Origin of the sequence: Vibrio sp. A1-b2, from assembly GCF_021726015.1 — a bacterium.
Classification (GTDB): domain Bacteria; phylum Pseudomonadota; class Gammaproteobacteria; order Enterobacterales; family Vibrionaceae; genus Vibrio; species Vibrio diazotrophicus.
In genome coordinates, this window is sequence record NZ_JAKKCI010000001.1 from 1 (window position 1) to 57,671 (window position 57,671).

Genomic DNA, 57,671 nt, shown 5'->3' on the forward strand with positions numbered 1-57,671 from the left:
CCAGTAAAACTAGAATTACCTTTCTCATTTTTATTACCCAACATTTCCGCTCTACCTTGAGCAAGACAATAATTACACTTATACAATTAAATAAATATTGGGTATGTCATACTTTATAGTACATAACAGTTCTTATACGGAACGATTCTTTTAAAACTGTTCTGTATAAGTTGTATCTCATTACTACATAATGTTCCTTAACTTAATAAAAAATAATGAGTTCTGCATTATTTACTTAAAGTCTCCTCTCAAAATGTGGAGTTACTCCTGTTAATCTACCCACATCATGGTTTCATACCGAAAACTACCGTTTACTTCTAGGGTAAGAGTATGAAGTCTCCATTTCTAAACGACTTAACTGAATTTATGATCGTGAGGCATTATGCAAAAACTACGATTCATACTTACTGTTACTGGATTGTTCAATTCATTCGCTTCAACAATAACCAACATCCAAACCAGTTAGGTCGAGAAGAAGTCGAAGCGTTTTTAACTAATCTGGTCGTGAAGTTACAGGTTTCTGTCGCAACACAATCTCTCGCTTTAAACGCCCTGGTCTTTTTATATCGAGATTTTCTTTCTAAACCGCTTGATTTGGATATGAGATTCCAAAAGTCGTCGAAGAACAAAAAGCTACCTGTCGTTCTAACGGCTAAAGAAGTAGTGCAGGTTTTTAAGCTTATACCTGTTCAATCACGTTTGCCCTTTCAATTGATGTACGGTTCTGGACTACGTTTGATGGAAACCGTTCGTCTTAGAGTGAAAGATATCGATTTTGACTATGGCGCTGTACGCATACACAACAGCAAAGGCGGGAAAAGTAGAGTCGTCACCTTGGCTGAAGAACTTCATACCCCTTTGTACAACCAAATTGCTAAGGTGCGCCTGATTCATCAACAAGACCTGAGCACACCAGAATATTCAGGAACCACCATCCCCTACCGATTAGCAGAGAAATATCCATACGCACCCAAGAGTTTAGAGTGGCAATTTTTATTTCCGTCGTTACACCTCAGTCAATTTGGTACAGATACAGGATGGTATCGACACCACCTGCATGAAAACTCACTACAAAAAATCATCAGAAAAGCGTCAACGAATATGGATACACATAAAAACATCACCTGCCACACATTTAGGCACTCATTTGCCACTCACTTACTTGAGTCAGGCAGTGATATTCGTACCGTCCAAGAACAACTCGGCCACTCAGACGTTAAAACAACACAGATCTATACGCACGTTATCAACCGTGGAGCTAGCGGAGTGAAGAGCCCTTTGTCCAATTTAGGTATATAAAAAAAGGCGGATCGGTTAACCGCATCCGCCTTTGCATTGTGATTGAAATTCAACAACTAGAGGTTAGAAATACACAGAGAATCTTTAAACACATGACAATTCTCTCGGTTAAAAGTGAGTTCAATCTCTTCACCACGCTTCACCGCGACATCGCCTGATAGGTGGACTTTATTGTTCTCATATCCACCAATCACACCAAACAGATAGGTACTGTTACCAAGCCGTTCAACTGCGTCTGTTTTAAAATGAAGCGAATAGTCGCCTTCTCCGCCGACGGATAGATGCTCAGGGCGCAAGCCGAAGATCAGCTTATCTCCTACCGCAACTTTTGAAAGGTCGATATGTAAAGTGACGGATTGACCATCCGGCAGTTTGAGGGTTGCGCCATCTTCCCCAATATGAGTCACTTTTGCTGGTAACATATTCATTTTTGGAGAACCAATAAACCCAGCAACGAATTCATTCGCTGGGCGATTATAGAGTTCAAGCGGTGAACCGACTTGCTCAATGCGACCATCTCTCAAAACTACGATTTTGTCTGCCAGCGTCATGGCTTCTACCTGATCGTGAGTAACATAAATCATGGTAGTGGCAAGCTCACGATGAAGGCTAGAAATTTGCAAACGCATGTCTACACGCAGTTCAGCATCGAGGTTGGATAGCGGCTCATCAAACAAGAACACTTTCGGGTTACGTACGATCGCTCGGCCAATCGCAACACGTTGACGTTGGCCGCCGGACATATCTTTCGGCTTACGATCCATCAAATGATCAAGTTGTAGCGCTTTTGCAGCAGCATCGACACGTTGTTTGATTTCAGCTTTTGGAAAACCGTTCATTTTCATGCCAAAGCCCATATTCTCTTCTACCGTTAAGTGTGGGTAGAGAGCATAAGACTGGAATACCATCGCAATGCCGCGCTCTGCAGGGTCAACATGGTTTACCACTTCATCATCAATGCACAACACGCCATCTGTGATGTCTTCCAAGCCAGCGATAAGGCGCAATAATGTTGATTTACCACAACCAGATGGGCCAACAAACACAACGAATTCACCGTGTTTAATATCGAGGTCAACACCATGAATCACAGTATGTTCGCCATAGCGCTTAACAACATTGGAAAGATTAATATTTGCCATCTTTACATCCTTAAATTTGCTTCTTTAGAGAGCAATAGTTAGCTCTCTACCGATAATGCGCTGGCAACTGAATTGCCAGCACAGACGGCATCTGGTTAAAACTTCAATTCAACTTGGTAACGGTAACGTTCGCGGTCAAGTTTAAATTCGTCATGCACGCTTGGTGTCCATGAATCATCGCCGCCAACACCCATGTGGAATCCATCTATTCTCACGAACAAGTTGCCACTGTCTTTCAGCTCGTTGGTATGTTTTGCTTGAGCAATGTTGTCTTGAGCAAAACGGCTCACTGAGAAATGGAAGTCACCTTGTACAGTAAGCTCGCCAACTTGAGCTTCTTTTACATCGCAACGTAAACCGCTGTCAGATGGGAAAATGTATCCAGTGTGCATCTCATCTTGGCTAGCTTTGTAGCGACCAATATGCGCTGAATCCAAACGGTCTGGGTAGTTCTCATGTGGACCGCGACCAAACCACTCTACCGATTGTTGTTTCTGCGGTAACGCCAATTCCATACCTACACGAGCCAATGGAGGCGCGCTTTTCGCGACGCGAGCATCAACATCTATTGATACCATTCCGTCTGCGTAAATGTGATATGTCCATACTGTTGCCATTAATACGCCGTGCGAGTTTTTGTGTGCAAACTGAGTCACTACCTCAACTGAATTCGCTTTATCAAAAAGCTGTAACTCAACACATTCAACATCAAGCTGATTAATGCCTGCAGCATCCCAACGAGCAGACCATGCATTTGGGTCAACGCGGTCAACTTCACTCACACCAATATCGTTATCCAACGGTGCGCGGTAGAAGTTGTCTTTTGGTCCAGAAACTAATTTCTCTTCGCCACCCACAATCCAGCTATCAATCACACCGGTTTCTTTGTTGAAGCGTATAGAAAAATCTTCACCGCTTATCATTGCGTTATCCGCAAACATTGATGAAGTCAAAACACCTCTTGGTTTTGCTTTATTTAATGCCAGTGATGATGCAGACGGCAATTCAAATTGATGAGTAGCCGTAGTATGACCCGCCTGTGCCCACGCTGTATCACCAATCAAACTAACCTTAAGGTTCAAATGATACGACTTACCGACTTTAACTTCCGGTAACGCTTTAGTAAGTTGCAACTGAATAGACTGCTCAGCATCCACAAGCAGAGGCATTTCACCGCTTTCAATAACTGCACCGTCTTCTGTGATCGTCCAAGAAAGCTGCTCATTATCTGAAGAGGTAAACAAGTTCTCACTGGTCACTTTAATGATTAATGGTTCAGCACCAAGCAATTTAAATTGGTAGAACTGCTGTGCGTATTTCGCTTCCAAAACAGTTGGATGCACAGTGCGATCTGGGAAAATCAAACCATTGATACAGAACTGACGGTCGTTGATTTCATCGCCGAAATCGCCACCGTATGCCCAGTATTTGGTGCCGTTTTCATCGGTTTTAGTAATGCCTTGGTCAACCCAGTCCCAAATAAAACCGCCTTGCAGACGTGGATAATCACGGAAGGCTTGCCAGTATTTGTTGAAGCTACCCAAGCTGTTACCCATAGCATGCGCGTATTCGCACAAAATCAATGGACGATGTTCACCCGGTAAACCTAGCCATTTTTTCAATGCATATTTCGGTGTCACCGTTGGGTCGATGTGATGTACTTGGTCTTTATCGACACGAGAATACATAGGCACGATGATGTCAGTCGCTGCTGTATTTGAACCGCCACCTTCGTACTGAATCGGGCGTGATGGGTCACGCAGTTTTGTCCATTGGTACATAGCATGATGGTTGCCACCAATACCCGACTCGTTACCGAGTGACCAAATAATCACAGACGGATGGTTTTTATCGCGTTCGACCAAACGTGTAATACGGCGCATGTAGGCATTTAGCCAGGTGGTGTCATCAGAAAGGCGGCACATCGGGAACTGACCGTGTGTTTCAATGTTCGCTTCATCAACCAGATACAAACCGTATTCATCACATAGCTCGTACCACAACGGATCATTTGGATAGTGAGCGGTACGAACTGCGTTAAAGTTATGCTGCTTAAGCAGTTTGATATCTTGCAGCATAGTTTCGCGGCTCATGGTATGACCGGTTTCTGGATGATGCTCATGGCGGTTAGCACCTCGAACTAGAATCGCTTTGCCATTGACCTTAAGCAGACCATTGGTGATTTCTACACTACGGAAACCCACATTGTAGGCTTCGCAATCAAGTTGCTCGTCACCCTTAAATAAAGTGACAACGCAACGATATAAGTAAGGCGATTCTGCGCTCCACTTATGCGGGTTCTCAACGTAGATGTTATGCTCAGCACGCTCTAGCCAAGGACCTTTTTCATCAATGATGCGTTGCCCACAGTTTGCAGACTTCACGCCAAACACTGAGTTGCCTTGCGCATCAAATAGCTCAACCTCAACACGGTTCGCTGCATTTTTCTCGCTAATGCTGGTTGTTACATTCAACCAACCATCGCGATAACACGCATCCAGAGGCGTTAAGATTTGCACATCCTGAATAGAGATTTGTGGTTTAGCTAATAATGTGACATTGCGGAAAATGCCGCTTAACCACCACATGTCTTGGTCTTCCAGATAAGAACCGTCAGACCAACGAATCACCATGGCTGAAAGCTGGTTTTCATCTTCCACTAAGAAGTCCGTCAAATCGAACTCAGCGGCTAGGCGGCTATCTTGTGAGTACCCTACCCATTTGCCGTTGCACCAAAGATGGAATGCAGAGTTCACACCATCAAACGTAATGGTTTGACGCTTACCTGTGAAGTGTTTTGGCAGGTTAAAGTTTAGACGATACAAACCCGTTGGGTTTTCCTCTGGTACATAAGGAGGTGTATCCGAAAACGGATACTTCACATTGGTGTAGATCGGTTTATCGAAACCTTGTAACTGCCAGTTGCTAGGTACTGCAATTGTGTCCCACGCGGAATCGTCGAAATCCGATTCAACCGACGCTGCTAATACGCTTTCAGGGCGGTCAAACAGCTTGAATTTCCACTCACCGTTCAGTGATAGCTGATTCTCAGACTCTTGTTTTGTTAATGCGGCTTCTTTATTTGCGTAAGCTTTAAGCGGCGCGTGAACGGCAAGCACATTGTGATGTGTTACATGCTGATTTTCCCATTCGCGAGCACTAATAATTTGTTCAAATGTTCTCATTTTTATTATTCCAGACTTATTTCACCGAACCTGTCATACCTGCAACGAATTGCTTCTGCATCGCGAAAAACACAGCCAAAGTCGGAAGCGTCGCAATAACGGTTCCCACCATGATGATTCCGAAATCAGGGAAATAGGCAGACGATAAAGATGATAAAACGAGGTTAATTGTTTTTAATTCGGCAGATTGCAGCACGATCAAAGGCCACAAGAACGCATTCCAAGATGTCATGAACACAATGATAAACGCGGCGGCATAAGTGGTTTTCATCACTGGGATGTAAACAAACAGGTAGATTTTCCAATCTTTCACACCATCGACACGGGCTGCATCAATCAGCTCATGCGGGAATGCTTTGGTGCATTGGCGGAAGTAGAAAACGATGAATACTGATGCGATGGTAGGCAACATCACTGCTGCATGAGTATCTAACAGTTGAGCTTTCGCCATTAAAGTAAATAGCGGAATCATCAACGCGGCAAACGGAATCATCATGGTCAGCAGTAATGCGCCGTAAACACGGTCGCGCACTTTGCTTTTGTACACTTCAAAACCGTACCCTGCCATTGAAGAAATCAATAACGTCACCAAGGTACTGATAATGGCGATTTTGCTGGTGTTCCAGAAGATAAGTCCCAGATCTACCTGCTCGCTCAAACGACTGATGTTGGCAAATAACTGGTCACCAAAGCTGAACTTACCTTTGTTAATATCTGTTGCGGTATTGGTACTTGATACCACCATCCAGTAGAAAGGAAATAGCGATATCAAAGAGAACACGCTTAGGAACAGATACATCAATGCGCGGTTAAGTTTGTTCTTATCCATCTTTATTTATCCTTAGCGATCTTAAATTGCATAATCGCAAGCACTGCAGCAAAGAATACGATGACGTATGACACTGTCGCGGCATAACCGAAGTTTGGCACGAACTTAAACGATAAGTTGTAGATGTACATCGAAAGCGTCATGGTCTCATTCGCTGGACCACCAGCAGTAATGTTGACTACTTCATCAAACAGTTGCAGCGTACCAATCGTCGACATCACGGTAGTAAACAGAATCACTGGCTTAAGTAATGGCACAGTAATAAAGAAGAATTGCTTAGTTGGGCTAACCCCTTCCATACGCGCGGCTTCGTAGATGGACTTATCAATATTTTGCATCGCAGACAGGAAGAAAATCATGTTGTAACCCGTCCAACGCCAAGTGATCGCAATAATAATCGTCACTTTTGCCCAGAAAGGATCAGACAACCAAGGGATTGGCTCACTGACAATGTGAGTCCACATCAAAAATGAGTTAATGATCCCTTCGTACGAAAACATACTCTTAAACAGAATCGAGTACGCCACTAATGACGTAACACAAGGTAAGAAAATCGCCAGTCTGAACAAACTACGAAACTTCAGATTCGGAGCATTCAGGCATGAAGAAAGAATCAGTGAAAGCATAATCATCACTGGCACCTGAACCACGAGAAAAATGAAGGTGTTCTTCAGTGATTTAAGGAAAAATGGGTCGTTGAACAGACGCAGTACATTGTCAAAACCGACAAACTGCATCATAACGCCGCGTCCGGAATGCATCGACATCCAGAGCGAGCTCAAAATCGGGTAAATCATAAAGAGGCTGACGAGAACGACAGCAGGAAGAACAAACGACCAACCGTTAATATCGTAAAAGCGGTGAAAGCTTTTTTTGCTCTTTTTCTGTTTTTTACTGATGGCAGTAGAAGTATCCATAAGACAAACCAAGAAAGCATTGAAAACAAGGCACTTAGGCACCTATAAAGGTGCCTAAGGAAGACAATTAACGTAGTTGGAACTCAAGTTGTTGTTGAACATCGCCCAACACTTTCTCGATTGGTGCACCCTGAACAATCGCAGGTAGCATAGAGCTTAACGCTGCATCAACCTCATAGGTGTAGATGCCGTAGTTCACTTCTGGGATCTGACCTAGCCAATCTGTGAAGTTCGCGTAAATTTTCTGACCACCAAAAAACTCATTGCTGTACTGATAAGCCGCCGATTGCCCAGAAGGCATATATGAACCAACGGCGCCACGCTCTTTAAGAATGGTTTCATAGAAAGGAACATTAGAGCCAAAGGTTGCGTTAAGGAACTTAATCGCTTCTTGCTTCTCTTTCGAAGAGTTTAGTACGTACCAGCTTGAACCACCTAAGTTCGATGCGTTTACCGCGCCAGCTTTTTGCAGACGAGGTGTCGCTGTCACAGCCCACTCACCCGCTTGATCTTTACCCGCTTCAACCGATGGCGTAATCCAAACACCAGTAACAATAGAAGCCACTTGACCACGGTTTAACGAACCAACCCACTCAGACCAACCAATTGTTGGGCGAGAGACTTCTGGGCTCATCAACTCTTTAAATACATTTAGTGCTTCTTTTAGTGATTCGTTAGTAGTGATATTTAGAGAGCCATCTTTGTTGAAGTACCACTCACCACCTGATTGCATCATCACGCGCACTAGGCCAAGGTCATCTGGGTTCATGCCCAGCATGGCAACGCCCGTTTTTGCTTTCACTTGCTTACCAATTTCGATGAAACGTTCCCAAGTGATGTTCTCTAAATCTTTCGCAGTAAAGCCTGCTTTCTCAAGCAAGTCTGTACGGTAGTACATACCAGTAACACCCGTGTCGAAAGGTAAGCCGTATACTTCACCGTTCAGCGTCATAAGGTTTACTTTGTATGGTGCGAAGTTTTTGTAATCAACGTCTTTTGTCATAGGCGCAAAAGAACCTGGGTATGACTGAAGGTATTTTTGAGCGTTGTAATCTTCAATAAGAACCACGTCAGGAAGTGATGACGTAACGCCTGATGCAAGCATAGTGTGCAGTTTCTGTTCGAGGTCAGCCTTAGCAAAGTCCACCACATTGAACGTGGTTTCTGGGTGGTCTTTCATATAAACCTTCGCTGCTTCTTCCATAATCGCAACGTTAAAGTTTGGATCCCAAGCCCACACGGTAATTTCGTCGGCAAGTGCTGCATTACTGAAACACGCCAAACCAATCGAGGTTGCAAGCATATTCTTAAGCATTTTCTTATTCATAATCACATTCTCTTTTTTATGAGTAGGGTGCCATATCACTTCAACCAACCACTGATTTGCACGATGAAAACATTCCGTGTTCATCATTCATCAAAGCAATATGGAAACGTTTACAATTCAGGTTAACATTCACCATCATGAATATGTAAGATCTAACCCTCATTTTCGTGATCGTCTAAGCATTAATTTCTAACAGCGCAGCCACTTTGAGGCTTTCAACTTTATATTTTTAGCTTTCACAGAAACTACAACGAGTACGAGAATTCAATATAAACAACTGTTTTTATTGTAAATATCATAAAGAAAGCAGCTGGTTATTAGATATTACCCCTAAAGCCACCTTAATCTAGGCGGCTTCGAGGTTAAGTATCTGAAAGGTTAAAAATTAGAGGGTACAAAATGAACAGATTGAAAATAAAAACACTGTAAACGCATCCAATCTCTCATGTAAAAAAGAGGATTTCTTATTAAACCGGTGGTATAGCACTGTTAAATCAATGGAATACCAATTGCTTTTACCGAGAAAAAGACTTTGCCAGCAAACTTGCTGATTTGAATATGAGTAATGCTCTGATTATCGATAGAAAGAGAGGTGTATAGCTGAGGATTTTGCCAGTCAAGCCCAAGAACATGAGCAAGAATGAAGCGAATAGGACCACCGTGAGAGACGATCAGCGTATCTTGCTCGCAATGCTGAACAATCTGTTCCCAAGCTTCGGTGACACGTTCATACCCTACTTGCAGAGGCTCCGCATTAGGTAAAGTGTTTTGTGCAGGGTTCGCCCAAAACTGCTCTAGCTTTTTCCACTCATGAGTTAAGTCATCGAAAGGCACACCATCAAAATCACCAAAGCTCTGCTCTTTTAAACGCGGTTCGATCACCAGCTTAAGTGTCGGATTAAGCCCTGTGACGAGCTCTGCCACTCTTTGACATCGAATCAAAGGCGAAGCATAAACTTTGCTAAACGAATATTGTTCTAAAACACGATGAGCGATAGCGTTCTGAATTGATTCATCAACCACTACATCTTTATGACCATTCAGCGCGGGCTTTCCCTTGGTTTTCCCATGCCTCAAGAGGTAAAGGTTAAACTGGTTTTGGCTTAAACTCATTTTTCTCCCTTCAGAGTCATTGGCGTTCCTGCGACGACGAAATCGACTTTCCCAGCGATTTTTGCCACCGCTTGATTCATCCATCCGCTATGGTCGACATACAATCTGGTTAATGTGCCCATAGGTACAACGCCCAACCCTACTTCCGTCGAAACACAAAGTATAGTGGCTTGGGTTTCGGCCAATGCGTGAGTGAGCTCATTCAATTTCTGCTTTATTTGTTCACTGTTCGCGTTCTCCCCTAAATAGTGAATCACATTGTTCAGCCAAACCGTCAGGCAATCCACCAGCACCACATCGTGCGCTTCAAACTTGGACAGCAATTGTGCTAACTCTACAGGGCATTCATGATTGTTCCACATTTCATCTCTGCGAGATTGATGTAATGAAATACGCTCTTTCATTTCTTGGTCGAAAGGCTCGGCGGTTGCAACATAGTGGAGTTGTGTTTGAGGGTGGCTGAGTTTACCTTCTTCTAACAGTCTTATTGCTTGTTGCTCAGCATAAGCCGATTTCCCACTGCGAGCGCCCCCTAAATACAACCTTACTGCCATGTTGTGTTCTCCACTATTTCTGATTCGATGAATTAAGCCACATATTTGCTATGAAGCACAGTGAGTTATCGCACTTTATAATGAATTGATTTGCCAGCCCCTTCACACCATCTTCTCACTTATCAACCGTGAACTTTATGAACAAAATCGACACAATAGACAATATTATTTTTATCTCGTCTTTACAGACTTATCGTTAACACACTCATAACATTTCACTACCCGTTAAGCACTTTATGCCCTACATGCGGGAAACATAACTATAAGCGTCATTCTGACTGGATGATGCGGAAACATAAGGAACGTGAAAATGTTAAAACATATCAAACCAACCCTTACTGCGTCGCTTCTTGCGGCTATGTTCTCACTACCTAGCATGGCAGCAGAGCTAGAGAAAATTCACTTTTTAATTCCTGGTGGCGCTGGCGGTGGTTGGGATATGACGGCTCGTGGTACCGGTGACGTATTAATGAAAACTCACCTAATCGACAGTGTTTCTTACCAAAATCTTTCTGGTGGCGGCGGTGGTAAAGCTATTGCACACCTTATTGAAACTGCCGATCGTCAAGAAGACACCTTGATGGTGAACTCTACTCCTATCGTTGTTCGCTCCCTTTCAGGTGTATTCCCTCAATCATTCCGTGATTTAACACCCGTTGCAGCAACAGTAGCGGATTACGGCGCACTGGTTGTATCTGGAGATTCCAAATACAACTCTTGGGAAGACGTCGTTGCTGATTTCAAAAACGACCCTAAAAACGTGAAAATCGCTGGCGGTTCAGCACGTGGCAGTATGGACCACTTGGTTGCAGCGGCGGCGTTTAAAGGTCAAGGCCTAGACCCGAAAGCAGTACGTTATGTAGCGTATGATGCAGGCGGTAAAGCTATGGCAGCGCTGCTCTCAGGTGAAACTCAACTGCTATCTACTGGCTTGGGTGAAGTGCTGGAGATGTCTCGCAATGGTCAGGTAAAAGTACTGGCTATCACAGCACCTAAACGTCTTGAGTCTGCGCCTGATATTCCAACTCTGGGTGACTACAACAACCCTACCGTATTTGCTAACTGGCGTGGTTTCTTCGCAGCTCCAGGTGTAAGCCAAGAGAAAGTGGATGAATGGAATGCGGCACTAAGCAAAATGTACACTACGGACGAGTGGAAAGTGGTTCGTGACCGTAACGGTTGGATCGACACTTACAAAGCGGATAAAGAGTTCTTTGCGTTCTTAGAAGATCAAGAAAAGCAAATGGGTGACCTAATGCGCGAACTCGGCTTCCTGAAATAATCTCTCCCTTGGGGCAACTCATCCTTGCCCCAAATTTTCCCCGTAATTGAGTGTGCTTATAACTCCTTTGTTTATTGGTTGGAAATTCGACTAGCAGCGAATGACTTACTTTTGGTTAATGATGTTCATTACCTTGCTCAATTACGGTTCTTTTTTCCTAGATTAACTACTACGTAAAACATGGAGTTGGATATGTCGGAGTCGCCAACGAATTTATTCAGCAAAGAGAACTTATTGTGCCGCGATCGAGTGGGCGCTATGGTTTTTCTGGTGCTGTGCCTTTGTTATGGGTATCAAACCTCTCAGATCCCTATGTTTCCCGGCGATGAATATGAACCCTTCAACGCCAGAACCTTACCAACAATCCTGACCTATATCGGTGTTGGATTATCGCTTCTTCTGCTGATAGCGGGCCAACCTGATAAGAAAAGCGGCGCGGTACTGGATTTCAACTGGAAACTTCTAATTGGCTTTCTAGTGCTAATGACGCTGTATGGCGTTGGCTTAACCTACTTAGGCTTTGTGCTGGCAACGGGTTTGTTCCTTTTAGCCGGTTTCTACTTACTGGGCGAACGTCGTAAGTCTGTGCTGTTTGGCGCATCCTTCCCGTTTGTTGTCGCTTTCTATTTGTTATTAACCAAAGGGCTGGATGTTTATCTAGAGCCCGGTCTTATTTTCACTATTTGGTAGGAACGGATTATGTTAGACGGAATTTTACAAGGACTCTCTACCGCCGTAATGCCATTTAATTTATTGATGGTTATCGTCGGATGCTTTGTCGGTACTTTCATTGGTATGTTGCCGGGTTTAGGACCAATTTCAGCTATAGCGTTGATGATCCCTATTACCTATGGTTTAGACCCTTCTTCAGGCCTGATTTTAATGGCGGGTGTCTACTACGGTGCGATTTTCGGTGGTTCAACATCGTCGATTTTGATCAACGCGCCGGGTTGTTCTGCAACTGTGGTTACCGCTTTTGATGGCTACCCAATGGCGCAAAAAGGACAAGCAGGTAAAGCGCTTGCTCTGGCCGCTTATGCTTCGTTCACCGGCGGTACCTTATCAGCAATCATGTTGCTGGTTGCAGCGCCTGCGTTGGCAAAAGTCTCACTCAGCTTCCAGTCTTCTGATTATTTTGCACTGATGATGATGGGGCTTTCTGCCGTGGCGGCATTTGCCGGTAAAGGGCAAGTACTTAAAGCATGGATGATGACCATTCTTGGTTTGATGCTATCAACCGTGGGTATCGATAAAGGCATTGGTGTTGAACGCTTTACCTTTGGTTTAACCGATTTAATGGATGGTTTTAGCTTCCTACTATTGGCAATGGCTACGTTCGCGCTGGGTGAAACCTTAATGGGCATTTTAAAGCCCGAGCTGGATACACGAAATGAAGAGAGCAATAAGCTAAGCAATATCGGCAGTATGAAAGTCACTAAAGAAGAAGTACGTGAAGCTGCGCCTGTGGCACTGCGTTCATCACTACTCGGCTTCTTTACCGGTGTTTTACCGGGTGCGGGTGCAACCATTGCAGCCTTTCTCAGCTACGGTATGGAGCGTAACCTTGCACCTAAGAACAAACGTGAAGAGTTTGGTAAAGGTTCATTACGCGGTCTGGTTGCTCCAGAATCGGCAAATAACGCGGCTTCAAGCGGTTCGTTTGTTCCGCTTCTTACACTGGGTATCCCAGGCTCAGGCACGACAGCGATTATGCTTGGCGCGTTGATCGCTTACGGCATTCAACCGGGTCCAAGACTGTTTGTTGAGCATCCAGATGTGTTTTGGTCAGTGATCATCTCAATGTATGTCGGCAATATTGTTCTACTTGTTTTGAACTTACCACTGATCCCATACATTTCGAAGTTACTGGCAGTACCAAGAACCGTGCTTCTGCCTATGATTCTGTTCTTCTCAATCACAGGGGTTTACTTAGTTTCATTTAACACGATGGACGTGTTCATTATGATTCTAATCGCTATGGGTGCTATTGCTTTACGTCTGGCTAACTTCCCATTGGCTCCCCTACTACTTGGGTTTATCTTAGGTGGTTTGATGGAAGAGAACTTACGCCGCGCGTTAATGATCTCGGATGGTGAAATCAGCTTCTTGTGGGAGCGTCCAATTACACTTGCATTTACTGTTATTTCAGTAATAGTGCTCACTAGCCCAATCGCGGTGGCAATTGCGCAGCGATTCCGTCGTCCACAAACGGCCAAAGTTTCATAACCAGTTTTTGTATTTACCTCTTCAAGCCTAGTGTTCTCACTAGGCTTTTTTGTGTCTGGAAAAAATAAACTTAAGGATGAGTTTTCGATTTTTTTGTCGACATAAATTTCACGCTTGTACTCGTAGTATCTGCGCTATAGGTACAAATACTCTCAGAGGTACAAACCGTGAAGCCAGGTAGAACAGGTATTCAACGCATTATTTTCGCAACAGGCTATTCATTGAAAGGTCTTCAAGCTGCGTGGATCAATGAAGCCGCATTCCGTCAGGAATTGGTGGCTTCCGCACTGCTCACCATCAGTCTGTTTTTCCTCCCTGTCACTAATCTGGAACGCATCGCTATGGTGGGTTCTTTAACACTGGTTTTGCTCGCAGAACTCCTCAACTCAGCGATAGAAGCTGTGGTTGACCGAATTGGTAGTGAAAAACACGAACTCAGCGGGCGCGCCAAGGATATTGGCTCTGCTGCGGTGTTTGTTGCTTTGGCATTTGCTGCTTTCACTTGGCTAATTATTTTGGTGTAACACGATGAAACTGACTAAACCAAACATCTCACTTTCTTATGCTGGTATCACCTTAGTACTTGCCGTCTTTTTCGCATTAGTAATGAACCTGCCGGTATATTCTTCGCTGGTTGGCATTCTCGGTAAGCTAGATAGCGTAAAAATTGGCTTCATCATCTCTTTACCATTTTTCTTCACTGCCGCGTTGAACTTTTTGTTCAACTTGTTTAGTTGGCCATACATTACTAAGCCTTTCTTCATCACGTTAATCATTGTCTCTAGCTTTGTAAGCTACGCGAGCTATAACTACGGTACGCTGTTTGATACAGAGATGATTAACAATATTGTTGAAACCGATACCAGCGAAGCCGGCTCTTACTTAAGTCTTTATTCTCTCGTTTGGGTTGCGCTACTTGGCTTCCTTCCAGCAACTTTGCTAGCGTTTACCAAAATCAGCAAGCCACGCTCATGGCTCAACTTCACCTTGAGAAAGCTCGGCTCCATGATGGCTTCTTTGGTGGTCATTGGTGTGATTGCCATAATGTACTATCAAGACTATGCCTCTGTTGGTCGCAATAACAGTTACTTGAAAAAACTGATTATTCCTACTCAGTTTGTTTACAGCACAACTAAGTTTGTTCAACAGAAATACTTCTCTACACCCATCGTATATAAAGAGCTTGGTCTAGATGCCAAACAATCGCCAGAAGCACTGGCCGCTGCGAAGTCCAAACCGACACTGTTTGTCTTCTTGTTGGGTGAAACCGCTCGTTCATACAACTATGAGCTAAATGGTTATGATCGCCCGACTAACCCTTACACTCGTGACTTAAACGTAATTTCGTTTAAGGATGTAAGCTCATGTGGTACTGCCACTGCGGTTTCAGTACCTTGTATGTTCTCAGCGATGGACAAAGGCAGCTTCAGTCGTGATGTTGCCGACAACCAAGACAACGTTCTGGACATTCTTAGCCACGCAGGCGTAGACGTCGCTTGGCAAGAAAACGATGGTGGCGACAAAGAAGTTGCTAAACGCATTAAGAATACCGAAATTAACCGCAAGCGTGTTGATGATATGTGTAACGGAGAAACCTGTTATGACATGGCGATGCTGGAAAACTTCGACCAAAAAGTGGATGAGTTAAAAGGCAACCGCATGATGGTGATGCATCTTATTGGTAGCCATGGCCCCACTTACTTCCAACGTTATCCAAAAGAGATGGGAGCATTTCAACCGGATTGCCCTCGTAGCGATATCGAAAACTGCAGTGTCGATCAGATCGTCAATACGTACGACAACACCATCGCTTATACCGATTACGTAGTAGCGCAAACCATCGATAAGTTGAAGGCACTGCAAGACAAATACAACACCGCTCTGGTTTATATCTCTGACCACGGTGAGTCCTTGGGTGAAAACGGCATGTTTTTACATGGTATGCCTTACGGCCTAGCGCCAAACAACCAAACCCATGTGCCGCTTATTGTTTGGTTGTCTGATGGCTTTAAACAACAGAAGCATCTAAAAACAGATTGTTTGAAGAGAAACGCAACAAGCCACCAGTACTCACAAGATAACGTGTTCCATTCGTTGCTTGGCATCATGGACGTAAGCACTAACGCCTACAACCCTGATATGGATTTATTCGCTAGCTGTCGCTCTTGATTGATAAATGATGTTTATCACTGTGCTATGTTTGCGCCCTTCAACGGGCGCTTCTTATTACTGGTGACGTCGTTTGAACACAATCCGGTATTTAAGTAAAATCGCCACACATTCAAATAACGAGCATAAGCCTGTGGCAAAACATACACCTGTGATAGAAATGACTTCCTATGGTATCTATTCCCATTGGGATGCCAAAGCCAAAGAACTGCCGAAGATTAAAGAGTTCACTCAGGTGATTACCGCAGAGGAAGAGATTGAATTCGGTTTTATCGTCAATATTAAAAAAGCCAAAGGTCAGCTTCTTCAGTTTTGTATCCATCATCCCGGCATCATCAACAAGAAAGGACAAGTTCTGGCACCATTTGATGGTGAAGTATATGTTCGCAGTAATGATTGGAACTTCTATCTTGGCGACACGATTCAAGTGCTCTGCCCGATTAACGGACTAGAGAGCAACTACGGCGAATGGCGGATGACGTTAAAAATGGAAGGTAAAACCATTGCCGAGAAAACATTCAAAGTTGTTGCCCGCGATGAAGGACAGTTCTGGAAAAAGCGAGGGTTTTAACCTCGCTTTTAGATACACACCATTTGCAAAGTGGTTAAGTGTAGCTATATCAAAACTACGTTTTTGGTAGAACAGTTAGGATAAGTAACCAGCAAATAACGTTATTCCAAAGAAGATCAGCACCAATCCAGCCACTCTTTCTATAATGTGTATCACCGCTTTGAGTTGCATTTGAATTCGTGGACGCCCAATCGCGGATGCGATAAATAGATCCCAGAGTAAAACCGCAAAAAACATCCATACTCCGCAAGAAACTTGCTGAATCAATGTAACTTCACTACCCAGAATAACGGTCATTAAGCTCATGTAGAACAGAGCATTCTTTGGGTTGAGCAATGCTGAATTCAAACCAAGGAACAGCTGATTAATAGCCGATGGAGCTTTCTCCTGTTCGTGTTCAGCCTCGACTAATGTCTCTGTTTTTTGACTTTTCAGTAACCTTTGCCCTATCCACAAAAGATAGATAGCCCCCAAAATTTCCACAAAGGAAAAAACGAGCTGATTGTCCCGAATGTTGGTCCAGCCCAGTATGGCTAATGCGATGTAAAGAGCGTTTCCTAGCGCGACGCCAAGGCAGATAAATCGACTACCTTGCAATCTATGACGAATTGAGTGACCAACAATTAAGAAAAAGTCTTGTCCTGGGCTTAAAAGCGCAACAAAGTGAGCCAGCGCCAATGCAGGAAAAGCAACCGGAAAAAGCGTTGAAAGTGACATGAATATTTACCTATAGCCAAAACTGTCGTCAGACTATAGGTTTTCCAACTTAACAATTATTGTCGAAAATTGACGTTACTTGCTGATATTGACGTGGCGTTGAGGCGGTATAGTTAACGAAAGTGCGATGCAACTGACTTTGGTCTGAGAAACCGACTTCTGCCGCAACATCAACAATGTTCATCCCCGACTTAAGTAAGATCTTCGCTTTTTCGATACGACTGTTGTTTAAAAATGACTTGGGCGTAATACCAAGCTGCTTTTTGAATAGTCTAATCAATGTTTCTTTGGGTCGACCCAGTTCCTGAGAAACAAGATCCAGCGAAGGCGCACAAGCAATATCCTGAAGCAGTCGCTCGCGTAACTGTCCTACCAACTCATTTTCATCGTCGTTGTGCGTTTGTGGCATACAGTAACGGCTCACCAAATTCAATAAGCGACTCTCAACTTCAGTCACCACACTCTGAGATGGCTGATCCAACAATTTGAAAATTAAACCGGATAAGTTGTCATCGCCTTCGATTGCAGTCTGCAGTTTTTGCTCACAATAATATCTTGTGACCTCGTACCCGTAGAACTTCGACAACACCTTACGGCACCATTCATCATCCAGATATAACATATGGTAGCTGCGAGGCTTATTCCCTACCGGATTACAGGCATGAACAATGTTAGGTTCTATCAGAATAATGTCCCCCTTTTTGAGGACAATATTTCCATTAGGGAGTGACAGTCGGGTCTCTCCCGACTCAATGATGCCAATGGATAGCTCACAATGGCTGTGAGCTTTATAACTCTGTGTACTGTTGCAAGTAGTGCGGAACGTCAAATAAGGAATATCCTTATTCTTCCAAAAACGCTGGTTTACATCACGAACAGTTTCTGCCACAGCACTCCACTCCATACACTCAAACTTGTTGGATATCGTATTGCACTGAACCGTTAAGCGCAATAATCGAGCTAACAATAGCCAAAGGAATATTTGAGTACTTTCAGTTACTGCCTGATGCTAGTCGTATAATCCACTCCCAAAACGTGCATTTTTTAACCGTTAAGAATACTTTTCAAATGTAATCTAAGAGAGGAATAAAATTAGAATATCTTATAAAGAATAATGTATTGATTATTCGCGTAAATTCTTCATCATTCAAAGGCTTTACCGTCTGACGTTCTCAGACCAAACACAACAATAGAAAAATAAGAAATATTTGGATGTATAAAATGAAGTTAAAACCTTTTAAACAACAAGTTCGAGGTGTATTCGCCTCTTCAGTTGCGCTTTTCACTCTTTTGTCCCCAGTAAATGCAAACGCTGCTGAATCGGCACTGAATGGAATCTTAAATTCAGGAGAGCTTAAGTTCTGTTTTGAGTCTGGTTACATTCCGTTCGAAATGACGGATAAAAATGGAAATTATGTTGGATTTGATATCGATTTGGCTAAGCAGATGGCACGCTCAATCAACGTTAAATTTGTTCCGGTAAATACGGCTTGGGATGGCATCATTCCCGCGCTAAAAACCGGCAAGTGCGATTTTATCGGCGGTATGACCATTACGCCGGAACGTAATTTAAGTGTAAACTTCGCCGATCCGTACATTGAAGTTGGTCAGACCATACTAATTTCACCTAAGCTGACAGACAAAGTTCACTCGTTCCGTGATCTAAATAATGGGCAATACACAGTCGCAACCCAAATGGGCACCACAGGTGCGGAAGCGGCTAAAAAGTACTTATACAACGCGAAAATCGATCTTTACGAAACTTCTGCCGATGCAGCACTACAAATTGCAAATGGACAGGCTGATGCTTTTGTATATGACTTTCCATACAACGCTATGTATGAAGCACAACACAAAGATACAGTGATTCACTTAGATGAAAGTTTCACCTTTGAACCTCTAGGCTGGGCGATACGTCAGGGAGATCCGGATTTTCTAAACTTCCTGAACAATTATCTGCGTCAAATTAAAGGTGATGGAACCTACCAGCGTATCCATGACAAATGGTTCAAATCAGATAAATGGGTCAACAACGTCCAGTAATCTTAAGCAAGCAGCAATCAACTACCGAACCCTTCTCGGTAGTTGAGCTGAAGTTCTCAATCGACACACGTTCGACCGAATAGGCTCTAGGATATTTGAGATAGTATTGGCTGACTTTATTTAAGCCAGCTAGAGTATTCAGGATTGGTCTCTTTCATATCAAGGTATAACCAAACCATACGGTCAACAAACCAAGCTTTGAAGACCATTATCCAAAGGTTTCCTGCTAACACAAAGCTTAGATCTAAACTCCACAAGCCGTAGATAAATACAGGTATCCCTAAAGACGTTAACGACTGCAGGATTAAAATTGGTTTGATATGGTGCTGAGGTATCGGCTCAACCTTTCTTTTCAAATAGATGCGCTCGCCAAACGTAGCCATTGAAGCCCAGTTGTTCGTTTTCTCGGGAACGCCAAATAGTCTTGGGTTAACCCACACCCATAAGAAAGAAAGTAGAATCGCAATTACTGAATAACCCCCTATCCATTCCCGTGACCAAAATGCGAGAGAGATGATAGGCAAAACAGAAAAGCGACTATAAACACTCCATGGATTTGAATGTCGATGCCAACTCGATTCATCCATTGTCATCATCTTCTCTAATCTTTTGATTACATCCACAACCACTCCTCAGTTGTACTTCTGTTGTTATTGCACAAGGTAACAAAAGCGACAGTATAGACTCTTTGACACACTGATTATGTGACACAACTATGAGCGAGCCTGAACTGAATAACTAGCTGTAGCAAGCTTACTATCTGAAAATGGAGCAACACCACGCTGCTCCAAAGCGTCTATCCCATAATGTGCAAGGCTTACAAACTCACTTGCCGATTCACACCGGACTCAATGGCAAAGTCATAATCATGGCTAACGAGAATAAAACCTCCTCGGTAATTCGATAAAGCCTTGGCTAGCATAATTTTCGAATCGAGATCGAGGTGGTTGTCGGGTTCATCAAGTAACAACAAAGGCTGCTCCTGTTGATGGCTAACAATCAACATAGCCAACTTCATCTTTTCACCACCACTAAGCGTATTCCCTAAACGAAATACACTGTCACGACGGAATCCAATCCCGGCGAGTAAGGTTCGGGCATCATGTTCTTTCATACCGTGACAGTGCTCGGTCAAGTTCTCCAGCATCGACAGATCAGGCTGAATCGTTCCGAAGTGCTGATCAAGATAATATAAGGGCGTATTTAATTGCAGCTCCCCTTGGCTAAGTGAGAACTGACCTAATAGCGTTTTCAAAAAGGTAGATTTACCACAACCATTTCTGCCAGTGAGGTGGATTTTGTTATCAGCGTAGATTTGCAGCGTGATGGGCTGAGAGCAACCAAAAGGCAATACACCTTCAAGCACTGACACTACCTTTCGCAAGCGGGTTTGGCTGTCAGCCAGATAAAGCTTTTGCTCTTTCATTAGCTCCTGTCTGGCTTTTAACGTCTGTTCTTTCTCTTGCAGATAAGTTTGACGCTGCTGCTCATTTTTATTGCGATTTGCTGCGCTCGCCGTTGCTTTGTCTTTCTTACCATCAAGTAAAATTTTAGGCTGACTGGCCTCCTTCCGTAGCCTGTTGCCTTGTGCTGCTCTTTGTTCCGCCTTTTCCCGATTTCGCTGTGCTTGTTCTTCTAGTTTCTTTTTCTGCTTATCAATACTCGCGAGCTGTCGCTCTACCGCTTGCAGCTCGGTGTGTTTCTGTTCAGCGTAAATATCGTAATTGCCACCGAACACCTGCAAACCTAACCCTGATAGTTCCCAAATTTCTTCCATTTCCCGGAGCAACTCGCGGTCATGGCTGATAAGTAAAATAGCGCCGTCGAAAACGCGCATTGAGTCAATTAACCACTGCTTTGCATAACTATCAAGGTGGTTGGATGGTTCATCAAGAATTAACAACTCAACGTCGCTTTCCAACAGTTGCCAAAGTTGTAATCGAGCCAATTGCCCGCCACTTAGCTGAGCGCAAGGAAAATCTGGCTCTGGTGGTAAACCCAAATGCTTGAGTTGCTGACTGAGACGCGCTGAAATGTCCCATTGTTCCCCGATAGTGTCGAACAAGTGCTCAGAACAATCCCCAGATTGAACCTGCTTTAGTGCTTTCAGTACGTCGTCTTTACCTAAAAAGTGGGCAATCGTTAAGTCACCCGACAATAGATGTGAGGGTTGCTGACGATAAACCGCGTATGATTTAGGTGCTGATACGCTGCCACTGGAGGGCTGTTTCTCTCCGCATAGCAGCGATGCGAGTATCGATTTTCCAATACCATTGCGTCCGACTAACCCAACACGCTGCTTAGTCATGGAGCATGAGACTTGCTGAAACAACACCTCTCCGTTATCAAATTGAAAGCTTACATTGTTTGCTTGTAAAACTGGCATAAATTGCCTCCTGTATAACAGGGACAAAGGCCGTAGCATAAATATCTAGAGATGAGATCGTTGCAAACACACAGATTCAGGCTAGGTATTTCCCTAAAACATGGTCGCAATAAAATATCGGAAAGTGAGCTACGCCTACTAACCCTGTGAATCCAAAAAATAAAATGAAAAATGGATAACAGGTTTAGTTATTCATATTGGCGTAATCTCCTGAAGAAATGATGGTCGTAGATTAGTGCATTGAAGCAAGATGAGTCAAGAGCGTTACTCATCACCTTAACTCAAGTCTTTTAGTATTGTTGAACTGGGTTACCTTTCTTGAGATAAAAAAAGCGCTGCCGAGGCAGCGCTAAGTACGAATAGAAAATTAATCTTATTTCTTGTTTGCGTACTTCATTGAGTCCAATGCTACCGCGAATACGATGATTGAACCTTTGATGATGTACTGCCAGTAAGGGCTAACACCGATGTAAGTCATACCGTAGTTGATAACGGTGAAGATGAGAACACCCGTTACTACGCCAGCAATACTACCAACACCACCAGCAAATGACACACCACCGACCACACAGGCTGCGATTGCATCAAGTTCGTACAAGAAACCTAAGTTGTTGGTTGCACTACCGATACGACCCGCTTCTAACATACCACCGAAGGCATAGAAGACACCTGAAAGTGCGTACACTTTTAGTAGAGTCATTGGTACGTTTACACCTGATACTTTTGCAGCTTCTGGGTTACCACCAACTGCGAAGATGTTTTTACCAAATACTGTCTTGTTCCATAGTATCCACATGAATATTACAGCGATGATGGCATAGAAGGTTATGTACGAGAATCGGAATCCACCTAACCGAATAAAGCCTTGGGTGAACACTGTAAAGCGTTCGTCAAAGCCCGCGATTGGTGATGCACCTACTGCGTCGTAGTAAAGAGAGTTAATACCATAAACGATGATCATAGTACCCAGTGTTGCGATGAAAGGTGTTACTTTCAAGTAAGCAACGATCACACCGTTCACTAGACCAATGATTGCGCCGATAAAACATACACAAAGGATAACCGCTACGATTGGAACGTCACCAATACTTGGGAACACTTTGTTCACGTTTTCAATCGACTGTAGCAAGGTTGCTGATATAACCGCCGCTAAACCCACCTGGCGACCAGCAGATAAGTCGGTACCTTGTGTAACGATAAGACCCGCAACACCAAGCGCAATAATTACGCGCACGGAAGACTGAGTTAGAATGTTACTTAAATTTCGTAAACTTAAAAATGATGGTTCTTGAATAACGATAACCGCTAATAAAATAAACAGAACCGCGTAAATTGCACCTTCTTTTAAGTGCTTTAATGCAAATGACTTAACAGCATCCATAATAGTTTCCCTAGAGGTAACGAGAGGCTAGCTCTAATATTTCAGTCTGAGTGGTTTCTTTAGTATTCACGATGCCCGCTGCGCGGCCGTTACTCATTACTAAAATTCGATCGGTAGTACCTAATAACTCTGGCATTTCAGAAGAAATCATAATGATTCCTTTATTTTTCTTCGCGAGCTCCAACATTAGTTGGTAAATTTCAAATTTCGCACCCACGTCGATACCACGAGTTGGTTCATCCAACATTAATATTTCCGGCTGAGTTAATAACCAGCGTCCAATAATAACTTTTTGTTGGTTACCACCTGATAGTGAGCCTATATGAGTTTGATGCGTTGGTGTTTTAACACTCATCGAATCAATTACCCACTGAGTATCACTCTTCATCTTTTTATTACTTAATAAACCAGATTTCGTTTTATACTCATCAACGTTTGCAACCAATGAGTTAAAAGTAATATCGAGGTTACCGTAAATACCTGTTGAACGACGTTCTTCAGTTACCAATGCAAAACCATTGCGAATTGCTTCATGTGCATCACGGTTTTTCATTTCACGCCCATGAAGAACAATGTGCCCTTCACTTCTTTCACGAATACCAAAAATCGTTTCAACGATATCTGTACGACGTGAACCAACAAGACCTGCTATACCTAGAATTTCGCCCGCTCTAAGTTCAAACGAGACGTCTTGAATTGAAGGCTGGTTCAACGCTGTCAGGTTATTAACTTCTAAGATGACTTCTTTAGGAACGTTAGTCTTCTCAGGGAAACGGTTTGTGAGTTCTCGGCCTACCATCATCGCGATGATCTTATCCATATCTAGGCCTTTCAATGGGCGAGTATCAACCCATTGACCATCACGTAGAATAGTAATTTCATCACAGATAGAGAATATCTCTTCCATTTTGTGAGAGATATATACCACACCACAGCCTTTATCCTTCAGCTTATTGATAATGGTAAATAAGTGATTAACTTCTTTTTCTGTTAGAGAAGAAGTTGGCTCGTCCATGATCACTATTTTTGCGTCGTAAGAGAATGCTTTCGCAATTTCCAACATCTGCATTTGAGACACAGATAAAGTCGCTACTTTAACTCTAGGATCAATATTAATATCTAACTCTTCGAAAATGGCTTTTGTATCTCGATACATTTTATCGTGATCAACAAATAAACCTTTTCTTGGATAGCGACCAAGCCAGATATTATCCATTACTGAACATTGTTTAACCTGGTTTAATTCTTGGTGAACCATGGACACGCCAGATTCTAATGCTTCTTTAGAAGAGGAGAAGTTAATATGTTTTCCTAAGAAAATAATATCGCCTTCATCTTTTTCGTAAATTCCAAATAGACATTTTAATAGCGTCGATTTACCCGCTCCATTTTCACCCATTAATGCGTGAATTGAGTGCGGTCGAACTTTTAAATTAACTTTATCTAATGCCTTTACACCTGGAAATGATTTACTCACCCCTGTCATCTCTAACAGGAATTCATGTGTTTGATCTACCATGGCATCACTTAATTGTTTTTAATTTGAAACCAATAAATATCAATTAATAATTATCAATGAATAAGTACTAATTAAGATATTAACGGGTAAATATAGGGGGCTGGGCGCCCCCTAATTATAACGTCTGTTACTCAAGAGTTGATTTATCAACACCTACGTAAGGAACGCGAACAATTTTGTCTTGCATTTCCCACTGAGTGCCTTCAGTTGCTGATTTACCTTCAGCTAGGTTACGAGCTAGTTCGAATGTTGCTTTCGCTTGAGAAGTTGCATCGTTTAGTACAGTACCAGCCATTTCGCCAGACTTAACTAGAGCTAGAGCTTCAGCTAGAGCGTCAACACCGAATACTGGGATTTTTTGGCCAGCGCCACGTAGTGCTTCGATTGCACCCATTGCCATGCCGTCGTTGTTTGCGATAACAACTTCAATTTTGCTACCGTTAGGGCCAGATAACCATGCATCCATTTTATCTTTAGCCATTGCGGTATCCCACATACCAGTATCCATGTGAAGCTCTTCAGTTTTGATACCGTTCTCGTTGATTTGCTTAACAGAATAAGTAGTACGAGCTTCTGCATCTGGGTGGCCAGGTTCACCTTTTAGCATTACGTATTGAAGTACGCCATCACCGTTTTTGTCCCAAGATGAGTTTGCTTTCCAGTGTTGTGCAATTAGATCGCCTTGGATAACGCCAGATTCTTTAGAGTCAGTACCTACATAGTAAGCTTTATCGTAGCTTGCTAGTGCTGCTGCACTTGGTTCTTTGTTGTAGAAAACAATTGGTACATCATCAATTTTCGCTTTGCTAATAATAGAAGGTGCTGCAGCTGGGTCTACAAGGTTGATAGCAAGCGCTTGAACGCCACGAGCCAACATAACGTCAACTTGGTCGTTTTGCATTGATTGGCTGTTTTGAGAGTCGTTCATTAGAAGACGAACGTCTTTGTCGCCAGCAGCTTCTTTTTCGATAGCTTGGCGAACTACAGACATGAAGTTGTCATCGTATTTGTAGATTGTGAAACCCAAAGTGGTGTCAGCTAGAGTTTGCGTAGCGAAACCCATACCAGCAGTTAACATAGCAAGTGCAGTTAGCTTTCTCATGTAAGTGTCCTATTTATCTTATTAATATACGTGTAGGGAAACGTTTACCATTCCAATGAAAACGTTTACGCATTGAAGTATATTGATTAACAGGATGAATTGTGTGAGCCAGATAGGATTTTGTTAGCGCCAATTAACAATTGTAACGGTTTGTTTAAATTGTTTGAGGCCACATGCAAAAACAGACCTCGTACGTAACATAGTGTAACAGCGAGACTTATTTCGCGTTTTAGGGGCAATACAGATCACATTTCGATAGCATTTGATTCATATATGAATGCATTTAATCACATATAAATCATCCACATAAGATGAAAGATTTTTGAAGACGATGACGCAGAGATCCTTGTTATACCTGTAAATGAACAAAATTTGAATACTTAAATTGCACTTAAAATAATTGGCATATGCTATTTATGAGTTCACTATCCTCTGTATCCCCTGTTTTACATGTCAAATCATGTGAAGATTTAACAACTCTGTAAAATCTTCATTTAACGGGGAAGGTCATTTACTCGTGAGGACAATTTTATGAAATACGCTATCCCTATCTGTAACGACAAGCTGTTTAATCACTATTCGAAAGCACCTCAGTTCTTGCTTGTAGATGATGTTACAAAGCACGAACAAACCATTGATTTGACGCCTACGATAAAGGCAAAAACCTGTGGTAAGAAGACTCAGATGCTTTCTCTATTCACTGCTCATAATGTTGGCGCTGTGATTATTAAAAACATCGGTGAAGCGATGCTTTCAACTTTATTTGATCAGGGAATAAAAGTATTCCGCCTTAACAGAGGCGCTGATATTCATGCGTTGGATTTTTCTCAGCTAGTACCCGTAGAGGACTTAAGTTATGCAAAACCTTCCGTCAATAAACGCAATAAGGTCCATACTTGTTGTAAGGGTAAGCAAACTGGTTCTTCCTTTAAATGGGAACCTAAAGAAAGCCGCCTTGATGCTAAGACTCTAAGAAATCTGCGCAGCATTCATAAAATTCATCTTTAATAGGAGCTGGCCAACATGATTTACCTAATCACATTCGGTGCGTTTATTCTTTTTGTTTTACTCATGACACTGGGTGTTATGGCAAAACGAAAACCAATACAAGGTAGCTGTGGTGGCCTGTCAAATGTGGGAGTTGATAAGGTGTGCAACTGTGAAACGACATGTGAAGAGCACAAAACTAAGCTTTATACGATTAAAGAGCCAACACCAAAGCGTTAACGGCCTTATTGCACACAAGCTTTTCTAGTCGATACTAAATCTAAGTATTTGCTTCACTTACTGTTCTGAATTAAAAAAAACGCAATATTGTGGGCATATTATTCGCGTAACCAACCTTTTAATGTTATCGGAACACTCATGCTTGCTCTGCCACCTCTAGCGACATTAATGATCGCTATTTTGTTAGAAGTCATCGCGACATCCTATCTGCCTAGAACTCATCAGTTTACCTCCCCCTCTGTTACTGCGGGCGTGCTGATTACCTATGCACTCGCCTTCTACTTTTTATCGGTAACGGTTAATACTATGTCTCTAGGCGTCGCTTACGCTATTTGGTGTGGAATAGGGATTGTTCTGGTTGCCAGTATATCTTGGCTTGTCTATGGGCAAAAACTCGATATTTACGCCATCGTTGGTATAAGTTTTATTCTGATGGGAACAGTCATAATTAATGTGTATTCAACATCGGTAAACCATTAACTATTGTAAAAGTAACAGAAAATAAAAACGGCAGAGAATAAAAGGCAGCGCCGGTAAATCCAGTCACTGCCTTGCTTAAACCTCGATGGAAGTTAACAACAATCGTTGTTTAATAACCCTTTCTCTTTTAGAGATTTTTCAATTCTGTCCGTAGCGACAAGTGCACTGGTATAGTCGCAACTAGAAATGAACGCTGCCAACTGGTTACTGCAATTTGGCACAACTTTGTCGAAGTAAGCTTTTTGCTGTAGGAAGTAATCTTCAGCAGCAAGATTGTTATCATTTAACAGTTGATTCAGACAGTTAAGTTTTTCAATTAGCATTTCTAAATCGACTTCTTCCAATATTTCAGCATCTGACTCTTGAAACTTAGATTTGTAGTCAAGATTGCTTAGACGCATTGAATTGTTATGTTGCTCAGGATTGATATCAAAACTCGTATCTAAGGTAACTTCGAACCAAAATGTACTCCCTTCTCCTGTCTTACTATCAACGCCGATCTCACCGTCCATCAATTGAGCGATACTTCTAGAGATTGTCAGACCTAAGCCAGTACCACCGTATTTTCGAGTGGTTGAAGCATCAGCCTGTTGAAAGCTTTCGAAGATTTTTTGTTGTTCTTCGTTCGTTAAACCGATCCCTGTATCTTTTACTTCGATACGGACTTTCTTCTTACCGACTAGAGTCGCAGTAACATAAATGTGGATATTGATGTCACCCTGAGCCGTAAACTTAACGGCGTTGCTGATAAAATTGAGTAAAACTTGCTTGATGCGCAACGGATCGCCGATCAAAGTTGGAATCTTTTCTTCTACATCAAAGTGGAAACCCAGACCTTTGGTGGTGACTTTTGCTTCAAACAGCTCATATATATCTTGTGCAATCGAGTAAATACTGAAAGGGATTTTTTCAATATTTAGGTGCCCAGATTCAATCTTTGATAGATCTAAAACATCATTAATCACTAAGAGTAAATGCTCACCAGATTTTTTAATCCTAGTCAGAGAGTCTTGTTGGTCACGATTAACATTGCTCGCCAGTAACATATCTGACAAGGCCAAGATCGAGTTCATCGGCGTTCTGATTTCATGACTGATATTAGAAATAAACTGGCTCTTAGCAATATTCGCTTCTTCAGCCTCTATCTTTGCGGTTTTCAGCTCATTCGTTAATTTACCTAATCGACCGCCCATTATTATGGTTGCATTGGCAGTGTCATTTAACTCTTTGAGGTTAAATTGTTCATGAGAAACATCGAAGTTACCCGAACTCATCTTGTTAAACATATTTCTGATTTGAGATAGAGGAGCGGCAATTGATTCGCTCATCCGCTTTGATACCATCCAAGTAAAAGCTAAGAAGAGGATATAGAAACCGATCAAACCCATAATCATGATGTAACCGATACCTTGGTATTTTTCTTTCAACGCCATCGATTCACGATACATTTCATTTTCATCAACAACGAACAGCAATTTCCAGTTTGTTTCCGGAATGGTCACCCAAGAGACCAGCTTGTTTTCATTGTTAAGCACTAGCTTAGTCAGTCCCTGACTCTGACCATCAAATTGAGGCTGCAATGATTTTGTGTCTGGCCTTTTGAACAGGTTGAAGTCTTCAGGCTTGAACATCTCATGCGTGACCGCGCTTTCATAGTTATGTTGTTTCAGTTCCTTAATATTAAAGTCCTGTTCTCCTTTTGGAGGCAGCGCCATGATAGTTCCTTCGCTGTTTGCAAGAATGGCATAGCCATTCCAAGGAACAATCAAGTTTTGTATGTTTTTTACAATAGTATCTACAGTAATATCTATACCAATGACGCCTTCCAACTTGTCACCGTTATACACTGGTGCAATCGCTGAAGTCATCCAACCCTGCCCTGCAGGGTCGATATAAACTTCGGTCCAAACCACTTCTCTTTCTGGATTGTATTTATCCATAGCCAAATAATAGAAATTGTATTCTGGGATATTCATATCCGCTGGATATTGATCCAAGGTTTGGAACCAAGGGTAGATATGATTATAAGAATCCCAACTATTGAAATAGACGGCAGCAATAAATGGATCGCTATTTTTAATCTCTTTCATTAAAGAGTCTAATTTGGCGAGTTTAAATATTTTATCCAAATCCTTCTCATTATTTTCTGTGAAGGCTGAATAAAAGGAGGCCGAACCACCTTTGTCGTCTTTGGTATGCAACACACCGTTATCACTGAATGCCAAATTTGACATATCTACATCATCAGGATGCAGTGATTCCTTGAGAACTCGTTGAGTTTCATTTCTGTATATTTCTGCAAGTCGAGATACTGAATTTATACGTTCTCGCACTACATCACTTTCGATAGAGGAAGTGATATACAGTTCATTATTAACCTGTGAGCGAATGTAGTTCATGTTGTCTGAACTAATGAAATGATTACTGATCAGATAAATGGTAACTAACAGAAGTTCGACCAGAATCAATGGAATGATTCCGGTTTTGACCATGGAGCGCCATACCCAGGCTTGTACACTTATTTGGTTTTCTTTATTCATAGCAAATCACACGTAACGTATGGCGATTGAATGGATATCCTCTTGAATATCCATAAATGTTTCAACGATGGTTGGATCAAAATGAGCGCCACTTTCACTGCTGATCATTTTGATGGCTTCATCATGACTAAAGGCCGGTTTATATATACGCTTACTGATCAATGCATCATAAACATCAACAATAGCCATCAGTCGTGCCGAAAGTGGTATATCTTCGCCCGACAATCCTTCCGGATAACCGCTACCATCCCATTTTTCATGGTGAGAATGTGCAATTTCCTTAGCAACACGGAGAAAACTCATCACTTTACCATTGTTCTCTTCAGCCTTATTGATCGCTTCAAACCCAATAGTGGTATGAGTTTTCATGATCTCAAACTCTTCTTCTGTTAACTTTCCTTTCTTCATCAATATATGGTCTGGAATGCCTATTTTTCCTATATCGTGTAAGGGTGCGGATTTAAAGAGTAAGTTGATAGTGTTGTCGTCCAATTGATTGGCATACTTAGGGTCTAAACGTAGACGTTCAGCTAGGAGTTTAATATATAATTGTGTGCGACGAATGTGATTGCCCGTTTCGTTGTCACGAGTCTCAGCAAGCGAGATCATCGCGTTAAACGCGATATCCTGAATGACATGTAAATCTTCAATTTGCTTAATACTTTCTTGAGTTCTCTTTTGAACCTCTTTTTCTAATGACTCATTTTCCCCCTTAAGGAGATCTGAGGCCATTTTTAAAGATAAATGAGTTCTAACCCGTGCCTTGACGATTTCAGGCACGATAGGCTTCGTGATGTAGTCTACAGCCCCTAACTCAAGCCCTTTTCTTTCATCAATACTTTCGTTCTTTGCAGTGATAAATATAACGGGAATATCTTTGGTTGAAGGATTCTCTTTTAAGTACGAACATACTTCAAAGCCATCCATATCAGGCATCATGACATCAAGCAAAATTAAGTCTGGTTTATCGTTAGCGGCGATTGATAAACCTTTGTCGCCACTATTGGCGCCTTTAACTTTGTAATCATCTTTTAACAGCTTATACATCAAGCTGAGATTTTCGGGGATATCGTCTATGACAAGCAATGTCGGAGTGTACGAAAAAGAATGGTACATCTCTAATGTCCTTAAGTTATTGATTATAAGAATATTGCCGTTCGACGAGATGAATTTATTTTTATTTTAATAATCAATATAAACAATAAGCTAACTAAATTTAGAAACTGCTTATACATGACATATAGCGTTTATCATATAGAAAGGCTGTGACAGAAATCTACTTATTTTATTTCCATAAAAACAAATAACTTATTTTAGAGCGATTACTCTTTCGATAATCAAATCAATTATATAGAAACAACTCTTTTATTTAGTTCATTCTTTCGATCAAATAAGTTTTTATGTTTTAAGATCCTAATATTTTTTTTCACCAGATAACAATAAACACTATTTTTTTATAACCCTCTCATCGACACATGATGATCATGCTATGCTTTTCAACTATCCGAAGGATTATCACGTGGAAATAAGAATGGAAGTATTTGAATGTGTGTCATTTATCTTATTGAAAGGTAAGAAAGTTTTATTAGAGCATCGCTCAAAATTAAAAGAAACCGATCCCGGTATGATCGCAATACCCGGCGGTCATTTAGAAGCTGGTGAGACCCAACAGCAAGCATTATTACGAGAACTAAAAGAAGAACTCAATGTGACACCAAGAAATGCGAAATATCTCTGTTCACTCTATCATCCAACGATTGAACTACAGCTTTTGCACTATTACGTTATCACCGAATGGGAAGGTGTAATTGTTCCATTAGAAGCGGACGCTGTTGATTGGTTTGAAATTGACAACGCACCTGTAGCAACAGAAGCTGACCAAATCGCACTTGCAGAAATTAGTCGTGTAAATCAGTTCTTAGTTGATTGAACTTCAATCGAAATTTCGCATACATTAACAGCATAATACTTATGAGAGATTTGCTCGCAAGCTCATAAACCTGCCACTTATCGGAGTGTTAAATGGTGCATATCACTAATCTCACTCAAAAGGAGATAAACGTTGTTTAAAAGCCAAACTCCGGTTTTGTTCGCTATCAATGGACTGACCGCACTCGCTTTTTCTTTTATTATGCCCATAATGAGCTTGTTCCTTGTTAGTGAACTTCACACGGAACCAGCGCTTATTGGCCTCTATACATCCCTAACTGCATTGATGACGATTATTGTCAGCCAGAAACTAACGGGATTGATTGATAAAGGTGTGCCAAGCAAGTTTCTCTTATTGCTATCACTTGCTGGTATTTTTTCTGCGGCCATCATGTTTTCTCTCGCAACAGAGTTTTGGCATGCTATCGTTATTGGCTGCCTCTTAATGCCCGTGGCTTCAAGCTCTATTCCTCTTATCTTGACCGTGATAAGACGCTATGCAGATTCAACCGGAAAAAACAGCGCCAAACTCAATTCTCAAATGCGCTCTGCCGTTTCTTTTCTTTGGATATTTGGCCCACCTTTAGCTTTTTTTTCTGTCGACCAATTTGGTTTCGATAACAATTTCTATATTTCAGCCGCTATAGCCGGTTTTGTGATTATTTGGATTGCATTCTTGTTCCAAATGCCTGTCATGGAATCAGACAAAGTTAAAAACAAGCCTAAAATCAAGCTGCCTTCAGCTGTCTGGTTTCTTGGGGTTGTCATACTTATCGCTAACATTGCTAACAGCACTTACATCAATGCAATGCCACTCTTTATGACTCATGAACTCGGTTTATCAAAATCTTTCCCTGGCATCTTATTGGGAATAACAGCGGCGGTCGAAATACCCGCGATGCTATTAGCTGTTGGCTGGGCACAGCGCTTTGGGAAAAGCCAAGTGATACGGTTTGGATTTGTGGCCGGTGCCGCTTTTTACCTTGGTATGTATTTCAATACGTCAATAAACATCTTCTTGGCTTTGCAGATTTTGAATGGGCTCTTTTTTGGCATCTTTGTTGGTTTAGGCATTACCATCATGCAAGATTTTGCACCAACTGCCGTAGGTAAAGCTTCGGCGTTTTATACTAATGCAATGCTGGTTGGCACTATGATCGGAACAAGCACCATGGGTATTATTTCACAGTATTTTGGGTTTAAAGCTCCGTTGCTTCTGTGCTTAGGCGCTATCACTTGTTCGTTTGTTGGTTTGATACTGTTTGACGCCTATATTGCAAATCAACAACGCAAGGTGCAGTGTGCCTAACAATAAAATGGGCGTGATGAGCACATGAAAAGGCGGTGACGTTTTTGTGCTCACCTGAACCCAATGACTTGTATTTCTACAAGAGATTTCCGTAATTTAATTTTGTATGTCTTTGAACTGTTTATACAGATACCAGTATAAAAGTGCATTCCAGATGATATACAACATCGTTTCCAAACCTTCAGTAGAAAAAGTTTTTCCTGACTCTAGATGGGTGGAAAACACCAACGAATTAACAAACGCTATCGGTATCAAAAACACTATAAAACGAACTGTAACGACAAAACCTAAGCTGAAATATTTTCCTAGAAAATCAAAACCGTTATTGCCACCATTAACATGGTACGTTGCGTAAGTACCAATGAAGAGTATGATTAAATTCGCTATAAAACTCGTCAGATACCACTCATTAAATTCGTATCTGTCAGGAGCGAAGCTCAAGATTTCTATAGTGATGGTCATAAAAAGCAAGTATATGAACAGATAGATAAAGCGATCTGTTTCCGTTAGTTGGTTACGTTTAATATCCTGTTTTAACTGGTTAATATTCCATATATACAAGTTGATTCCTCCATTTCTAATTTCTAAGTAATTTTATTGCGCAAAAAACTCACTCAAACTCGTTTCCCATATTTTCAAGTACTTTTTTGCCGCAGATTGTGCAGGTGACATAGCGGTTCATGTTGTAGTAGTGACCGCCGTTGATGAATTCATGTATCAACAACATGCAACGCCCAGCTATAGATTTGTCTCGATCATAACTCGACGGTTTGCGCACTAAACTCTCTTTATGCTCTGTCGGAGCTTTGCAACGCTTGCAGTATCTAATCATCGGTATATCCTCTTAGCGTTAAACACTTAGCGAATATACGCCATTGATAAATACGCACTTAAATGCACATGGATTTATGCGAGTGACTTAAAGAATTGGCGGGATATCAGACGGATAGAGTGTTCTGATTGGATACATTAGTAGACAAAGGTAATGAGGTATGAGCACTCCTAAACATTAACCATTAAAGTTCAGGAGTACTTAAAATAAATTAACGAACGTTTACTGCCCCACTAAGCTACCTCAGCAGCAGTTGGGTCTATAACAGATGTTACTTCGTTAATTTGGTTGGCTGGGAATCCTCCCATTTCAGCATGCTTACGGACGAGTTCTTTATTTTCCGCTATAAAAACGCAATAGATTTTGTTGGGAGTAACATAGGTCTCTTGCCACTGTATTTTAGGGCCAAGTTGCTGCAGTACTCCACAAGATGTTTGAGCAATATCCTGAAGTTCTTTCGGTGTAAGATTACTGGCACCTTCAACTTCTCTCTCGATAACATATTTAGGCATAATTACCTCCTTTCGCTCAGTTCAATTTTAGTCCAAAAGCATTAGAGGTGATCAATAAAATAAGAATTATTCTCAAACTAACCAATAAACAAAATGTTACACAAGGCGCGTATATATACACTTTACCAATTTGAAGTTATGCCCACTTGGTCGTAAAAAAACAACCCTTAACGCAGTCGATTCAAAACAACAGACTGGTCTAAATTACTCTGCCATTCAGTATAATCAAGACCTTTATCAAATATGAACTCAGTGACTAATGTTCTGACACATTCCACTAACTCTCTTGTGCCCCAAGGCTTTTCAAAGTAGCGATTAATACCAGCACTATTAATTGCATTTATAGTGTCAGAATGGGTTGCCTGTCCGGTGAGCAGAACTTTTTTAGTATAGGTAAAACGAGCATCTGCACTAATTTCTGTAAGGAGTTCAACACCTGTTTTTTCTGGCATAACATGGTCTGAGATCACCAAAGCAACATACTCGCCGTTAGCATCGAGTTCATCCATAAGTTCTAACGCTTCAGAGGCTGACTCACAGTCTTCGATATTCAGCCAGAAGCAGAGAGGCTCTAGGTCTTGTAACACTGCGCTTAGCACTTCCCTCTGGTCATCCACGCATATGATATTAAGTTTCTCCATGGTCATCCTCTACTGGTAACTTTATTCTGAAAATGGTTGCGTCTTGATCGCTTTTGACCGCGATACTTCCGCCATAACTTGAAACGATTCGCTTAACGATAGACAACCCCAAACCTAAACCAAACGACAACCCATCTTTCTTAGTAGTGAAGCTTGGTTGAAAGATTTTCCGCCTTGTCGCTTCATCGATTTCAGGCCCGTTATTGGTCAAGGTGACGAGAAGACGATGCTTACTATATTTGGTTTGGATATCTAATCTTGGCTCCGGCGTCACCATCATGGCATCACAAGCGTTCTTAACGATGTTGACCCACACCTGAACCCATTCTGTTTGCGATCCTTTTAACTTAGGTAAATTGCCCGGTCTCATTCTTACTGAAACTCTACGCAAGTCGCTTTGCAAAAGGGTCAGCGCTCGGTTTATTGTGTCGTTAATGTCTAGCTCTTCATTGAGATTGACTTCACTTCTTGCAAGCTGCTTAACGGACTTCACAATGCCTACAGTGTGGCTCGACGCCACACGTAAATCGTGTAAATCCCTGCCCATTTGCCAGTAACGAATGGCGAGATTCGCGTTACTTATCCAATGAGAAGACAGTTCGTCTTCCGGTACGGCGCGTGCAAGTTCTCTCGCAACGTTTTTAGGAAGTTGATACTTACGTTCTAGTATCAATCCTCGCCGTCTAGCTTCACTGGAAGAGACTTTTTGACCATGCATTAATCCATAATCAAAGAACTGGCTGGCCTCGGGATGAACCTCTTCCAACAGTTCCATAAAAAGGCTTTCAAGACGTTCGCTCTTACTGCTAACTACACCTATTGCATTGTTTAGCTCGTGAGAAATGCCCGCAGCTAACTGTGCCAATGTGGTCATCTGTTCTGCGGAGTGCAGTTTTTCCAACGCTTTCTCTTTTTCTACCGCTTCCTGATGCGCTCGACGCTGGCGACGATTTAACTCCGCAACAATGACCGGCATAAATTGAGTACTGAGTGGGCCGAATTTTTCTACCTCTACGGCTTCACAGTGCCTGTCTATCCAACTGAGTTTTACTTCCGTTTGAGCCACAACCGTTGAAGAAGCCGTCCATGTTCCAGAAAAGAAACTGTGTACGCCAATAAACGCGCCTTTTGATGCAGAAAACACCTTTACATGGCGACCTTCATACTCTTCAAAATCCCCCACCAGTTCACCAGAATGGACATAGTAAAGTCGGTCATTGTAACCGTCTTGCTGAATCACTTTACTGCCCGCTGACAGGGTTATCGTTCTCTCAATGTTTCTGAAGTAACGCTCTACAAGCGTGCGTTCTTGTTCATTCATGCTATTTGCCGACTAACCGATGAATCCGATCACATTCAAAGCCGCAACCATGACAAAACTCAACAACACCCCTACGAGTCCAAGTACAACACCAACTCTTGCCATCTGGTTACTTTGCACGTAACCAGTAGCATGAGCCAAAGCATTAGGAGGTGTACTGATCGGTAACGACATGCCCAAAGAGGCAGCAAAGGTCACCACTAAAATCAACGTAACTTCACCACCTAGTGCGCTAAGAGATGTCATTGAAGCGCCCAATGCTGCCATTATCGGCATAAGTAAGTTTGCGGTCGCAGTATGAGACATAAAGTTTGCCATTAGCAGACATAACAACGCAGCACCAAACAACACCACGTAAGGCGAAAAATCACCGAAAGGAATGCTGTGAACAACCAGAGCGGCTAACCCTGTTTTATCTAACGCCAGACCCAGAGCGATACCACCGGATACCAGCCAGAGCACATCCCAAGATATCTTTTTCAAATCTTCTTTGTTGATGATCCCTGTTACTGAGAATACTGCGACGGGAATTAAAGCCACGGTATACGAGTTCATACCGTGTAAATCCCCCACCAACCAGAGCAATATGGTCGCGGCAAAAGTGATATACACCACCAAAGCCTTGGGAGTCTTAAGGAATTTGCCTTTAATCGTCAGCTCAATTCGTTGCTGATCAGCTTTGTATAGTGAGCAAATTAAAAACCACGACAATGCCATCATGACAACCACAAACGGCACACCAAACGCCATCCATTCACCAAAAGTAATGAGATTGTCACCGACGAGATATTTAAGAGCGATGGCATTTGGCGGTGTTCCGATAGGGGTTCCTATCCCGCCAATATTAGCTGCAACAGGAATACACAGAGCAAACGCTATCCGTCCCGGATCTTTCGGCCCAAACACAGCAATAACGGGCGCCAAAATAGAAAGCATCATCGCAGTAGTTGCAGTATTGGACATAAACATCGAAAAAACGCCCGTGATCAGCATTAAGCCAAGCATGACGTATTTAGGATTCTGACCAAATGGCTTGAGTAATACCCGAGCTAAGTTGACATCCAATCGATACTTAGTTGCCGCCATCGCCAAAAAGAAACCGCCGAGAAACAGCATAATAATTGGGCTTGCGAAGGTTGCCATAATGTCGCTGTATTTAAGCAGTTGCCCAAACTCGGGTTGCGATTCGTTTAAACGAAACAGAATAAGCCCTTTGTTAGAAAGCATCAGCAATTCAAGGACAATGATAACAACCGAAGTAGCGTAGATTGGAATTGGTTCAAACACCCACAACAGGGCAGCAAGCAAAAAGATTGCAATGACACGTTGCTGAATAAGCGTCAAACCGTCGAATGGAAAAGCCGACAACGGCATAAGCAAAATAAGTAAAGGTATTACAATTGGAATAATAAATTTTAAGTAAGGGCGTACCATCGATGCTCTTCCTTGCTGCTGGTTAAACCAATCTGAAAAAATGGAGTTTCAAGACCAATCACTATCTGTTCTTTATTGCCCTAAGCGATTTTCATAGCGCAAATGCTTGAAAGAAAAATGACAGGTTTTGATATGACACCAGAATTCAAACTAACGGATACATTATGGAAGAGCGAAAACAAAAAGTTAGGAGTGAGATCAACGATTCAGTGTTCCTTCAAAACAACATGTCAAAAATGAGGGCTTAGACACAAACTCGGCCCTATAGCATCAAGATAACCGAATGAAGAAAAAGAAAAATCCGGCCTAAGCCGGATTGGGTTTAATCGTGGGTGCCTAATTTCACTTTGCCATTGGTTTTAAACCACAGCGCTTCTTTGCGACGACGAGCAAGGAGAATAGGACCATCATCATAGAATAAGAAGTTCTTCCAGTGACGTTTAAATACGGACCATTTGGTTTCAATCACATTGTATTTTTCATAACAGAAATAGACAGTAACATCGTCTTGCCAGTCAATGTGTTCTAATACAGCTTGTGGTAGAGCTTCATCATCACTCTCCCACTCAGCCATCCAGTCTATTTCGTTCGACCAACTGTCTGCCTTGCTAGGCCAGTCTTGAGAGCTGAAACGCTCGGCATCTGGGCTCTGCGAGCTTAAGTTCTCTTTCCAATACTGAGCAGCGCGAATTTGAGTCATAGGTTTTATCTGTGCCAAATCCTCTTCTGGAACTGGCATAGATTGATGGGTAAAAATCCATTTTCTTTGGTAATCATCCAAAGGCAAATACGACATGAAATGTCCTTAGGCTTTGAGCCATCCATTTTCGGTGGCTTGTTCAATCATTTGCTGCGCATATTCCCACAGCGTATGTGAACCATCGTCAATACGTCGATTCACGGTTAATGCTTGTTGGCGAGTTACGTTATTTTCTCTCCAACCAATCCCCTGATTGTTGAAATTCAGCATCATAGGAATCAATCTGTCGAGCGCTTTGGCAAATTGGGCATCCGCGCTTTCGGCGGCTTCGAATTCACGCCATAGAGAAAATAACTCTTCCGCCTGATCGTCTGGTAATAAACCGAACAACCTTTCAGCAGCAGCCAGCTCTTTTTGCGCTTGCTCTTTTGAAGCTGCTGCATCATATACAAAGGTGTCGCCAGCATCAATTTCAACCATGTCATGCATCAATAACATTTTCAGAACCCGACTAATCTCGACAGGTTCATTTGCATGCTCTTGCATCACCAATGCCATCATAGCGACGTGCCAACTGTGCTCAGCACTGTTTTCTAGTCTATCTTCCGCACATTGAATACGGGTACGACGCAACACAGATTTTAATCTGTCCAATTCTAAAACAAGACTGAGTTGTTGTTGCAATCGCTGATTCATATTATTCCTCTTTCCAATGCGCGTTGATCAGTGACATCAGGTTGTGATCTTCCCACTTACCGTTAATCAGAATGTAGTCTTTGGCATGCCCTTCGTGTGAGAAACCTACACGTTCGAGTACACTTTCACTGCGTTTATTCCGAGGGATATAAGCCGCCATAATGCGATGCATATTCTGAACAGAAAACATGTAGTTGCATGCCATTTGCAATGCGCGGGTCATGGTTCCTTTGCCTTGTGCATCACAGGCAAGTGAATACCCAACGTTGCAAGTATAAATAGGAAAGCGATTTAAGTTACTGAATGAAATAGTGCCAAGCATTTTATCGGTCTTGGCATCAATAATCAGCAGGTAGTAACCCAAAGAAAGTTTATGTACCTCGATGAGCTTAAGTAGTCTCTGCTGCCAACCTTCTGCAGTAAAGAAGGCTTCTTCACGCGCAGGGTCCCATGGCTTTAGGTGTTCTCGGTTCTCTTTGAAGTATTGGGCAATGCGCTCAGCATCGCTGAACTGAGCGGTAACCAGTAGTATTTCGCCATCAGTTTCATAGACTGACGTTGGCGTGCTGTTCGATTCAATCAACGTTTCTTAATTCCATAATCTCGAAGCTTGTTGGCAACAGAGGTGTGTGAGACGTCTAGGCGCTTAGCCAGTTTGCGGCTTGAAGGGAAAGACTGATACAAACGGTCAAGCACTTGAGCTTCGTAATCTTTCATGATGTCGTCCAGTGAGCCATCAAGATTAATATTGGTGACACCCACATTATTGCTTTCCAACTGTGGCAGATGGAAAAGTTCAGCAGTAAGCACATCATCTTGCAACTCAGTAAGTGCACGTAAAACCATATTATCTAGCTGACGAATATTGCCCGGCCATTGATACAAAGCCAGTTGATCGAGCAAACCTTCGTCCAGTTTCGGCTTAGCCATACCGAGTTTTGCAGTGTGCTTGGCAATAAACAATTCCAACAGAGGCTGAACATCACTCGGGCGCTCTCGTAAAGGTGGAATAGTCAAAGTCAGTACATTGAGACGGTAGAAAAGGTCTTCGCGGAACTTGCCGGATTCTGCCAACTCAGCCAGCTTATAACGTGTAGAAGCAATCACACGTACATTGACATGGATTTCGTGTTCTTCACCAACGCGGCGGAAAGTGCCATCTTGCAAGAAACGTAGCAGCTTAATTTGCAGATGAGGACTCATTTCACCGATTTCATCCAGCAGTACTGTGCCGCCATTGGCTTGTTCAAAGATACCTTTATGACCTTGCTCATGGTTGAACGAACCCGGAGCATGACCAAACAACTCAGTCTCAGCCACATCATCTGGCATAGACGCACAGCTTAAAACTAAGAATGGATGATCAGCACGGTCTGAACGATTATGACAAGCTCGGGCAAGCATCTCTTTACCTGTCCCCGTATCCCCTTCGATCAACAATGGTTGATCGAGCATCGCAAGCTTTTTCGCTTGTGTGATAAGTGCCTTATGGCGATTCGAAATACCGACAAAGTGCTCGAAACCAAGGTTGTTATGCAGAGACAGCTGAGTTTCAGTTGCAACACCGGTGACTCGAGGGCGAATGATCATCATAGCGCTGGCAAAGGTAGATTCTTTGGATTCGCCAGTGATGTACACAGGCATCATTTCCATTAAGTAATCCAGACCATCCAACACGATCTCCTCGCGCAGACGAGACTTGCTGCCTTCTATCCAACGCTGGAAATTGAAACTTGGTAACAACGTTGAGATGTGTACACCATTCATATCGCCATTGTCTTTGTTAAACAGAGACAATGCAGAATGGTTAGCCATATCGACAGAGCCCTTCAGGTCAATGGATAGCACCGCATCAGGCAAATTGTTCAATAAGGAAATCAGTTCCGTATTGTGCCTTTCCATTGGCATAAACTGAATTTTACGTACGTCTTTAACACCGGAAATTCTACGAATTTCAGCCATTAACTCACTGAAAGTTTCAAAATCAATGTCTGGACAGTTTAAGTAAATGATTCCGGAAATATCGATTTCGATACCACGTAAATCGATATTTTTAGAGGCGAGTATGTCGAGGAGTTCTCGAGTCAGACCAAGTCTATCTTCGCAAAATACTTCAAGGCGCACAGAATGATTTCCCAATAAGAAAGTGTCACGAAAAGTTGACAGTAGTTTCTATCAAGGGCTGAAATGCGTCAAGTAATCTGTGTGCCTGTCGCGAGTTTTCTCTTATTTCACGGTCAACGCGGTGACTTTCGTAACGATTTGTTTGCGTATTGCGCTCAATTTTACAGCGCGATCTTTATGCCATGGTAACGGACGTAACAATGTCATTGCTTTTAAACCTAAACGTGCCGTTAAGATACCCACACCGATACCCTGTCCTGCACGCGCCGACACTTTGCCCGCTAAATCCATAGAAAGCAGATCCATACTGGCATCGATCACCAGTTCGCTTGCCCCTGCTGCGGCCATGTTAACCAATACAGATTTAAACAGTTTCAATCGTGACCAATACCCAAGCTCAACACCATACAACTGCGCAAGTTGATCAATCATGGTGAAGTTGCGCCAAGCCACCAGCAACATATCTGCAATCGCTAACGGACTTATCGCCACTAATGCAGCCGCTTCGGTTGAGAACTTAGACACAAGCTGAGTGGCTTTTTTATCTTGTTCGCTCACCACCATAGCATCATACATATCTAAAATTTCAGCATCGCTGTGACTGTCACTAACACTGTTTTTCCAGCGTTCATAAGCTGGCGACGTAGTCAGCACTCCACCTTGTTTTGCCAAAGACTCGCAAAACGCTTCACCCTGACCTACCACATCTTTGGTCATTAACACTTCCGCTTGCTCCTGAGTTGAAAAATGATTTCTCAACTTGCGGAGTTTCCAGAGCTCTCGACCTATCGCACCTAGTCCTAGCGATGCAAGCGTGGCGATAAATCCTGTCCAGCCAAGGCTTAACCAATCTGATGTTTGAACCGCCTGAATCACAGAGTCTATCGCCTGCCAAGTAACAAGGCCGCCAAAGCCTACTAATAAGCCGGAAGCCAACCAGCGACGACCGCGCTTAGGTCGGATAATTTGCTCTAGTTGCGTTTCAATATTGCTTTCTTCAATCTCAGCGACTGAAGGGACGAACTTCTCTTGTGCGGTAAACTGCTTTTGCGCAGTAAGTTCTACTTTGTCATTTTCTTTGTCTAACGACTGAGTGAAGACTTGTTTCGCTTTTAAATCGCTCATTGCAGCTTATCTCCAATCAAAGTATCCAACGCTTTGTCTACGCGAATATGCTGACAAGGCTCATCATGATTCATGCTCGCAGGTCGGAACGAAGTGAAATCGAAACGGCTCTTTTGCCAAAAATCAGGATTTGGCAACTTGTTAGGCACTTCTCCCGGATACAAAGTGAGCGACTCTCCTGCTTCAGTCAAACCCTGAATAGCCGGAACTCTACCTTCATTAGTATCAATATGACCGGATTTGGTTGCACGAACTGAGGCCATGCTAATGCAGCTCATCTCAATGTTTTCATACGCCGCTGACTGCCAAGCAGGATGAATCATCTGCTGAAGCAGCGACACTAAGTTCCCATATTGATCGGGGGTTATGTGGTCGGCTTTGGTGGCTGCAAACAGCACTTTATCGATCTTGGGAGAAAAGATGCGTTTCAATAAGCCATTTCTGCCATAGCGGAAGCTATGCATGATTTGTTCAAGCGCGCTGCGCATATCCATAAAAGATTCGTGACCATCATTCAGAGGGGAAAGGCAGTCGACCAGTACGATTTGACGATCAAATGTTGAGAAATGGTGTTTGTAGAAGGCTTTAATAACCTTGTTCTGATATTCCTCATAACGCTTTTTCAGCAGAGATAAAACACTTTGTTTATCAGCCTTGGTCGCAGCTTCAATATTTCGGCACGGGAAGAATTGCAGTACAGGAGCCCCTTCCAGCTCTCCAGGTAAGACAAATCTTCCCGGCTGAACCCAATGCAACCCAGACTCCTTACATTCGTGCAGATAGTCTGTATATAGCGAAGCAATGTGCGCGAGTGTTTTTTCATTCGCTTCTTCACTCAAATCGAGTTTGTCTAGCTCTTCAAGCCAAGGTTTCGCCAGTTCGGCTCTAACGCCATGCAAGGCATTGAATTGCTGTGCAGACCACGTAGCAAAATCCAGCTCAAGCATCGGCAAATCAAGCAGCCACTCACCCGGATAATCGATAATATCCAGATACAGAGTCGAAGTACTGCTCAATAACTTTTTGGTCCGTTTCTTAGTTTTGTACTTGATAGCTAAACGAATTTCACTCACATCGCGAGTTGGCACCGGCCACTCTGGTGGCATAGAGTGCAGTTGCGCCATTGCTTCGTCATAACCAAAACGCGGCACCATTAGGTTGGTTTGTGGGACACGTTTCGCGCCGATAATTCGCTTATCTCGCGCTGCGGCAAGCAGTGGCAAATTATCATGTGTGGACGTATGCAGCAGTTGATTCACCAACGACGTAATAAATGCGGTTTTGCCTGCACGGGATAGCCCCGTCACGGCTAATCTCACATGGGCATCTAAACCACGATTAATTAAGTCATTCACTTCTTGGCGAATTCGCTTCATTGACAGTCTCCCAGAAAATCTTTAGCGCATCATGACGTTGTTAATCTTAATACGAGATGAATAAAAAAGCCCCTGAATAAAATCAGAGGCTTAGTATTCGTTTTTAAACGGTTAATCTTCTTCAATCAGCTTGTAGATAACAAACAGTGCGATTTCCAACATCACGAACAGCACGCAGGTAATCGTTACGTACTTATCATCAAAGATACTGATCCCATGAAGAATAAGGTCGTAGCCCACAAAAGCACCGATAACCACGGCTATGAGGATCTGAAGAATTTTTATAAAGCGAGGCATCATGCTCTCCTGACGTTTCAATAAGTTAACAAGCTAATAATTATTAAAGCATTATATAGACAAAAAGTGCCGCTTTCGCCGCACTTTTTGTGATTTATTGGTCAATATTATCTTTATTAAGAATTACTTGGCAGCTTCAGCGATTTTTACGCGCCAAGTATCCGGACCAGTTTGGTGTGCATTTGTACCTGTAGAATCAACTGCAACAGTTACTGGCATATCTTCCACTTCGAACTCGTAGATCGCTTCCATACCTAAGTCTTCAAAAGCAACCACACGAGCTTTCTTAATCGCTTTAGCAACAAGGTAAGCTGCGCCACCCACTGCCATCAGATAAACCGCTTTGTGTTTCTTAATCGATTCAACCGTTGCAGCGCCACGCTCTGCTTTACCAATCATGCCCATAATGCCTACTTCTTCCAGCATCATGTCAGTAAATTTATCCATACGCGTTGAGGTTGTTGGGCCAGCAGGACCAACCGCTTCATCACCTACAGCATCAACAGGGCCGACGTAGTAGATAAACTTATCTTTTAGATCGACACCTTCAGGTAACTTCTCACCATTTTGCAGCATGGTTTGAATACGCTTATGCGCAGCATCACGGCCTGTAAGGATCTTGCCTGAAAGCAGTACCGTTTCACCCGTTCTCCAAGACTGAACTTCTTCTGCCGTCACCGTATCTAAGTTAACTCGGCGAGTATTCGAACCAGCTTCCCAAGTGATTTGTGGCCAATCTTCTAACTTCGGTGGTGTTAGTTCCGCTGGGCCTGAACCGTCAAGGGTGAAATGTACGTGACGCGTTGCTGCACAGTTTGGAATCAAACATACAGGTTTAGAAGCTGCGTGTGTCGGCGCTGTTTTGATTTTAACGTCAACAACGGTTGTTAAACCGCCAAGACCTTGCGCACCGATACCCAATTTGTTTACACGGTTGAAGATATCAATACGCAGTTCTTCTTCCGCATTTTGTGGGCCACGAGCAATCAGCTCATGAATATCGATATGTTCCATCAAGGATTCTTTTGCCAGTACTGCCGCTTTCTCAGCCGTACCGCCGATACCAATACCTAGCATACCCGGAGGACACCAGCCAGCGCCCATTGTTGGCAATGTTTTCTCTACCCATTCTGCAATATCGTCAGACGGGTTAAGCATCACCATTTTGGTTTTGTTTTCACTACCGCCGCCTTTAGCCGCGATTTGAATTTCAACTTTATTACCCGGAACCATATTGATATGTACAACCGCTGGCGTGTTGTCTTTGGTGTTAATACGTTTACCAGCAGGATCCATCAAAACAGATGCACGTAGTGGGTTGTCCGGATTGGTGTATGCCTGACGAACACCTTCGTCCACCATTTGCTGAACCGTCATATCAGTAGAGTCCCACTGAACAGCCATACCAATGTTAACAAAGCACGTTACGATACCTGTGTCTTGACAGATAGGACGGTGGCCTTCTGCTGACATGCGAGAGTTAATCAAGATTTGCGCGATAGCATCTTTCGCAGCTTGGCTTTCTTCTTTGTTGTAGGCTTCTTCTAGGGCTTTGACAAAATCTAGCGGGTGATAGTAAGAAATGTATTGTAGAGCATCAGCTACACTACTGATTACGTCTTGTTGTCGAATTACCGTCATTGCTTGCCTCTTTTATTGTTATGCTTCCTTGAGCTTTAAAGAGCTTACCTTTGAATCAGAAAATTGCATGGAATTGGTGAGCCCATCAAGTGGCTTTATGATACTCTTGCTTTCCTCAACGCGCCATTCGGTGAACGGTCTCTTTGTCACAAATTACTAAAATGACAATTTATTAAAATGAATAACAACGAACAAAAAATCATTCAGTCAAAAGCACTTACCTATCATACGGATATTGCAACTCAACTGTTTTCAACGGTAGAAAATCATCCTTGGGCCATGCTGTTACGCTCGGCTTCTGAGACACATATCGACAGCCGCTACGACATTCTGGTGGCGAATCCAATAGCCACTCTCACAGCCACTGGTGAAGAAACCATCATCACTGAACCCTCTGGTGTAACTTCATCCTTAGAAGACCCATTTGCACTGCTCGCTACTTTGCAAAATCAGTATCTGCCTAAGCAAAGCTATAGTGAGAGCCTGCCATTTGTTGGCGGTGCAGTCGGCTATTTTTCATATGATTTAGGCCGCAGAGTCGAGAAACTCCCTACTCTTGCCAAGCACGATATCAATATGCCAGATATGGCGGTGGGTATTTATGAGTGGGCAATTGTGGTCGATCACCACAGCAAAACGGCTCAATGGGTTGGCGTAAACTTAGATCAGGCGCAGCAGTGGCTGGAAATGCAAGACAGCGACGCCCAAGACGCAAAAGCCAAACAAGCATTCTCTCTTACAACGGCTTGGCAATCGAACATGACACCGCAAAGCTACGCTGAAAAATTTGCGCAGGTTCAGGAATATTTGAAATCCGGAGATTGTTATCAGATCAACCTCGCACAGCGTTTCGAAGCTCAATATCAAGGCTCTGAATGGCAAGCGTACCTTAAGTTAGAAAACCACAACCAAGCACCCTTTTCTGCCTTTATTCGTACTGAAGACGGCGCAATTTTAAGTGTTTCGCCAGAGCGTTTTTTACAATTGCGTGGAGACGAAATCGAAACCAAACCGATTAAAGGCACCCGACCAAGAAGCCAAGATAAACAATTAGATGACGCTTTTGCATCAGAGCTTGCTCATGCTGAGAAAGACCAAGCCGAAAATCTGATGATTGTTGATTTGCTGCGTAATGACATTGGTCGTGTCGCGGCGCCGGGCTCTGTTCACGTACCTAAACTGTTCCATATTGAGAGCTTCCCAGCGGTTCACCATCTTGTCAGTACCATTCGTGCCAAGCTAGACAGCCAATATTCGGCTTGTGATCTACTCAAAGCAGGCTTTCCGGGCGGATCCATTACAGGGGCACCGAAAGTGCGTGCAATGGAAATCATCGAAGAACTCGAACCTCATCGTCGCAGCGCTTACTGTGGTTCGATTGGTTACATCAGCCGACACGGGCAAATGGACACTAGCATTACAATTCGCACCCTAGTTGCGCACAATCACAAAATCTATGCTTGGGCTGGTGGCGGTGTGGTTGCGGACAGCCAATGTGAATCAGAATTTCAGGAAACATTGGACAAACTGAGCAGAATTTTGCCTATATTAGAAAGATAAGTTGAACGCCAGATAAGCAGCTTCTTCATGAAATTGCTTATCTGGTTACCTTTTCTAATGTCATAGAAACAAAACAATTGAGTCAGTATGAAAGCAAGAACACCGCTCACGAAAACGGAACTAATACAGCGATTCCAACTTCATCAACCCGTTGATTATCATGTTGAATCAACGCGTCGCTATGACAAAATCCCAAGAGATTCACTACGCAAAGCATCTGTACTGATTGGATTTGTACAAAGAGAGCATGGGTTAAATATTGTTTTGACCAAACGCGCAGAACATCTCAAACATCACCCCGGTCAAATTAGCTTTCCGGGTGGAAAATACGAAGAAGGCGATCTGACGCTGTACAGAACAGCGATACGAGAGGCAGAAGAAGAAATCGGAATTACCGCTTCTGATATCGAAACCTTCGGTCAGTTGCCCGAAATCGTCACCATAACTAAGTTTTCAGTCACTCCTATCATGGCTTTTATCAATCCTGACTATCAGGCAACGATTGATCCCAACGAAGTTGAAGAGGTATTTGAAGTCCCCGCCGATCATTTGTTAGACAAAAACAAACTCTATTCGGGTATTTTTCAGGTCAAAAGTCAGCCGCATCGAATATTTGCCATCCCCTATCAGCGACATTTCATCTGGGGTATGACGGCGCAAATCATCCAAGCTTTGCAACGTCACATTAATATCTCTCACAAATAAGTCCATATCATTAACATTAGTAATGCTTTTTATTCGAGCACAAAGCGATAACAATTAATTAAACTCAAGCTTACTATTAGTTTTTCTAATCAAATACCTCAAAATAACTCATGTGTGGCACGTAAATTTCGTGATCTACTTGTTATTTTGAGTAAACAACTTATCTACAGAACTGTTGATGTGATTTATATCAACTATTTTTGCAACACAAACAAAGAGAATTGCGCCCGAAATTATTTTCCCATAAAAAATTGAGATATAAAAAATGAACACATCGATTGCTATCGAAAAATCAGAACAATCTTCTAATAAATGGACTTATCAAGATTTTGCATGGACTCTCTCACTTTTTGGTACAGCTGTAGGCGCAGGTGTACTTTTCCTTCCAATTAAAGCGGGTGCAGGTGGTTTTTGGCCATTAGTAATTCTGGCATTGATCGCAGCCCCAATGACATGGTTCGCTCACAAGAGCTTAGCTCGTTTTGTACTGTCAGCTAAAAACCCTGAAGCAGACATCACTGACACGGTAGAAGAACATTTCGGTAAAACTGGCGCAAACCTTATTACTTTCGCTTACTTTTTTGCTATTTACCCTATCGTTCTTATTTACGGCGTTGGTATCACTAACACGGTTGATTCATTCCTAGTAAACCAAGTAGGTATGGAATCTATACCTCGCTGGCTGCTATCTGGCTTATTGATCGCAGCAATGACTGCAGGTGTTTTATTTGGTAAAGAACTGATGCTGAAAGCAACTTCAGCAATGGTATACCCACTTGTAGCCATTCTACTGGCTCTGTCTTTCTACCTTATCCCTGAGTGGAACAGCTCTATGGTAGAAGTAGCACCTGATTGGTCTTCAATGCCTTCAATCATTTGGTTAGCAATCCCAATTATTGTGTTCTCTTTCAACCACAGCCCTATCATTTCTCAGTTCTCTAAAGAACAGCGTATGAAATACGGTGAAGAAGCAGTTCAGAAAACTGATTCAATCACTGGCGGCGCTGCTATGATGCTGATGGGTTTTGTTATGTTCTTTGTATTCTCTGTTGTTCTTTCTCTTTCTCCAGAGCAACTAGCAGAAGCAAAAGCACAGAACATTTCTGTATTGTCTTACCTAGCAAACATTCATGAATCACCGCTGATCTCTTACATGGGTCCACTGGTTGCTTTCGCTGCAATTACTTCTAGCTACTTCGGTCACTTCCTTGGTGCTCACGAAGGTCTGGTTGGTCTAATCAAATCTCGTTCACAATCACCAGTAAGCAAGATTGAAAAAACATCTCTATTGTTCATCGTTCTTACTACTTGGATCGTTGCAATTGTTAACCCAAGCATCCTAGGTATGATTGAAACAATGGGTGCACCAATGATTGCTGCTATCCTATTCTTAATGCCTGTGTTCGCAATGCATAAAGTTCCTGCGATGGCGAAGTACAAGACTTCAGCTCCTGTGCAAATTTTCACAGTTATTTGTGGTCTTGCAGCAATTAGTTCTGTAATCTACGGCGCGTTTTAATCCCAAACTTTGTAAAGTCCGATTAAACTAAAAATATAATAGTAATAAGCCTCCTTTTTACAGGAGGCTTAGTTTGAGGTAATCGCTATGATTAGTGTGTTTGATATCTATAAAATTGGCATCGGTCCTTCGAGCTCACATACAGTTGGACCAATGAAAGCCGGTAAACAATTTGTTGATGACTTAAGCGCAATGGATAAGCTACAAGACATCACCAAAATTACCGTGGACGTTTATGGATCATTATCGCTGACAGGGAAAGGTCACCATACAGATATTGCTATCATCATGGGCTTAGCAGGTAACACTCCTGAGCATGTTGATATCGACAGTATTCCAGGTTTTATTGAAAGCGTTCAGCAGACTGAACGTCTTCCTGTTGGTACGCACAATCATACCGTTGCTTTTCCACGTGAAGGTGGCATGGTTTTCCATAAGAGCTTCTTGTCTTTACACGAAAACGGCATGTCAATTCATGCGTGGAACGGTGACGAAGTTGTTTACAGTAAAACCTACTACTCTATCGGCGGTGGTTTTATTGTTGATGAAGAGCATTTCGGTCAAAAAGCAAAAACTGAAGTATCAGTTCCTTACCCGTTTAACTCTGCAGAAGAGCTTGTTAACCAGTGTAAAGAGAGCGGACTTTCTATCAGCACTCTAGTAATGGAGAATGAGAAAGCTCTTCATACTGATGTTGAAGTGAAAGAGTACTTCGCGAACATCTGGAGAACCATGCAAGAGTGTATGGAGCGTGGTATGGGTACTGAAGGTATTCTTCCAGGCCCACTACGTGTGCCTCGTCGTGCAGCAGCTCTACGCCAACAGCTTTTGACTTCGGAAAAAATCACTAACGACCCAATGGCCGTTGTTGACTGGGTAAACATGTACGCTTTCGCAGTGAATGAAGAAAACGCAGCGGGTGGTCGTGTGGTTACAGCACCAACTAACGGTGCATGTGGCATCATCCCAGCAGTACTTGCTTACTACGACAAGTTCATCCAAACAGTAACAGAGAAAGATTATACTCGTTACTTCGCAGCGTCTGGTGCTATCGGTGGTTTGTACAAGCAAAACGCTTCTATCTCTGGCGCTGAAGTAGGTTGCCAAGGCGAAGTTGGTGTGGCTTGTTCAATGGCTGCTGGTGGTCTAGCTGCACTGCTAGGTGGAAGCCCTGAGCAAGTGTGTATGGCCGCTGAAATTGCCATGGAGCACAACTTAGGTCTGACGTGTGACCCAGTAGCAGGACAAGTACAGGTACCATGTATCGAGCGTAACGGTATTGCTGCTGTGAAAGCAATCAACTCTACCCGTATGGCAATGCGCCGTTCTTCAGCACCACGTGTTTCTCTCGATAAAGTAATTGAAACCATGCTGGAAACAGGTAAAGACATGAACGCGAAATACCGTGAGACATCGCAAGGCGGTTTAGCGGTTAAAGTAATCTGCTAATCGTTAGTATCTGATCTCATTTACGAAAGCCTGATGATTTATTATTAGGCTTTTTTCTTTTCTTCAATTCAACTTCTTGACCTACCTTTACTTAGTTTTACTTTTTGAACGCTTGTTTAAAAAAGCGATTCGCTCAAAAATGGTTCTCATTACAGCTTTTCATCATTTGGAATCATTTAACCCACATGGCTATACGTATTACAACTAAAAAAGTCTTCGTCGTGCTTACTCTTATCGCAGGTATGAGTGGCGCTGGTTACTACTTTTATCCAAAAGAAGCACCACCAAGTTTCGTCACAGAAGCCGTACGAAGAGGCGATATTGAAAACACGGTCCTTGCCACTGGTATGTTGCAGGCCTCAAAACTGGTCGCAGTTGGTGCTCAAGTCTCGGGCCAAATCGAAAAGCTGGGAGTTAAGCTTGGTGATGAAATCAAACAAGGCGACTTAGTGGCTCAAATAGACAGCCTCACTCAGCAGAACAGCCTAAAAGAAGCCAATGCATCACTAAGCAAATTAAAAGCGCAAATCAGTGCGAAGCAAGCACAGATTCGTCAGGCACAATCAGAATATACACGTCAGAAATCGATGCTTGCGGATAGAGCCAGCTCCCAAGCTGACTATGAATCGGCACAAGCTACCCTGGCGGTTTACAAAGCAGAACTTGAACAGCTAAAAGCTGAGTTGGAGCAAGCGAAGATCAGTGTCGACAGCGCACAAGTTGACCTCGGCTACACCACAATTACCGCACCTATGGATGGCACCGTGGTTTATAGCGCCGTTGAAGAAGGTCAAACGGTTAACGCCAACCAAACTACCCCTACCATTATTGAACTGGCTCAGCTTGAGCGTATGACGGTTAAGGCTCAGATTTCAGAAGCAGACGTTGTGAACGTCAAATCGGGGCTGCCTGTTTATTTCACTATTTTGGGTAAACCCAACCATCAGTATCACGCGACTTTAAGAGCTATTGAACCGGGCCCTACTCTTATGGACGGTGATGACAGCGACCTTTCTGTCAGCAATGATGAAGCAATTTATTACCATGGCCTGTTCGAAGTGGATAACCCAGACAAGACGCTGCGTATCGGTATGACAGCGCAAGTATCCATTGTGTTGAACAGAGCTGATAACGCCTTATTGGTTCCCGCCCAAGTTGTGATTAAACAGCCGGGAAAAACACCACATTATCAAGTTCCGGTATTGGTTAACGGTCAGCAAGAAATGCGTGATGTGACTATTGGTATCAATAATAAAGTATTTACAGAAATAACGAGCGGACTAGAAGAAGGTGACCAGATTATCATTGGCACACCAAATTCCGCAGGCACTCGTTCAAGCCGTATAGGCCAATCGAGGATCTTTTAATGTCTCGTCCGCTACTCGAAATATCCCATATCTATCGTAGCTTTGCGGCTGGTGACGAAGAGCTAACGGTACTCAAAGACGTCAACCTCACTATTGAACGTGGTGAGATGGTTGCCATCGTCGGTACATCCGGCTCGGGTAAATCTACCTTGATGAACATCCTTGGTTGCCTTGACCAACCAAGCCGCGGCGACTACTGGATAAATGGTCGAAACACCTCACAGCTCGATTCCGATCAACTTGCTGAACTGCGTCGCGAACACTTTGGCTTTATCTTCCAACGTTACCACCTGCTGGGTGATTTAACCGCTGTCGGTAACGTTGAGATTCCTGCAATTTATGCAGGAAGCGATAAGAAAGCTCGTCAGGAACGTGCAGAAAAGCTACTCACTCGCCTTGGTCTTGCCGATCGTCTTGATCATAAACCTAGCCAATTGAGTGGTGGTCAACAACAGCGTGTATCTGTTGCCCGAGCACTGGTAAATGGCGGAGATGTGATACTGGCTGACGAACCGACGGGTGCGTTGGATAGTAAAAGCGGCGAAGAGATGATGATGCTGCTGCAAGAGCTACATCAACTTGGTCACACTATCATCATCGTGACACACGATTTGAAAGTCGCCCAGCACGCTGACCGAATTATTGAGATTAAAGACGGTGAAATATTGAGTGACACCGTCACTAAGAAAGAAGTCATTGCAGATAATGTTGACAGCGTAAAACATGCCCCAGCCAAGGACGTCCTTGAGAAAGGTCGTAATCTGTTCGACAACTTGTGGGAGGCGCTCAAAATGGCATTGGTGGCGATGTCCAACCACAGGTTAAGAACATTCCTGACAATGCTCGGTATTATTATCGGCATCGCTTCAGTGGTATCGGTGGTGGCGTTGGGCAATGGTTCGCAAAAAGCCATTCTAGAGAATATTTCTGCCATGGGGACAAACACCATTGATGTTATGCCAGGCACAGGTTTTGGTGACCGACGTTCAGGCAGGATCAGAACCTTAACTGCAGCCGATGCTGACGCACTGAAAAACATGCAGTTTGTCGATAGTGTGACACCGACACTGAGCACATCGGTCACTCTGAAATATGGCAACCAAGCGGTAACAGCGTCAGTTCAAGGTGTGGGTCCGGATTACTTCCGCGTCCGTGGCTATGAGCTAGCTGAAGGTCAGTATTGGGATGATTCCAGTGTCGCCAACATGGCTCAAGAAGCCGTGATTGATAACAATACTCTTAAGTCATTGTTCCCTGATAAAAACCCGATTGGTGAAGTTATTTTTGCCGGTAACCTACCCGTTCGAATCATAGGCATTACTAAAGCAAAAGAAAGTGCGTTCGGTAACAGCGATTCTTTGAACATTTGGGTTCCTTACACCACGGTGAGTGCGCGCATGGTTGGGCAGAACTATCTCAACCGAATCTCGGTGCGCGTCGATGACAACACACCAAGTGAAGCGGCAGAACAGGCAATTATCCAGCTGTTGAAAATGCGCCACGGTACAGAAGATTTCTTCACGATTAATACCGATACCATTCAACAGAATATTACTAAGACCACTGCAACCATGACCTTGCTAATTTCAGCTATTGCTGTGATTTCACTGATTGTCGGTGGTATTGGCGTTATGAACATTATGTTGGTTTCAGTAACAGAGCGAACACGTGAAATTGGCGTGCGTATGGCGGTGGGAGCAAGGCAAAGTGACATTCTTCGTCAGTTCTTAATTGAAGCAGTGTTGGTTTGTTTGTGTGGCGGTACCATAGGTATTGGTATGGCATATTTGATTGGCGTAGCGTTCGCCTCCTTTGGCAGTAGTTTTACTATGATTTATTCCACAACATCGATTGTTTCTGCATTTCTATGCTCCACCCTGATTGGTGTGCTGTTTGGCTATCTTCCTGCAAAGAATGCCGCACAGTTAAACCCAATTGACGCGTTATCTAGGGAGTAAGCCATGTTACGTCGATATAAATACTCCACACTTGCGCTGTGTGTCGTTCTGGCAACTGGCTGCGTAACCCGTTCAGAGTTTCCTGAGCCTGAAGTGCAAGTTCCTCAATCTTGGCAATCAACAAAGCAAACATCGAGCGAACATGTTTCAACAAATGAAAACGCGACACCAGTTATCAATCGCTGGTGGACCAGTTTTAACGATGAACAGCTCAATCAATTGGTTGAGAAAGTACTCGCAACCAACAGCGATTTGGCGATTGCTACACTGACACTAAAGCAAGCTCGTTTACAAGCCAACTTGGCTGGAAGAGATCTCTATCCTGACCTATCTGGCAATGTTTCTGCTGATGGTTCTCGTTATTTGGACAGTGGTGCTTCATCTGAAAGCTACCAAACAGACCTTTCAGTCAGCTACGAAGTGGATCTGTGGGGCAAGCTTTCAGCTGCCGCAGATGAGAGTGAATGGACCGCCCTTGCCAGCTTAGAAGAGCGTGAAGCGACAGCTCAGAGTTTAGTGGCAACCACAGCGCAGCTTTACTGGCAAATCGGCTACCTGAACCAGCGTATTGAACTGAGTAACAGTGATATTGCCGATGCGGCAGATACATTGAAGCAGGCACAGAGTCAGTTCAATAATGGCTCTGTCACCCGTTTAAATGTATTAGAAGCAGAACGAACCCTTGCGGGGCTAGAAGCAACGCATCGCGATTACTTGCAGCAGTTAACTGAAGCGCAGAATGCTTTTGCTATTTTGTTTGACCAAGCACCACAACAAATGCTGAAAGAGATTAAAGCACTGCCTGAAGGCGATTTACCTGAAATTGCGTCTGGTGTCCCAGCAGATGTATTGAGCCGTCGTCCTGATATCAAACAAGCACTCTATGAGCTCAAAGCAACATTTGCGGCTAAAGATTCAGCGGATGCTGCCTATTTCCCTACGCTAACTTTAACCGGAGCTCTGGGCGGTTCTTCAGAACAACTACGTAACTTGTTGAGCGATCCACTGGGTTCTATTGGTGCTGATTTGACCATGCCGTTCCTTAACTGGAACACTATGCAGATCAATCAAGATATCGCGCAAGTGAAATACGAATCAGCGATCATCTCGTATCGCAAAGCGCTCTATACTGCGTTTCAGGATGTGGATAATGCCCTATCTGCTCGTGAAAACTACCAGTATCAGGCGGAGAAACTGCAAAAGCAGTATGACAGCGCTGCAGCAGCAGCTCGTATTTATGCCAGTCAATATAAGTATGGTGCAATTAACATCACCACTTTGCTCGATGCTCAAGACAATGAGCGCAGTGCCAAAGCGTCACTGTTAGAGAATCGATACAACCAACTCGTCAATCTCACTACGATTTATCGAAGCCTAGGTGGAGATGATTTGGTACCTCAAGCAACTGCTGAAACTTCGCAGCCATAACAACGCTTTTGTAGAAGAAAATTGGCAATTCATAAAAAAGAGAAACGCTTTACAGTCGTTTCTCTTTTTTCTATCTGACTTCCCAACTGATTTTATGGAGCAGGGCTGTATAGCCTTGGTGAGCCCGAATGAGGCAGATGAATCAAGTTCAGATTGTTTCTTCTCGCCCATTCAACGGTTAATGCAGTTGGGGCAGATAAACACACCAGCGTAGAAAGCTTTGCTCTTACAGCTTTATGAATAAGCTCCAGACTGCAACGACTGGTCACTATTGCAAAGCCGCTTTTGATATTGAGCTGCTCTGATGCCATTGCACCAATCAGCTTATCCAGCGCATTGTGACGACCAATGTCCTCGCGGCAGAGCACAATCTCTCCTTTTGCATTGGCAAATAAAGCGGCATGCAGCGCGCCGGAAATTTTTGCCGCTTGCTGATGTTGAGAGATTCTCTCTCTCAACCCTTCAAACACTAACGGATTAGGTGGTGAGGATGAATCCAGTGGAGACAAATCGGGTAAAGCTTGTTCAAGAGCTGCAACTCCGCAGATACCACAACCGGTCGTGCCTGCCATATGACGACGTTGATTTTTCAGATTCCAAAAAGCGCGGTTACTGATTTCCACTTCTGCGAAGTGAGAGTCGCCCTGCCCGCCAATTTCTATGTCTCGAATTTCGCTAAAGCTACTCACAATGCCAGCACTAAGGCTAAATCCGCGAACGAAATCTTCAAGATGACCGGGGGTGACCATCATCACCGCTTGGTTGATACCGTTGTAACTGATCGCTAACGCAGACTCGCTGGCTAATGGAGCATCTAGTACTTCACTTTCTCCGGTTAACTCACGGTAGTAATGCGCACTCGGTGCAGCTGGCGCTTGGTTAAAATCATGCAGCTCACGGTAAGTTTGAGTATCTATCGAGCAGGACATCAAATCACCTCCATCACTTGCATGCGTGATTTAGACTTAGCAAACAGATGTTTCGCTTCAGCAAAGCACTGATCAACAAGCGCCGATGAGGGTTCTTGTTTACGTTTGAGTAAAACCAGAGGTGAATGAACCACCGCTTTCTCAATCGGGACGATACGCAGTTGTTCGTTGAGTTCTGCTAATCCAGAATTGAGCGGCATAATTGCACAGCAAAGTCCGCTGGTGACCGCTTGGATTAAGTGAAAGGTGGAATTACTTTCAATCACCGTTTGCGGTACAAGTCCCTTACTGCCAAAACTCAAATCGATGGAGTGACGATAATGCATCCCTTTTGACAGCAAGCCTAATGGAATGCTGCTTAAGGATTCCCACATCACAACGTCTTCAGCGAAGTCAAAATAACGATGGTCGTAAAGCACGCCTAAATCTGTTGAGCTCATTTCGACTACGTCAAAATAGCTCGTATTCACCTGATCGATGTAACACATACCCAAATCAAGCTGATTGCGATTGAGCTGGTCTATGATCTGCTCAGACGCCATAGACATAATCTGAAAACGTAACTCTGGATAGAGTTCTGACAGTGGCTTAATGAGCTGCATCGGGTTCTGGCTTGCCAAAGGAACCATACCTAATCTCAATGAACCGACCAACTGTCCTCGACAATTTGCCGCTTCAGCTTGTAGCCCATCGTGAGCAGCCAATACCGTTTTTGCCCAAGCAAGAATCCGGTCACCCGCCTCTGTAAATCCTTCAAATCGTTGACTTCTTGTGATGAGTTCAAGCTCTAACTCTTCTTCTAAACGTCTA

General features: G+C 43.1%; 51 protein-coding genes (1 of these 51 running past the window's edge). 20 read left to right on the forward strand and 31 right to left on the reverse strand.

The window, feature by feature from the left end; all coding sequences use genetic code 11:
* Positions 1–330: 330 nt before the first annotated feature.
* The gene (locus L3V23_RS00005) at positions 331–1,299 is read left to right on the forward strand and encodes an integron integrase (RefSeq protein ID WP_102965886.1); all 969 of its coding nucleotides are present in this window, start codon (positions 331–333) and stop codon (positions 1,297–1,299) included.
* A 56-nt stretch (positions 1,300–1,355) separates the two neighbouring features.
* Here L3V23_RS00005 and ugpC read toward each other — a convergent pair whose 3' ends face one another.
* From ugpC to cobU, 7 genes are all read right to left on the reverse strand, one after another.
* On the reverse strand, positions 1,356–2,441 hold the full coding sequence (gene ugpC, locus L3V23_RS00010; protein ID WP_237291770.1) for a sn-glycerol-3-phosphate ABC transporter ATP-binding protein UgpC: 1,086 nt from the start codon (positions 2,439–2,441) through the stop codon (positions 1,356–1,358).
* 95 nt (positions 2,442–2,536) lie between these two features.
* The gene (locus L3V23_RS00015) at positions 2,537–5,626 is read right to left on the reverse strand and encodes a beta-galactosidase (RefSeq protein ID WP_102965887.1); all 3,090 of its coding nucleotides are present in this window, start codon (positions 5,624–5,626) and stop codon (positions 2,537–2,539) included.
* Between the two features lie 16 nt (positions 5,627–5,642).
* A complete protein-coding gene (locus tag L3V23_RS00020) occupies positions 5,643–6,455 on the reverse strand; it encodes a carbohydrate ABC transporter permease (RefSeq protein WP_042487499.1) in 813 nt (270 codons plus the stop codon).
* Between the two features lie 2 nt (positions 6,456–6,457).
* On the reverse strand, positions 6,458–7,372 hold the full coding sequence (locus tag L3V23_RS00025; protein WP_042487503.1) for a sugar ABC transporter permease: 915 nt from the start codon (positions 7,370–7,372) through the stop codon (positions 6,458–6,460).
* A gap of 67 nt (positions 7,373–7,439) precedes the next feature.
* Complete coding sequence (locus tag L3V23_RS00030; RefSeq protein WP_102953157.1) at positions 7,440–8,699, reverse strand: extracellular solute-binding protein; 1,260 nt, start codon at positions 8,697–8,699, stop codon at positions 7,440–7,442.
* 489 nt (positions 8,700–9,188) lie between these two features.
* A complete protein-coding gene (locus L3V23_RS00035; protein WP_102953124.1) occupies positions 9,189–9,812 on the reverse strand; it encodes a histidine phosphatase family protein in 624 nt (207 codons plus the stop codon).
* On the reverse strand, positions 9,809–10,366 hold the full coding sequence (gene cobU, locus L3V23_RS00040) for a bifunctional adenosylcobinamide kinase/adenosylcobinamide-phosphate guanylyltransferase (protein WP_102965888.1): 558 nt from the start codon (positions 10,364–10,366) through the stop codon (positions 9,809–9,811). The genes L3V23_RS00035 and cobU overlap by 4 nt, the downstream gene beginning before the upstream one ends.
* A gap of 310 nt (positions 10,367–10,676) precedes the next feature.
* On the opposite strand from cobU, the gene L3V23_RS00045 reads away from it, so the two are divergent.
* From L3V23_RS00045 to L3V23_RS00070, 6 genes are all read left to right on the forward strand, one after another.
* A complete protein-coding gene (locus L3V23_RS00045; RefSeq protein WP_102942528.1) occupies positions 10,677–11,648 on the forward strand; it encodes a tripartite tricarboxylate transporter substrate binding protein in 972 nt (323 codons plus the stop codon).
* 192 nt (positions 11,649–11,840) lie between these two features.
* Positions 11,841–12,338 (forward strand): tripartite tricarboxylate transporter TctB family protein, encoded by a 498-nt coding sequence (locus L3V23_RS00050; RefSeq protein ID WP_042487513.1) that lies wholly within the window; start codon positions 11,841–11,843, stop codon positions 12,336–12,338.
* Between the two features lie 9 nt (positions 12,339–12,347).
* Positions 12,348–13,874, forward strand: a complete 1,527-nt coding sequence (locus tag L3V23_RS00055; protein WP_102953122.1) for a tripartite tricarboxylate transporter permease — start codon at positions 12,348–12,350, stop codon at positions 13,872–13,874.
* A 167-nt stretch (positions 13,875–14,041) separates the two neighbouring features.
* A complete protein-coding gene (locus L3V23_RS00060) occupies positions 14,042–14,398 on the forward strand; it encodes a diacylglycerol kinase (protein ID WP_102942526.1) in 357 nt (118 codons plus the stop codon).
* Between the two features lie 4 nt (positions 14,399–14,402).
* Positions 14,403–16,043 (forward strand): phosphoethanolamine--lipid A transferase, encoded by a 1,641-nt coding sequence (locus tag L3V23_RS00065; protein WP_102965889.1) that lies wholly within the window; start codon positions 14,403–14,405, stop codon positions 16,041–16,043.
* Between the two features lie 133 nt (positions 16,044–16,176).
* Complete coding sequence (locus L3V23_RS00070) at positions 16,177–16,614, forward strand: DUF3859 domain-containing protein (protein WP_102965890.1); 438 nt, start codon at positions 16,177–16,179, stop codon at positions 16,612–16,614.
* 75 nt (positions 16,615–16,689) lie between these two features.
* Here L3V23_RS00070 and L3V23_RS00075 read toward each other — a convergent pair whose 3' ends face one another.
* Together L3V23_RS00075 and L3V23_RS00080 are read right to left on the reverse strand one after the other, a co-directional pair.
* Positions 16,690–17,331, reverse strand: coding sequence for a LysE family translocator (locus L3V23_RS00075; RefSeq protein ID WP_102965891.1), 642 nt, complete (start codon positions 17,329–17,331; stop codon positions 16,690–16,692).
* 49 nt (positions 17,332–17,380) lie between these two features.
* On the reverse strand, positions 17,381–18,220 hold the full coding sequence (locus L3V23_RS00080; RefSeq protein ID WP_237291771.1) for an AraC family transcriptional regulator: 840 nt from the start codon (positions 18,218–18,220) through the stop codon (positions 17,381–17,383).
* 332 nt (positions 18,221–18,552) lie between these two features.
* On the opposite strand from L3V23_RS00080, the gene L3V23_RS00085 reads away from it, so the two are divergent.
* Positions 18,553–19,374 carry a transporter substrate-binding domain-containing protein gene (locus tag L3V23_RS00085; protein ID WP_102966065.1) on the forward strand — a complete coding sequence of 274 codons (822 nt, stop codon included), beginning with the start codon at positions 18,553–18,555 and terminating at the stop codon, positions 19,372–19,374.
* 116 nt (positions 19,375–19,490) lie between these two features.
* Here L3V23_RS00085 and L3V23_RS00090 read toward each other — a convergent pair whose 3' ends face one another.
* From L3V23_RS00090 to mglB, 5 genes are all read right to left on the reverse strand, one after another.
* Positions 19,491–19,997 (reverse strand): DUF6653 family protein, encoded by a 507-nt coding sequence (locus L3V23_RS00090; protein ID WP_102965893.1) that lies wholly within the window; start codon positions 19,995–19,997, stop codon positions 19,491–19,493.
* A 194-nt stretch (positions 19,998–20,191) separates the two neighbouring features.
* Complete coding sequence (locus tag L3V23_RS00095; protein WP_102965894.1) at positions 20,192–21,760, reverse strand: ATP-binding cassette domain-containing protein; 1,569 nt, start codon at positions 21,758–21,760, stop codon at positions 20,192–20,194.
* Between the two features lie 373 nt (positions 21,761–22,133).
* Positions 22,134–23,141, reverse strand: a complete 1,008-nt coding sequence (gene mglC / locus L3V23_RS00100) for a galactose/methyl galactoside ABC transporter permease MglC (protein WP_042487540.1) — start codon at positions 23,139–23,141, stop codon at positions 22,134–22,136.
* Positions 23,142–23,151: 10 nt separating this feature from the next.
* A complete protein-coding gene (mglA, locus tag L3V23_RS00105; RefSeq protein ID WP_042487542.1) occupies positions 23,152–24,660 on the reverse strand; it encodes a galactose/methyl galactoside ABC transporter ATP-binding protein MglA in 1,509 nt (502 codons plus the stop codon).
* A 127-nt stretch (positions 24,661–24,787) separates the two neighbouring features.
* Positions 24,788–25,762: a galactose/glucose ABC transporter substrate-binding protein MglB gene (mglB, locus tag L3V23_RS00110; RefSeq protein ID WP_042487545.1), complete on the reverse strand. Its 975-nt coding sequence runs from the start codon at positions 25,760–25,762 to the stop codon at positions 24,788–24,790.
* Positions 25,763–26,293: 531 nt separating this feature from the next.
* Here mglB and L3V23_RS00115 point away from each other — a divergent pair.
* The 3 genes from L3V23_RS00115 to L3V23_RS00125 all read left to right on the forward strand — a co-directional run bounded on the left by L3V23_RS00115 (position 26,294) and on the right by L3V23_RS00125 (position 27,469).
* On the forward strand, positions 26,294–26,770 hold the full coding sequence (locus tag L3V23_RS00115; RefSeq protein ID WP_052404618.1) for a NifB/NifX family molybdenum-iron cluster-binding protein: 477 nt from the start codon (positions 26,294–26,296) through the stop codon (positions 26,768–26,770).
* Positions 26,771–26,785: 15 nt separating this feature from the next.
* Complete coding sequence (gene nqrM, locus L3V23_RS00120; protein WP_042487548.1) at positions 26,786–26,989, forward strand: (Na+)-NQR maturation NqrM; 204 nt, start codon at positions 26,786–26,788, stop codon at positions 26,987–26,989.
* 138 nt (positions 26,990–27,127) lie between these two features.
* The gene (locus L3V23_RS00125) at positions 27,128–27,469 is read left to right on the forward strand and encodes a multidrug efflux SMR transporter (RefSeq protein WP_042487550.1); all 342 of its coding nucleotides are present in this window, start codon (positions 27,128–27,130) and stop codon (positions 27,467–27,469) included.
* A gap of 92 nt (positions 27,470–27,561) precedes the next feature.
* On the opposite strand, the gene L3V23_RS00130 is transcribed toward L3V23_RS00125, so the two are convergent.
* On the reverse strand, positions 27,562–30,009 hold the full coding sequence (locus L3V23_RS00130; RefSeq protein ID WP_237291772.1) for a hybrid sensor histidine kinase/response regulator: 2,448 nt from the start codon (positions 30,007–30,009) through the stop codon (positions 27,562–27,564).
* A gap of 6 nt (positions 30,010–30,015) precedes the next feature.
* Complete coding sequence (locus tag L3V23_RS00135; RefSeq protein ID WP_102953113.1) at positions 30,016–31,125, reverse strand: two-component system response regulator; 1,110 nt, start codon at positions 31,123–31,125, stop codon at positions 30,016–30,018.
* A 415-nt stretch (positions 31,126–31,540) separates the two neighbouring features.
* Here L3V23_RS00135 and L3V23_RS00140 point away from each other — a divergent pair, with 415 nt between their 5' ends.
* Together L3V23_RS00140 and L3V23_RS00145 are read left to right on the forward strand one after the other, a co-directional pair.
* Positions 31,541–31,939 (forward strand): NUDIX domain-containing protein, encoded by a 399-nt coding sequence (locus tag L3V23_RS00140; protein WP_102965896.1) that lies wholly within the window; start codon positions 31,541–31,543, stop codon positions 31,937–31,939.
* 156 nt (positions 31,940–32,095) lie between these two features.
* Positions 32,096–33,247, forward strand: coding sequence for a sugar efflux transporter (locus tag L3V23_RS00145; RefSeq protein WP_237291773.1), 1,152 nt, complete (start codon positions 32,096–32,098; stop codon positions 33,245–33,247).
* A 610-nt stretch (positions 33,248–33,857) separates the two neighbouring features.
* Here the strand turns inward: L3V23_RS00145 and L3V23_RS00150 are convergent.
* The 13 genes from L3V23_RS00150 to L3V23_RS00210 all read right to left on the reverse strand — a co-directional run bounded on the left by L3V23_RS00150 (position 33,858) and on the right by L3V23_RS00210 (position 45,946).
* Complete coding sequence (locus L3V23_RS00150; RefSeq protein WP_042487569.1) at positions 33,858–34,079, reverse strand: hypothetical protein; 222 nt, start codon at positions 34,077–34,079, stop codon at positions 33,858–33,860.
* A 233-nt stretch (positions 34,080–34,312) separates the two neighbouring features.
* Positions 34,313–34,591: a DUF4242 domain-containing protein gene (locus L3V23_RS00155; protein WP_042487572.1), complete on the reverse strand. Its 279-nt coding sequence runs from the start codon at positions 34,589–34,591 to the stop codon at positions 34,313–34,315.
* Between the two features lie 167 nt (positions 34,592–34,758).
* Positions 34,759–35,232: a response regulator gene (locus L3V23_RS00160; protein ID WP_042487574.1), complete on the reverse strand. Its 474-nt coding sequence runs from the start codon at positions 35,230–35,232 to the stop codon at positions 34,759–34,761.
* On the reverse strand, positions 35,219–36,553 hold the full coding sequence (locus L3V23_RS00165) for an ATP-binding protein (RefSeq protein ID WP_102965898.1): 1,335 nt from the start codon (positions 36,551–36,553) through the stop codon (positions 35,219–35,221). Before L3V23_RS00165 ends, L3V23_RS00160 begins: the two co-directional genes overlap by 14 nt.
* A gap of 12 nt (positions 36,554–36,565) precedes the next feature.
* Positions 36,566–37,987, reverse strand: a complete 1,422-nt coding sequence (locus tag L3V23_RS00170) for an SLC13 family permease (protein ID WP_042487580.1) — start codon at positions 37,985–37,987, stop codon at positions 36,566–36,568.
* Between the two features lie 322 nt (positions 37,988–38,309).
* A complete protein-coding gene (locus L3V23_RS00175) occupies positions 38,310–38,783 on the reverse strand; it encodes a DUF2947 domain-containing protein (protein ID WP_102965899.1) in 474 nt (157 codons plus the stop codon).
* Between the two features lie 9 nt (positions 38,784–38,792).
* Positions 38,793–39,383, reverse strand: coding sequence for an HD domain-containing protein (locus L3V23_RS00180; protein ID WP_102965900.1), 591 nt, complete (start codon positions 39,381–39,383; stop codon positions 38,793–38,795).
* Position 39,384: 1 nt separating this feature from the next.
* Positions 39,385–39,963 carry a GNAT family N-acetyltransferase gene (locus L3V23_RS00185; RefSeq protein ID WP_102966066.1) on the reverse strand — a complete coding sequence of 193 codons (579 nt, stop codon included), beginning with the start codon at positions 39,961–39,963 and terminating at the stop codon, positions 39,385–39,387.
* On the reverse strand, positions 39,963–41,507 hold the full coding sequence (gene tyrR, locus L3V23_RS00190) for a transcriptional regulator TyrR (RefSeq protein ID WP_102965901.1): 1,545 nt from the start codon (positions 41,505–41,507) through the stop codon (positions 39,963–39,965). Before tyrR ends, L3V23_RS00185 begins: the two co-directional genes overlap by 1 nt.
* 102 nt (positions 41,508–41,609) lie before the next feature.
* Entirely contained in the window at positions 41,610–42,632 is a 1,023-nt protein-coding gene (locus L3V23_RS00195; protein WP_102965902.1) for a TIGR01620 family protein, read from the reverse strand.
* Positions 42,629–44,008, reverse strand: a complete 1,380-nt coding sequence (locus tag L3V23_RS00200) for a YcjX family protein (RefSeq protein ID WP_102965903.1) — start codon at positions 44,006–44,008, stop codon at positions 42,629–42,631. The genes L3V23_RS00195 and L3V23_RS00200 overlap by 4 nt, the downstream gene beginning before the upstream one ends.
* Positions 44,009–44,119: 111 nt before the next feature.
* Complete coding sequence (locus tag L3V23_RS00205; RefSeq protein ID WP_042487601.1) at positions 44,120–44,305, reverse strand: hypothetical protein; 186 nt, start codon at positions 44,303–44,305, stop codon at positions 44,120–44,122.
* A gap of 123 nt (positions 44,306–44,428) precedes the next feature.
* Positions 44,429–45,946: a fumarate hydratase gene (locus tag L3V23_RS00210; protein WP_042487602.1), complete on the reverse strand. Its 1,518-nt coding sequence runs from the start codon at positions 45,944–45,946 to the stop codon at positions 44,429–44,431.
* Positions 45,947–46,123: 177 nt separating this feature from the next.
* On the opposite strand from L3V23_RS00210, the gene pabB reads away from it, so the two are divergent.
* The 7 genes from pabB (at position 46,124) to L3V23_RS00245 (ending at position 55,932) form a co-directional block, all read left to right on the forward strand.
* A complete protein-coding gene (gene pabB / locus L3V23_RS00215) occupies positions 46,124–47,506 on the forward strand; it encodes an aminodeoxychorismate synthase component 1 (RefSeq protein ID WP_102965904.1) in 1,383 nt (460 codons plus the stop codon).
* Between the two features lie 87 nt (positions 47,507–47,593).
* On the forward strand, positions 47,594–48,211 hold the full coding sequence (locus L3V23_RS00220; RefSeq protein WP_042487608.1) for a CoA pyrophosphatase: 618 nt from the start codon (positions 47,594–47,596) through the stop codon (positions 48,209–48,211).
* Between the two features lie 265 nt (positions 48,212–48,476).
* The gene (locus tag L3V23_RS00225) at positions 48,477–49,730 is read left to right on the forward strand and encodes an aromatic amino acid transport family protein (RefSeq protein ID WP_042487611.1); all 1,254 of its coding nucleotides are present in this window, start codon (positions 48,477–48,479) and stop codon (positions 49,728–49,730) included.
* Positions 49,731–49,817: 87 nt separating this feature from the next.
* Positions 49,818–51,179 (forward strand): L-serine ammonia-lyase, encoded by a 1,362-nt coding sequence (locus L3V23_RS00230; RefSeq protein WP_042487614.1) that lies wholly within the window; start codon positions 49,818–49,820, stop codon positions 51,177–51,179.
* Positions 51,180–51,364: 185 nt separating this feature from the next.
* Positions 51,365–52,546: an efflux RND transporter periplasmic adaptor subunit gene (locus L3V23_RS00235; protein ID WP_102965905.1), complete on the forward strand. Its 1,182-nt coding sequence runs from the start codon at positions 51,365–51,367 to the stop codon at positions 52,544–52,546.
* Entirely contained in the window at positions 52,546–54,504 is a 1,959-nt protein-coding gene (locus tag L3V23_RS00240) for a MacB family efflux pump subunit (protein WP_102953097.1), read from the forward strand. Before L3V23_RS00235 ends, L3V23_RS00240 begins: the two co-directional genes overlap by 1 nt.
* Before the next feature lie 3 nt (positions 54,505–54,507).
* Positions 54,508–55,932 (forward strand): efflux transporter outer membrane subunit, encoded by a 1,425-nt coding sequence (locus L3V23_RS00245; protein WP_102965906.1) that lies wholly within the window; start codon positions 54,508–54,510, stop codon positions 55,930–55,932.
* Positions 55,933–56,024: 92 nt separating this feature from the next.
* On the opposite strand, the gene fdhD is transcribed toward L3V23_RS00245, so the two are convergent.
* Positions 56,025–56,861 (reverse strand): formate dehydrogenase accessory sulfurtransferase FdhD, encoded by an 837-nt coding sequence (fdhD, locus tag L3V23_RS00250; RefSeq protein ID WP_102965907.1) that lies wholly within the window; start codon positions 56,859–56,861, stop codon positions 56,025–56,027.
* Positions 56,861–57,671: the 3' portion of a LysR family transcriptional regulator gene (locus tag L3V23_RS00255; RefSeq protein WP_102965908.1), read on the reverse strand. The gene runs 107 nt beyond the window's last position; the window shows 811 of its 918 coding nt (coding positions 108–918); its start codon lies beyond the right edge, outside the window; the stop codon is at positions 56,861–56,863. The genes fdhD and L3V23_RS00255 overlap by 1 nt, the downstream gene beginning before the upstream one ends.

What these genes read in the sequence shown, in the direction of transcription:
- L3V23_RS00005 (WP_102965886.1), top strand. Translation starts at nt 331, where the DNA reads ATGAAGTCTCCATTTCTAAACGACTTAACTGAATTTATGATCGTGAGG.
- ugpC (WP_237291770.1), bottom strand. Translation starts at nt 2,441, where the DNA reads ATGGCAAATATTAATCTTTCCAATGTTGTTAAGCGCTATGGCGAACAT.
- L3V23_RS00015 (WP_102965887.1), bottom strand. Translation starts at nt 5,626, where the DNA reads ATGAGAACATTTGAACAAATTATTAGTGCTCGCGAATGGGAAAATCAG.
- L3V23_RS00020 (WP_042487499.1), bottom strand. Translation starts at nt 6,455, where the DNA reads ATGGATAAGAACAAACTTAACCGCGCATTGATGTATCTGTTCCTAAGC.
- L3V23_RS00025 (WP_042487503.1), bottom strand. Translation starts at nt 7,372, where the DNA reads ATGGATACTTCTACTGCCATCAGTAAAAAACAGAAAAAGAGCAAAAAA.
- L3V23_RS00030 (WP_102953157.1), bottom strand. Translation starts at nt 8,699, where the DNA reads ATGAATAAGAAAATGCTTAAGAATATGCTTGCAACCTCGATTGGTTTG.
- L3V23_RS00035 (WP_102953124.1), bottom strand. Translation starts at nt 9,812, where the DNA reads ATGAGTTTAAGCCAAAACCAGTTTAACCTTTACCTCTTGAGGCATGGG.
- cobU (WP_102965888.1), bottom strand. Translation starts at nt 10,366, where the DNA reads ATGGCAGTAAGGTTGTATTTAGGGGGCGCTCGCAGTGGGAAATCGGCT.
- L3V23_RS00045 (WP_102942528.1), top strand. Translation starts at nt 10,677, where the DNA reads ATGTTAAAACATATCAAACCAACCCTTACTGCGTCGCTTCTTGCGGCT.
- L3V23_RS00050 (WP_042487513.1), top strand. Translation starts at nt 11,841, where the DNA reads ATGTCGGAGTCGCCAACGAATTTATTCAGCAAAGAGAACTTATTGTGC.
- L3V23_RS00055 (WP_102953122.1), top strand. Translation starts at nt 12,348, where the DNA reads ATGTTAGACGGAATTTTACAAGGACTCTCTACCGCCGTAATGCCATTT.
- L3V23_RS00065 (WP_102965889.1), top strand. Translation starts at nt 14,403, where the DNA reads ATGAAACTGACTAAACCAAACATCTCACTTTCTTATGCTGGTATCACC.
- L3V23_RS00075 (WP_102965891.1), bottom strand. Translation starts at nt 17,331, where the DNA reads ATGTCACTTTCAACGCTTTTTCCGGTTGCTTTTCCTGCATTGGCGCTG.
- L3V23_RS00085 (WP_102966065.1), top strand. Translation starts at nt 18,553, where the DNA reads ATGAAGTTAAAACCTTTTAAACAACAAGTTCGAGGTGTATTCGCCTCT.
- L3V23_RS00095 (WP_102965894.1), bottom strand. Translation starts at nt 21,760, where the DNA reads ATGCCAGTTTTACAAGCAAACAATGTAAGCTTTCAATTTGATAACGGA.
- mglC (WP_042487540.1), bottom strand. Translation starts at nt 23,141, where the DNA reads ATGGATGCTGTTAAGTCATTTGCATTAAAGCACTTAAAAGAAGGTGCA.
- mglA (WP_042487542.1), bottom strand. Translation starts at nt 24,660, where the DNA reads ATGGTAGATCAAACACATGAATTCCTGTTAGAGATGACAGGGGTGAGT.
- mglB (WP_042487545.1), bottom strand. Translation starts at nt 25,762, where the DNA reads ATGAGAAAGCTAACTGCACTTGCTATGTTAACTGCTGGTATGGGTTTC.
- L3V23_RS00115 (WP_052404618.1), top strand. Translation starts at nt 26,294, where the DNA reads ATGAAATACGCTATCCCTATCTGTAACGACAAGCTGTTTAATCACTAT.
- nqrM (WP_042487548.1), top strand. Translation starts at nt 26,786, where the DNA reads ATGATTTACCTAATCACATTCGGTGCGTTTATTCTTTTTGTTTTACTC.
- L3V23_RS00125 (WP_042487550.1), top strand. Translation starts at nt 27,128, where the DNA reads ATGCTTGCTCTGCCACCTCTAGCGACATTAATGATCGCTATTTTGTTA.
- L3V23_RS00130 (WP_237291772.1), bottom strand. Translation starts at nt 30,009, where the DNA reads ATGAATAAAGAAAACCAAATAAGTGTACAAGCCTGGGTATGGCGCTCC.
- L3V23_RS00135 (WP_102953113.1), bottom strand. Translation starts at nt 31,125, where the DNA reads ATGTACCATTCTTTTTCGTACACTCCGACATTGCTTGTCATAGACGAT.
- L3V23_RS00140 (WP_102965896.1), top strand. Translation starts at nt 31,541, where the DNA reads ATGGAAGTATTTGAATGTGTGTCATTTATCTTATTGAAAGGTAAGAAA.
- L3V23_RS00150 (WP_042487569.1), bottom strand. Translation starts at nt 34,079, where the DNA reads ATGATTAGATACTGCAAGCGTTGCAAAGCTCCGACAGAGCATAAAGAG.
- L3V23_RS00155 (WP_042487572.1), bottom strand. Translation starts at nt 34,591, where the DNA reads ATGCCTAAATATGTTATCGAGAGAGAAGTTGAAGGTGCCAGTAATCTT.
- L3V23_RS00160 (WP_042487574.1), bottom strand. Translation starts at nt 35,232, where the DNA reads ATGGAGAAACTTAATATCATATGCGTGGATGACCAGAGGGAAGTGCTA.
- L3V23_RS00165 (WP_102965898.1), bottom strand. Translation starts at nt 36,553, where the DNA reads ATGAATGAACAAGAACGCACGCTTGTAGAGCGTTACTTCAGAAACATT.
- L3V23_RS00170 (WP_042487580.1), bottom strand. Translation starts at nt 37,987, where the DNA reads ATGGTACGCCCTTACTTAAAATTTATTATTCCAATTGTAATACCTTTA.
- L3V23_RS00175 (WP_102965899.1), bottom strand. Translation starts at nt 38,783, where the DNA reads ATGTCGTATTTGCCTTTGGATGATTACCAAAGAAAATGGATTTTTACC.
- L3V23_RS00180 (WP_102965900.1), bottom strand. Translation starts at nt 39,383, where the DNA reads ATGAATCAGCGATTGCAACAACAACTCAGTCTTGTTTTAGAATTGGAC.
- L3V23_RS00195 (WP_102965902.1), bottom strand. Translation starts at nt 42,632, where the DNA reads ATGAGCGATTTAAAAGCGAAACAAGTCTTCACTCAGTCGTTAGACAAA.
- L3V23_RS00200 (WP_102965903.1), bottom strand. Translation starts at nt 44,008, where the DNA reads ATGAAGCGAATTCGCCAAGAAGTGAATGACTTAATTAATCGTGGTTTA.
- L3V23_RS00205 (WP_042487601.1), bottom strand. Translation starts at nt 44,305, where the DNA reads ATGCCTCGCTTTATAAAAATTCTTCAGATCCTCATAGCCGTGGTTATC.
- L3V23_RS00210 (WP_042487602.1), bottom strand. Translation starts at nt 45,946, where the DNA reads ATGACGGTAATTCGACAACAAGACGTAATCAGTAGTGTAGCTGATGCT.
- pabB (WP_102965904.1), top strand. Translation starts at nt 46,124, where the DNA reads ATGAATAACAACGAACAAAAAATCATTCAGTCAAAAGCACTTACCTAT.
- L3V23_RS00220 (WP_042487608.1), top strand. Translation starts at nt 47,594, where the DNA reads ATGAAAGCAAGAACACCGCTCACGAAAACGGAACTAATACAGCGATTC.
- L3V23_RS00225 (WP_042487611.1), top strand. Translation starts at nt 48,477, where the DNA reads ATGAACACATCGATTGCTATCGAAAAATCAGAACAATCTTCTAATAAA.
- L3V23_RS00230 (WP_042487614.1), top strand. Translation starts at nt 49,818, where the DNA reads ATGATTAGTGTGTTTGATATCTATAAAATTGGCATCGGTCCTTCGAGC.
- L3V23_RS00235 (WP_102965905.1), top strand. Translation starts at nt 51,365, where the DNA reads ATGGCTATACGTATTACAACTAAAAAAGTCTTCGTCGTGCTTACTCTT.
- L3V23_RS00240 (WP_102953097.1), top strand. Translation starts at nt 52,546, where the DNA reads ATGTCTCGTCCGCTACTCGAAATATCCCATATCTATCGTAGCTTTGCG.
- L3V23_RS00245 (WP_102965906.1), top strand. Translation starts at nt 54,508, where the DNA reads ATGTTACGTCGATATAAATACTCCACACTTGCGCTGTGTGTCGTTCTG.
- fdhD (WP_102965907.1), bottom strand. Translation starts at nt 56,861, where the DNA reads ATGTCCTGCTCGATAGATACTCAAACTTACCGTGAGCTGCATGATTTT.